This window comes from Agrobacterium sp. YIC 4121 (genome assembly GCF_002008205.1).
Taxonomy (GTDB): domain Bacteria; phylum Pseudomonadota; class Alphaproteobacteria; order Rhizobiales; family Rhizobiaceae; genus Agrobacterium; species Agrobacterium leguminum.
This window is the reverse complement of record NZ_MRDI01000002.1, coordinates 1-42,799: the sequence shown is the minus strand read 5'-3', so window position 1 is coordinate 42,799 and position 42,799 is coordinate 1. Positions and strand designations below refer to the sequence as shown.

Sequence of the window (42,799 nt, the reverse complement as noted above, 5' to 3'; positions counted from 1 at the left end):
CGAATACGAGTAGAATCAACACCGTGCGCCATGTCCACCAAATTTAAACCGGACAGCAGTGGGACAAGCCCGAGGATGACGCTGAGTGCTTGGGGTGGACGTCCGCAAGCCGACGTCGCATGCCGCATAGGCGTTACCATTGCCCAATCAAACCGGCTCGAACACCATCGAATGGCCGTTGATGCAATAACGCAGGCCGGTGGGCTTCGGGCCGTCGGGGAAGACGTGGCCGAGATGGCCGCCGCAATTGGCGCAGCGGATTTCCGTGCGCACCATGCCGTAGCTGGCGTCGCGATGTTCCGTCACGGCGCCCGGCTTTACCGGTTCGAAATAGCTCGGCCATCCGCAGCCGGCATCGAATTTCGTATCGGAGAGGAACAGCGGCTCGTCGCAGGCCGCACAGCGATAGAGGCCTTTCTGGAATGTATCCCAATAGGGCCCGGTGAAGGCGCGCTCGGTGCCGTGTTCGCGCAGGATGCGATATTGCTCCGGCGTCAGCTGTTCACGCCATTCGGCATCGCTTTTTTTGATTTTTGGGGATGTCAGATCGCTCATGGAATGATCCTTTCTGTTCCCGCCTCAAATAGTCATCGCGGAGGCGGATTGAAAGGGGCGACGCCTCATAACGCGTTCGTTATGGGCCGGGAGTGTCGATTTGGGTTGAGATGGCTTTGTCTATGCCTTAACTGGAAAAATCGATTTTAAAGAACGCCATTATTGGCGCGCAGGGGTGGGGGACATCCCGGGAGATGTGAATGACATCAGATGTCACGCCGTTGACATTCCTGTCGCTGTTTCTGCCGTTCCTGGCAGCGCTTGCCGCACCCGTCCTGGTTAAAAGGTTCGGTCACAATGCGGCGTGGGTCCTGGCGATTGCGCCTGCTCTCGCTTTTGCGCATTTTGCGCTGATGCTGCCCGAAATCGCGGCAGGCGGGGTGGTGACAGGCGGTTATGCCTGGGTGCCGAGCTTCAATCTCAGCTTCTCCTGGTTCATCGATGGCCTGTCGCTGACCTTTGCGTTGCTGATCACCGGCATCGGCCTGCTGATCGTGCTTTATGCGGGCGGTTATATGAAAGGCCATCCGCAGCAGGGCCGGTTCCTGTCCTTCCTGCTGCTTTTCATGGGGGCGATGCTGGGCGTCGTGGTTTCCGACAGCCTGCTGATGCTGTTCGTTTTCTGGGAACTCACATCCATCACCTCCTTCCTGCTGATCGGCTTCGACCATGAGCGCGCCGCCTCGCGCCGCGCCGCGCTGCAGGCGCTGGTGGTGACGGGCGGCGGCGGTCTGCTGCTGCTCGCCGGGCTGATTTTCATCTGGGATATCAGCGGCTTGACGCAGCTGTCGATGCTGGTGCGCGGCGGCGCTGTCTTGCGCGACAGCCCGTTTTATCTGGCCGCACTGCTTCTTGTTCTCGGCGGCGCCTTCACCAAGTCGGCGCAGTTTCCCTTCCATTTCTGGCTGCCCAACGCCATGGAAGCGCCAACGCCGGTCTCCGCCTATCTGCATTCGGCAACCATGGTGAAGGCCGGCGTCTATCTGCTGATGCGCCTCAACCCGGTTCTCGGCGATACCGCCGCCTGGCAGATCCTGCTGCCCTTCTTCGGCGGGCTGACCATGCTCACCGGCGCGCTGCTGGCCGTGCGCCAGACCGATCTCAAGCTGATGCTCGCCTATACGACGGTGTCGTCGCTCGGCCTGCTGGTCATGCTGACGGGTTTCGGCTCCGACCATGCCATCGAGGCGGCGGTGCTTTATCTGGTGGCCCATTCGCTGTTCAAGGGCGCGCTCTTCATGGTCGCCGGCATCATTGACCACGAGACCGGCACCCGCGACGTGACGAAGCTCGGCGGCCTGCGAAAAGCCATGCCGATCACTTTTGCGGCGGCGCTGGCGGCTGCGATTTCCATGGCCGGCCTGCCGCCTTTCTTCGGTTTTCTCGCCAAGGAAGAGATTTATTACGCGCTGGCGCATGGCAATCCGCGCGCCGTGCTGTTCACCGGCATCGCCATCCTCGGCAACGGGCTGATGTTCGCCGTCGCCTTTGCGGTGGCGCTGAAACCCTTCCTCGGCAAGCCGGTGAAGACTCCGAAACACGCGCATGAAGGTCCGCTACTGCTCTGGCTCGGCCCGGCGCTTCTGGCGCTGAAGGGGCTGACCATCGCTCTGTTCTCCGGCATCGCGCATTTCTACGTCTCGACACCCATGGCGAGCGCCATTGCCGGTGAGGTGCGCCCGGTGGAAATCTCGCTCATTCCCCATATCGGCGTGCCGCTTGGCCTGTCGCTGCTCACCATCGCGCTCGGCATCGTCCTTTATACGCAGCTTTCCGCCGTCCGTGGACTGATCGACCGCACCTTCAAGGCGCTGGGGGCAGGGCCGGACAGGGGCTTTGACGTCTTCATCGAAATGCTGGTGAAAGTCTCGTTCCACATCACCCGGCTCATTCAGCCGGGCAGGCTGGAATTTTACGTCACCGCCACCTTCGCCGTCGTCGCCGCCGTGCTGCTTGTGCCGCTGTTCCTTTATGGCGAATTGCCGTCCATGCCGTCATGGCCGCGCGATATGCCGGTCCATGAGCTGACTTTCATCGCGATTGCCGTGGCGGGGCTCATCGCAGTGTTGACGGCGTCGAGCCGACTCACCGCCATCATCGCGCTCGGCATTCAGGGCTTTGCGGTGGCGGTCATCTTCCTGCTCTTCGGCGCGCCCGATCTGTCCTTCACCCAATTCATGGTCGAGACGCTGTCGGTGGTCATTCTGACGCTGGTGATGACGCGGCTTCGCCTGTCGCCGTCAGACCATCGCGGCCTTGGCCAGAAGCTGCTGGACAGCACCATCGCCATCGCCTGCGGAACCGGCTTCGCTTTGTTCCTGATGCGCGCGACCGAGGCGAGCTTCGACAACCGCCTGACGGATTTCTACAACACCTATTCCAAGGTCATCGCCCACGGCGCCAATGTGGTCAACGTCATCATCGTCGACTTCCGTGGCACGGATACGCTCGGTGAAATCGCGGTGGTGATGATAACGGGTCTCGCCATTCTCGCGCTGATCCGCATCCGCCCGGCTGCTGCCATCAAGGGAGTCGCTGTCAAGGGATCGGCCAAGACCGCGAAGAAGAAAGGAGCGCGGGCATGAACACGCTCATTCTGCGCACCGTCGCCCCTGTCGTCACCAGCCTCATGGTGCTGTTTTCCATCTTCGTCTTGCTGCGCGGCCATAATGAGCCCGGCGGCGGCTTCATCGGCGGCCTGATCGCGGTCTCGGCGCTGGCGATCTATGGCATCGCTTATGGCGTCACCGCAGTCAGGCGCGCCATCATGTTTCATCCGCTGTCGATTGCGGGGGCGGGGCTGCTGCTGTCCATGTTTTCCGGCCTCGTTTCCATCGCCGCCGGCGTGCCCTTCATGACCGGGCTGTGGGTTTATCCGAACCTGTTCGGTGTCGAAATACCGCTCTCCACCGTCATGTCCTTCGATATCGGTGTCTATCTCGTCGTGGTCGGCGCCATCACCTCCATTGCGCTGGCGCTGGAAGAAAGGGAAAGCGACTGATGGAAGCGGTCTTCTCCATTCTCGTCGGCATCTTCTTTTCGGTGGCGATTTATCTCATGCTGTCGCGCCACAGCATCCGCATGCTGCTCGGCATCGCCATTCTCGGCAATGCGGTGAACCTCTTGCTGTTCACGGCAGGAAGGCTGACGCGCGAAGTGCCGCCGATCATTCCGCCCGGCATGGATACGCTGCCCGCGGGTGCGGCCAATCCGCTGCCGCAGGCGCTCATCCTCACGGCAATCGTCATTTCCTTTTCCTTCTTCTGTTTCCTTCTGGTTCTGACCTGGCGTGCGTTTCAGGAACTACAGACCGACGATACGGACGAAATGCGCACCGCAGAACCCGCAGGCGAGCCCTTGCCGCCGCTCGGTTATTGAGCGGCGAGGCTGAGACACATGGCATCCTCCACCACATCCGCAGTCACCGACCTTTCCGCAGCGCTCGTCACGACGCCCGTGCCGCTGTCCGACTGGCTGATCATTCTTCCCATCGCGCTCTGTATTGGCGCAGGCGCGGTGCTGATGATGATGCGCCACGCCATCCGCCACCACGCGACCGTCGCCATCGCGGCGCTGTTCCTGCTGGTGCTGCTCGATGCCGCGCTTTTGTGGAAGGTCGCCACTGATGGCCCCTTCACCATGGTCATGGGCCGCTGGCTGCCGCCCTTCGGCATTGCCTTTACCGCCGACCTGACGGGCGCGCTGCTGTCGCTTGCCGCGGCCATCGTCGCACTGGCGGGCGCCATCCATGCCGGCGCGGATATCGACGCCAGCGGCAGGCGCTACGGTTTTTATCCCTTCCTGATGCTCTTGATGGCCGGTGTCACCGGCGCTTTCCTGACCGGCGACATCTTCAACCTCTATGTCTGGTTCGAGGTGCTGCTGATCTCGTCCTTCGGCCTGATCGTGCTCGGCTCGACGCGCGAGCAGATCGACGGCGCGCTGAAATACGCCGTTCTGAACCTCATCGGCACGACGCTGTTCCTGATAACGGTCGGTTATCTCTACGCCATCTTCGGCACGCTCAACATGGCCGATATCGCGCAGAAGGCGACCGGGCTGCGGGAGACCGCGCCGCTGATGACGCTTGCGAGCCTGTTCGCGCTCGCCTTCGCCATGAAGGCCGCCGCCTTCCCGGTAAATTTCTGGCTGCCCGCTTCCTATCACACGCCGCGCATTGTCGTTTCCGCCCTGTTCGGCGGCTTGCTCACCAAGGTCGGCATCTATTCGCTGCTGCGCGTCATGGTCATGCTGTTTCCGGTCGAGCGGGAAGAACTCAGCATCGTCATCGCCATCTCGGCGGCGTTGACCATGGTGCTCGGGGCCATGGGCGCGCTCGCCCAGAACGATATCCGCCGCATGCTCGGCTATATCGTCATATCGGGTATCGGCTACATGATGGCCGGCATCGCCATCGGCACGCCTTCCGGTGTCACCGGCGCCATTTTTTACGCGCTGCATTCGATGGTGCTGATAACGGCGCTTTATCTTGCCGCCGGCCATGCGGCCCGCCTGGGCGGCGGTTTCAGCCTCACCTCGCTTAGAGGCCTTTACCAGCAGGCTCCGTGGTTTTCGGCGCTGGCGCTGGCGCTGTTTTTCGCCGGTTCCGGCCTGCCGCCCTTTTCCGGCTTCTGGCCGAAGGCGGTGCTGGTCAAGTCAGCGATCGATATCGGCGCCTGGTGGCTCGCCGGCGCCATTCTCGCCTCCGGCTTCATCGCCACCATCGCTTTCGGGCGGATATTCCTTTTGTGTTTCTGGCGTCCTGTTGCGGCATCCACCGGTCAGCCTTCCGTGCCGCAGGCGTCGCCCTCGGCAGCGCCGTCTTTCGCGCCGCTGGTGGGGCTGACGTTGCTGGTGGTATTCTTCGGCCTGTTTCCGGAAAGCCTGCTCAATCTCAGCCAGCAGGCGGCCGCAGGCCTCGCTAATCCGCAGGCCTATATCCAGTCGGTCTTTACCGAAGGGGGCAAACCATGAGCCTCTATCTCGTACAATTGCTTTTCGTTGCCGTATGGCTCGCCGTGACGGGCAGCGTCACGCTCGCGAACATCATTTTCGCCCTTGTCGTTTCGACGCTGGCGCTCGGCATCATCCGCCACCAGCTTCCGGGCGGGCGTAATCACTGGCTCAGGCTTGTCCGCGTGCTCTCGCTGGTGCTGCTGTTCTTCAAGGAGCTGGCGCTCTCGGCATGGAAGGTCGCCGTGCTGGTGACCCGGCCGAAGCTCGACGTGCAGCCCGGCATTTTTGCCTATCCGCTGACGGTGACGACGGATTTCGAGATCACGCTGCTCGCCAATCTCATCACGCTCACACCGGGTACGCTTTCGGTCGATGTTTCGGGGGACAGGAAAACGCTTTACGTGCACGCGATCGACTGCAGCGATATCGAGGCCACGAAAAACGACATCCGCAACGGCTTTGAAAGAAAGATCATGGAGGCGTTTCAGATATGACGCCGGAACAAATAGTTTCATTTGCAACTATACTTGCATCGGTTGTTCTGTCGGCCGCCTTTTTGCTGACAGTATATCGCGTCGTCGTCGGCCCCACCTTGCCGGACCGTATCGTTGCGCTCGACATGCTGGTGGGCATCGCCATCGGCTTCATCGCGGTCATCGCCATCCGCACCGGCTTCAATCTTTACGTCGATATTGCGATTGCGCTCGGGCTTGTCGGTTTTCTGGCAACGGTTGCCTTCGCTCGCTTCGTGCTGTCGCGCGGCCCGGACGGCCGGCGCAGGCCGGCGGAGGTTCTCGATGGCGAAAGGGCATCCGAAGCCATTGAAAAAAATATGGAAAAAGGTGTCGCCAACAGAAAAGGAAAGGGTAGGCGATGATGGCTTGGATCGTGGCTATTCTCGTTGCGGCGCTGTTGGTCTCAGGCGCCATTTTCTCGCTGATCGCGGCAATCGGGCTCAATCGGCTGCCGGATGTCTATACCCGCATGCATGCGGCTTCCAAGGCGGGAACGGTGGGGTCCGGCCTGCTGCTTCTGGCTGTCGGCATCCATTCCATGGAAATATCGACGCTGGCGCGTGCGCTCGCCGGTTTTTTCTTCTTCGTCCTTACCGCGCCGGTCTCGGCACATCTTCTTGCCATGGCCGCTCACAAGGCAGGTTATCCGCTTGCCGTTAAATCGGTAGTTGATGACATCAAGAAAATTTGAAGTTGAAAATCCCCCCAATAATTGGGGGTATTCATTTTCAATTGCTACTTGGCATAGTATTTTATTACCCGTAATTTTTTGTATTCCGATTAGACTGTTTTGAACTGAAAAATTCACAATAGGAATTTGACTTTTGCTGTTTTGCTGTTATCCAAATTAAGTGTAAAGTTGCTAATCGCGATTTGCATCTAGCCTCTTCATAGTCGGCATAGGCATTTTATTAATGTCTAATCTATGGCCCATCGGACCATTGCTGCCCATGTCGCGGGCCATAAGTTGAATCTCGGACCAATTCGTTTCCGGTTTTCGCTCGAAATCTAGGGGTAGGTTTCATGTTGGTTTCAACAAGGCGAAGGTGGGGCACCGGGTAACTTCACATCGCTCGATGCGGCGTTCGCCCGCGTCAGGGGATTAATAAACAGGAGATACTTAAATGACGGAAACTGCATACGGTAACGCCCAGGATCTGCTGGTCGAACTGACTGCGGATATTGTGGCTGCCTATGTTAGCAACCACGTCGTTCCGGTAACTGAGCTTCCCGGCCTTATTTCGGATGTTCACACGGCACTCAGCGGAACATCGGCACCGGCATCGGTGGCGGTCAATGTCGAAAAGCAGAAGCCTGCCGTCTCCGTCCGCAAGTCGGTTCAGGATGACCACATCGTCTGTTTGGAATGTGGCGGCTCTTTCAAGTCGCTCAAGCGGCATCTCACGACGCATCACAGCATGACGCCGGAAGAATATCGCGAAAAATGGGACCTGCCGGTCGACTATCCGATGGTTGCGCCCGCCTATGCCGAAGCCCGCTCGCGGCTCGCCAAGGAAATGGGTCTCGGTCAGCGCCGCAAGGCCAGCCGTTGATTTTAAAGACGGTCCGGCTGCTGTCCTGACAGATAGCCGGAAGTCGCAAAGCAATACGGCCGGTCTTTTGACCGGCCGATTTCGTTTCTGGGGTTCGAAGACCTCACCTCCGTCCTGCCGGCCCATATCCCGCATCCAGCTTTGGCGCGCCTGCGCCGTGAGAGGGGTCTTTCGCGATCGAGAACTGCATCGCACCAGACCCGGGAACCGGTTCTCGACCGACTTTTTATGTCGCTCAAAATTTCGATTGAGGAAAAAAATCCTTTATTGCGCATATCAATTCTGCAAAAATAAAGCCGTATCAATCGCATAATCCCCCATGCCAAATTTGCGCTTCCCCATGCTTGCTCTAGGGTGTATGAATTAATTCCTATTCGTAGAGGAGTTGCATATGCCGTCGGATACAATGTTTCTGCCTGCCGCCGCGCGGCCTTGTGCGCGGGTCGGTGATCGTCCCTTTCGTCATTGGCCGTCTGCGGCCGGGCGGGATGAGATTTCCCGTCTTTGCCGTCTGGTACGGCAGCTCACCGGCGAGATGGTGCAATTGACGGGCGACCGAACGCTGGTCCGCCGCGACAGCCGGCGCACGGAATGCCACATCCGCCAGATCGCCATGTATGTTTGCCATGTGCAGCTCGGCATTCCCATGTCGGATATCGGGCCGTGTTTCGGCCGGGACAGGACGACGGTTGGCCATGCCTGCCAGGTGGTGGAGGACCGGCGTGACGAACCGGCATTCGATGAGTTCGTCGCCGCGCTGGAGCGGCTCACCGGCAGTATCTTCAACGCGATGAAAGGCGCCCGGGATGAGTGAGGAAAAAAGCACGCCCGTTGCCTCCCCTAACCCTCATCTCCTGCGGCTGCTGCGTTGCATCGCTGCGGGCGCGGCCGAGATGTCTCAGGAGGGCGGCGATATCGTCCTGCGCCGGGCGCGAGCGGGCCAGACGGCGCTGCGGTTTCCGGCCGCGACGGTGCGGTTTGCCATTTCCTCCGGGCTGGTCGAGCAGCGGGACAACACCCTTTCCGCCGCACCCCCGCTCGCCTCCTGCCTGAAACGTGCAATGGCAAAAGACCGGGACGAGGTTTTTCAGGAACAGCACCGGCATGTGCAGACGGTTATTGTGGATGTCGGCGATGCGAAGCAGCAGGCGCGGCGCAATCTCAACACCTCTCCCCTGACCAGCCTTGCAAGGCTGAAGGAACGGGACGGTGCGGCGTTTTTCCCGGCGGATGCTCTGGAGGCGGGCGAGCGCCTCGCCGCCGATTTTCATCGTGGCCATCTCAACCCGAAGGTAACGGCGACATGGGAGCCGAGAATAGCGAACCGCACAAAAGGCGAGGCGGGAGGCGCGCTCGATCTTACCGAGGCGGCAATGGCCGCAAGAACGCGGTTTTCCCGCGCGGCCGATGCGATGGGGCCTGAACTGGCGGGCGTCGCCATCGATATCTGCTGCTTCGAAAAGGGGCTGGAGACGGTGGAGCGCGAAAGGCAATGGCCGGCGCGGTCGGCAAAACTGCTGCTGCGCGCCGCACTGCTGGCGCTTGCCCGCCATTATGCGCCGCCTGCGGCCCGCGCCGGCAGGAAGGAACACCATTGGGGCGATGCGGATTATCGCCCGCCGATGACGAGGTGAAGGTCAGGCGGCCAGCAGCCGGGCTTCCTCGCGGATGCGCTTGATCATGGAGCGCAGGCCGTTGGCGCGCTGCGAAGACAGATGCTCCACCAGCCCGATCCTGTCGAATACCTCGATGGCGTCGAGACCGGCGATTTCTGAGGCTCTCTTGCCGGAATAGACGGCGAGCACGATGGCGACGAGGCCACGCACGATATGCGCATCCGAATCGCCTTCGAAGGTCAGGAGAGGGTCTTCCGCACCGTTGCTGTGGCTGACGAGCCAGACCTGGCTTGCGCAGCCATGCACCTTGTTCTCGGCCGTGCGCTTGTCTTCCGGCAGATCGGGAAGCGCCTTGCCGAGTTCGATGACATAACGATAACGATCCTCCCAGTCGTCGAGGAAGGCGAAGTCGTCAAGGATCGTTTCGAGAGAGGCCATTTGCGCGCCGTATCATCCATTATTGCAGGTCTTTGTTAGGATATAGGCGAAGTGCGGCCGGTTTTGAACCACGGGCCATGAAAAAGCCCACGGAAAACAGGTTTCCGTGGGCAAGTCAGGCAGGCAATCGGCAGCCGGATATTTTCGACTGCAAAAGAGGTGCGGCGCGGAGGCCGGCAAGGATCAGGGCAACAGTGTCAGGGGGCCGGGCGCTTCTGCGGCAGGGGAATGACGGTGCCGGTCTTCAGCATGTCGGCATCCTTCGGAAATTCGACGCTGACGACCGGGGCTTCGGCCAGTTTTTCGGTCTCGGCCGCGAGTTCAGCGGCGGGGGCGGGCTTGTCACCGGAAGCAAGCTGCTTGTCCAGCAGTTCATAGGCCACCTTTGCGCCTTCCTTTGCCCGCTCGCCGAGCGCATGGAAGGTTTCGGCGCCCTTGACGCAGACATCGGGCTTTTCGATGCAGATGGCGCTGACATAACGATAGGCTTCACCGGCGGCCGAAACGGCGCTGGGAATATCGAAGGCCGAAGGTTCCTTGGCCGGATCATTGCTGCTGCCGAAATAGGACAGCGCCACCAGCACCAGCGAAAACCAGAATGTTCCCTTGATCAGAAACCACATTGTCAGACTACCCTGCCAGACGATCTTTGTTTTCTAAAGCCCCGCCCGGTTTCGGGTCATCGGCCTTTGTCCCGTTTTTCGGGCTTGTGAAGAAGCTACACGCGACCGGCGAACAGCCGATTGCAAAAAGCGACGCAATTTAATTCAAATTGTATCTATTCTCCTCGCATCGGGACGCCTGGCATCAATTCATTCGCATTTTAACAGTCCATGTTAAGCATAATTGCGACAGAGGCCGCGCGTTCCGGGGCAAAGCGGTGGAAAGCTTTGCCACAAAAGTTAACGCGATGGCAAAAATGAAGCGAAATCCGTCGCTTACCCGTCATTAACCATGATTGGCAAAGCTTCGAAGAAATGCCCCGTAATGGGACTGCGGGGCATTTGACGGGCCTTTGAGGCCATTCTTTTTATCCATTCCTTAAGCCGCCGCCTTCTATTGTCGGAGCCGTTAGAACCGCCTCAGGGATTCGGTGTTGGTATTGCGTAATATGAGAGAAAAAGCGGTCGCATGGGTCGACCGTGCCGCAGGCAGATGGCTTGCGCGCATGGAAGAGGACGCCGAAAGGCGCGCCGGAACCGTTGCGCGCCTGCGCCGGCTTATCGCCTTCAGCGCCGTCGGACTTCTGGTGGTACCAGCCCTCTTCAGCCTCGTTTTCAGCCCCGCCATCGCGCTGCCCATCGGCGCTGCCCTGGTGCTGGCGCTGTTTCTGGCCGCCGCAGCATTGCTGATTGCCTTTTCGCGTCCCACGCGCGGTGCGTCCTCCTTTTCCGCCGCGTTTGGCGATAACGACCTGATCGCCGCTACGCAGGTGCCGGGCCTCGTGCTCATGATTGGTGATACCGGCTTCGTCGAACACGTCTCCGGCCGCGATCTTACGACCTTCCCGGCCGCTCTGCAGGCCAGCAAGGACCATTCCCTCGTTGAATATGTCTATGTCTCGGACCGTATCGAGCTGATGCAGGCCTTCGACCTGCTGCGGCAGGGCGAGGACAGGGCAACCGCCAAACTCCGCTTCGAGACCGGTGCAAAGTCGCGGCAGGCGCAGTTCATGCATGCGCGTATCGAGATGACGGCAATCCGCAGCGCCAGCGGCCGGCTACGCCGCATCGTCGCCCAGCTTTGCGATGTCACGGAGATGGAGCTTCTGCGCCGCGATGTCGCCCGCAAGGCGGCCGAGGCGGAATCGGCAAATGATGCGAAATCCCGCTTTCTCGCTGCCGTCAGCCACGAATTGCGCACGCCGCTCAATGCCGTCCTGGGTTTTTCCGATATTCTGGCGGGCGAATATTTCGGCCGGCTGGAGAACGACCGCCAGCGGGAATATGTCGGCCTGATCCGCCAGTCCGGCGCGCATCTTCTCTCTGTCGTCAACACCATGCTCGATATGAGCAAGCTGGAGGCCGGCCGTTACGAACTGATGATGGAAAGCTTCCCGATTGCCGAAACCATCTCGTCCTGCGAGGCCATGCTGGGCCTGCAGGCGAAGGAAAAAGGCCTGACTTTGACCAGCCGCATCCAGCGCGGTATCGGCGAAATCTCGGCCGATCAGCGCGCCATCCGGCAGGTTCTGATCAATCTTGCCGGCAACGCCATAAAATTCACCGATGCCGGTGGTGTGGTGTCGATCGACGCCGCGCGTGAGGGCGCGATGCTGAAGCTGACGGTGAGCGATACCGGCATCGGCATCGCTTCCGACAAGATCGAACTCCTGGGCCAGCCTTTCATGCAGGTTCAGAATGAATATACCCGTCGCTATGAGGGCACGGGTCTGGGATTGTCCCTGGTCAAGGGGCTTGTGGCACTGCATGGCGGCGCTTTCGCCATCGCCAGCAAGCCCGGCGAGGGAACGGTCGTAACGATCACCCTGCCTGCCGACGGTTCCGGCATGGCGGGTGAGGGCCAAAGCGCCGAAGCCGAAAGCATGGTGGAATTTCCACCGCGCATCCGGCAGCTCGGCGATATGGCCGCAATGATGAAAAAGGATGGTGACGATGGCCCCGCGAAAGCGAAAATCGCCTAAGAAAACAACGGCCCAGATTGGCGCCGGGATTGTTTCCTTGGTGGTTTCGGCCATCGGGCGCGAAATCCTGCGCCATCCGAAACTGGTCGGCAGCTGCGGCGCCTTCGCGGTCGTCTTCGGTTTTATCGCCGCCAATGCGCTCTGGTATCAGCCGGGCGTGCACCCGTCACCTTTCCTGCGCACGCGCGATGCGGAAAACCCGAACGGCATCGCCGGTTATCGCCCGGCCGAACCGCTCGGCACGCAGGGCAATGTCACCACCTTCCGCATAGAGCGACCGGCGGAGACGCAAAATGCGCAGCAGCCGGCGGCCGAAACGCCGGCGCAGCCCGTTGCCGAAAACCAGAAGCCGCAGCAGATCGTTGCCGATATTCAGGCCGAACTGAAGAAACGCGGGCTTTACGAAGGCGAGGCGGATGGCCGCATGGGCCCACGCACCGCAGCCGCCATCATGTTCTTTGAAGAAACGCTCGGCATGGAACAGACCGGCGAACCGACGACCCGCGTGCTGGCGGCGCTCAGGATCGATGGTGCGACGGTTGCGGCGATCCCCAGGGACCGGCCTGCCGATACCAGCGGCGGCGTCGAGATCGACCCGGTCGCAGCCGCCATCCGCAAGGCGGAAGCGCCGCGCCCGAAGGCCGAACCGGCCTCCCTCAACAGCGCGGCCAAACCGGCAAGCCGCGATCTGATCGCCAAGATCCAGCAGGGGTTGATCAATATCGCCTATGCCGACGTGAAGGTGGACGGCGTGGCCGGCCAGCAGACCCGCAACGCCATCCGCGCCTTTGAGAAACACTATCGCCTGCCGGAAACCGGTGAGCCGAGCGAGGCCGTGCTGAAGAAGCTGAAGTCGATCGGGGCGCTTTAGATTTTGACAGCGGCTGAGGTGCGTGGGGCTTTACCCCCCTCTGCCCTGCCGGGCATCTCCCCCTCAAGGGGGGAGATCGGCAAGAGGCTCTTTCGCGGCTCCATTCTCAAACGTTGAGATGGGCGAGACCTTGCCACAGATCGATCTCCCCCCTTGAGGGGGAGATGCCCGGCAGGGCAGAGGGGGTAAGCCCCGCGCACCTTCGCCCGCTCAAAATCAACAACAGCCCCCACCGTTTCCATCGAAAGCACCCCATGCGCCTCAAATCCGAAATGTTCGTCTCAGCCCTCATCCGCCGCGTTTTCGCCGCCGGCGGATTCGCGGCTGTCGAAAAAAAGGGGGCGGAGGAGGCGGGGGCGATTTTCATTCGTCAGCGCCTGCGCGATGGCCGCGAAAATCTCTACGGACCCGCGCCGCAGAGCTTTGCCGATGACGAGGAAATCCGCGCCGAGCGCCGTTTCGAAACGCGCCTTGCCGGTGCGGATGGCGAGGAAAGCGCCGCTCTTCTTGAGAGGGAACGACGCTTCGACAGCGACCTGTGGGTGGTGGAGATCGAAACCGATGAGATCGGGACCCTGCTGACGCTGGTGGATCAGCCCAGGGCCTAGAATCGTCCGGCAATGGCCCGCTTCTTCAACCCGTGAAGACGCAAGGCCAGCCGCGCTTAGCCTTGCGTCCCGGTTCTCTGCGCAGCCGGTGCGCTGCGGCCCGGCCGTTCGCGGCCATGCGTATAGCTGTCGGCCCGCCGCCAGCTTTCCAGCCGCTCTTCGCATTCCACGATGTCGAGACGGTCGAGCAGGGCTTCGGCACGGCTCATATCGCCTTCGGCGGCGGAAAGATGCGGATAAAAGCATTGCAGCACGAAAGCCGCCTCGGAAAATTCCATGCCAAGGCCGGTCAGCGTCGTTGCCAGCTGTGCGCCTGATATATCGAGCATGATGCGCTCCGACAGCCAGTAGCTGGAGGAGAGAGAATCCGCCAGCGCCACGGCGAATTGCCGGGCATTGCGCTCGCGGGCGAAACGCACCAGCAGCGCTTCCTGCACCTCGCTCAACCGGCGAAGGCCGAGAACGTCGCTTTCCGGGCGGTTGAGGTGATGCGCTATCTGCTTGATCCGCTGGCGCATTTCTTCTTCGAGTGCGGAAGCGGCGGCGATGTTGTCAGTCTTTTCTTCCGCTTTCGGCTCTTCAGGGCTTTCCGTCGCCTGCGGTTCGGCAGCCGCCGTTTCTCCGTCCGGCCGCTTCAGATCTTCGGCGTGACGCAGCCCGACAAGCGCATCGATGACGGTGGGGGAGAGGTCTTCACGGCGCACGATGGCGCGCGCATGCGCCGCTCCTTGCGTGCGGGCAATGGTGATCAGCGTGTCGTCATCAAGGCATTTGGAGGAAATGAGGAAGGGCGCTGCAAGCGAAATCGGCTGGCAGGCGATGAAGAAAGCGACAGCCGAAGGCACGCTCGGATGCTGGGAGAGCGCGGCGATGGCCTCCCGCTTGGCTTCGTCGGTGGAGGCGTTGAAAAGCGGCATGAAAAGTTCGGCGAACTGCCGAAGGTCCGTTTTTGACGGATGGGAGACATTCTCGAAATTCGTCACGGTGGCCATCAGCACCACATCTTTCTTCCTCACGGCTCTTGGCCTCTCAAGTTCTCGAAACCGGTCGGTCAACGCACTACCCAACAAACGCAAACACAATATCGGCTCAAATTAGAGCAAATGCGTTGACGTCCTGTTAACTATGGGGGGTGGCAAGAGAGAATCCGCCTCTATCAACAAGGAAATTTTAAAACCTTGATGACGGATGAAATGTCGTGGAACTTTACCGCGTCGCCTTTGTTTTCAAGGGGTGCGGCTCCGGCCGGAATAAGTTGCGGTCCGGCAATTAAGGTTAACGGATCATTAACCTCTGTCTGTTTGTAATTTCATGGGCAGTATTAGGATTCCATGTTATTCTTATCGACGGAATAAATGCAAAAATGGCATGCGAAGCCTGAATCTGCGCACGATCCCCTTATAAGAATCGCTTTGGATTTTTGGATCGTGCGAAAACCAGTCTGTGGACTGGCCTATGCGCAATGTGATGGTGATGAAATTCCCGACGCAAGACGAGGCTTGCGCGGTTCCCACGGGCAACATTGACAATCATGTCCCGAAGAGGAGATGAGCATGGCAGAGATTATTCCAATCGGCGACGCCCGACGAAGCCTGCGCCCCGCCGGCGCGGTGGCAACGATGATCGGCCCGGCGAAAGTCGTGCTGTTTACCGGCGTGCGTTATGAAAAACGCGATACCGAGCCGACCGGCAAAGTCGCGCGCAAGGGCAAATCCGCAGCGGAAACCGCCCTCAAATCCTGACTGCAAAGAATAACCGACGTTATTTCCACGCCGTCGGCTGGCATTTCGCCTCGTTCAGGAACCGTTCCGCCTCTTCGCCGAAACTCGGCTGCGGCACCATGGTCCGCAACACCACATATCCTTCCGTCTGATCCGATTCCGCCAGAATGGCTTGCGAAAGCGCAGGTGGCTGCGCCTTGCGGATGGCGGCGATCTGCACCGCATCCGCCACCAGAATATCCATCACCCCGCCGGCGGATGTGCGGTCATTCATGCTGAACACCTCATTCGAGGCCTTGTCGTAAACCGCGACCGACCAGAAGGGCACGGCCCCGATGGCGGTGAGCCTGACCGGCTTGTCCTCGATATCGAAGGTGCAGACCGCGACCCGCATGAAAGGATCGCCGCTGCCAAGCGTCTTTTTCTCCGTCGTCTCTTCGAGCAGATGAAACTGATGCGGCTTTCCTTCCGCCACCGCGCGCGTATAGGCGTCGCGATTGCTGAAATGCGGTATTGCCAGAAGAATGATGACATGCAGCACGGCTGCGCCGACGAGACCGGTGAGGATGGCGAGCAGGACCCTAAGCATTGCCACACCCCAGCTTGCGTATTTGCGGCATGGAGATATCGATCAGGCCGGAACTGCCCGCGACGGGCGTGTCGAGCAGGGTCATGACCAGCCTGAAGGTCTGGCCCTGCGGCACCGACAGCCAATTATAGGTCTGGGCGTCAGCGGCGATGGTGATGTCGATGCCGCCATCGGCGCTGCGCAAAAGCGTGCGGGAATTCAGCGCGAAGGGCCGCCCCGCATCCTCCGCCAGCACATTGCCCTGCTGGTCGGCGGTGTAGATCGTCCAGAACCGTGCAGGCGGCACGGCGTCGGCCAGCCGGTAGCGGCATTCGCCGCTCAGGCGTTGCCCATCGCTGTCGACGGAGGCGGTAAAAGCCAGCCCTTCCGCGGTTCCGTAAAGCAGCTTGCCGGCGTCGGCGCGGTGCGATTTGGCGTAAGGATCGGCCTCGATCGTCTGCGCTTCGGGAAACGCATCCCAGGAGCCGATGCGGATCGATCCAAAGCCGGATGTCGCCTCAAGGGCTGCCAGCGTCGCGGCAATGCCGCCGCCAAAGGCGATCAGAAGGGCGATGCCGACAAGGAATGGAACTCGGAACACGCTGTTTTCCCGTTTATGAACAGGTCGAGGACTATCACTGATTCCCTGTTTGGAAAATGGCGCGGCTTGTTTAGTCTCCGTGAAAATGATCACAACCGGGGATATTCCATCATGTCGCGACAATCCGCAATCGACCGTGCCGCCGCCTGTTTCGACGATGGCAGCTTCGAGCGGGATTTGTCGCGACGCGTTTTGCGACGGACCGAAAGCCAGAATGAGGAGCAGGGCGAGGAGCTGATGCTTTATCTGGAACAGGAAATGTTGCCCGCTTTCGCCGCCATGGGTTTTTCCTGCACCATCCTGCGTGATCCGACGGCGGATTTGCCGTTTCTGATCGCCGAGCGTTTCGAAGGCGGCACGCTGCCGACTGTGCTGGGATACGGCCACGGGGATGTGGTGCGCGGGCAGGACGAGGGCTGGGCCGAGGGCCTTTCGCCCTTTATGATGTCTGAACGCAATGGCAGGTGGTATGGGCGCGGCACCGCCGATAACAAGGGGCAGCATTCGGTCAATATGGCGGCGCTGAAAGCCGTACTCGAGACACGCGGCAGGCTTGGTTTCAACGCCAAATATCTGATCGAGATGGGCGAGGAGAGGGGATCCCCCGGCCTGAGGGAGATTTGCCGGAACCATGGCGAGCGGCTGAAAGCCGATCTTCTGATCGCTTCCGACGGCCCGCGCCTGAATGCGGAGCGGCCCACGGTTTTTCTCGGCGCGCGCGGCGGCATCACCTTCGATCTGGTGATCGAGGCGCGTGAGGGCGGCCATCATTCCGGCAATTGGGGCGGGGCGCTCTCCAATCCCGGCGTGCAGCTGGCCCATGCCGTCGCAAGCCTCGTCGGCCCGACCGGCCAGATCCGCGTGCCGGAACTGGTGCCGGAGGAATTGCCGAAAGCGGTGCGTGAGGCCCTTGCCGATTGTGAAATCGATGGCGGGCCGGACGGCCCGAAGATCGATCCGGACTGGGGCGAGCCCGGCCTTTCCACCGCCGAGCGGGTTTTCGGCTGGTGTGCGCTGGAAGTGCTGGCTTTCGAGACCGGCAATCCGCGTGCGCCGGTCAACGCCATTCCGCCACGCGCATGGGCGCGGCTGCAACTGCGCTTCGTCGTTGGTATCGATCCGCAAGCGGTTCTGCCCGCCGTGCGGCGTCACCTCGACCGGCAGGGTTTCGCCATGGTGGAAATCGCGCCTGCCGGCGACGAGATTTTCCGCGCCACCCGCCTCGATCCGCAGGATGCATGGGTGGATTTCACGCTGCGCTCCATTGCGCGCACAACGGGCAGAAAACCGGCGCTTCTGCCCAATCTCGGCGGTTCGCTGCCCAATGATATCTTTGCCGATATTCTCAAACTGCGCACCATCTGGGTGCCGCATTCCTATCCCGGCTGCTCGCAGCATGCGCCGAACGAACATTTGCCGAAGGAGATCGCCCGCGAGGCGCTTACCCTTATGGCCGGGCTCTATTGGGATATCGGAGAGGGGGATACGCCGCCGCTTTAGGCGCCCATAACGAGCTTGAAGGCGATGGCCCACATGGTGACGGCGATGACGCCTTCGAGAATGCGCCAGGCGGAGGGTTTTTCGAAGATCGGCCGCAGCCAGCGCGCGCCGTAACCCAGTGAAAAAAAGAACACCAGCGAGCCGGTGGCCGCGCCCGCCGCGAAGGTTTTTTCGAAGCCGGGAAACTGCGTGGAAATGGTGCCGAGCAGCACGACGGTATCGAGATAGACATGCGGATTGAGAAAGGTCAGCGCAAGGCAGATGGCCAGCGTCTGCCACAGGCTCGCCTCCTGCCGCTCCGCCACCGAAAGCGCCTCGGAGGAGCGCAGCGCCGAATGCAGGCTTTTGGCGCCATACCAGATGAGGAAGGCGGCTCCCGCATAACGCATGATGGGATCGAGCGCCGGCATGATGGCGCTGATCCGCTGAAAACCGAAAACCCCAACGGTAATCAACAGCGCATCGGCAATGGCGCAGGTGGCGCAGACGGCAAACACATGCGAGCGCGCCAACCCCTGCTTCAGAACGAAGGCATTCTGCGCGCCGATGGCGACGATGAGGCTGAGGCCCATCGTCAGGCCGGTGAAGAAGATTTGGATGTCCATGCGCGTTGCGGCCCCTGCCTCTGTCCATTGTGGAATGGCCGAAGGCGTTGCTTCCGGACCGAGTGCTTGGATATTTCCGCCTGATAGTTTAATCCAGTTAAATAAACTCAATCCAGATAAGCTGAGCTAATGGCGCACTTCTCTCTTCAACCTCTCGGTTTTCCACAACGTTGCCATCTCTCCACCCTCATTCCTGTGACAAGCAGAGGAATGAGGGCAGGGAGGACCGCCGCCGATGGTCCGAGTCCTTGCATGTGCCGTGTCAAAACCAGCCTTCACAGCGGGTATCATAATGCTTGACTATCCCTCCATGCGGGCCGTGGCGCTCGTGGCTCAGACCGGCAGTTTCGAAAAGGCGGCGCAGGTGCTGTGCGTCACGCCGTCGGCCGTCTCCCAGCGCATCAAGCAACTGGAGGAGCGGCTGGGCGTGGTGCTGATCGTGCGCGGCAACCCGTGCGTGGCGACGGAAAAGGGCGAATGGCTGTGCCGTCACATGGATCATGTCGGCATGCTGGAAAGCGAATTGTTCCGCCAGCTTCCGGCGCTGGCGGAAGCGGGCGCAGCGCAGGAGCGCGTGACGCTCAACATCGCCACCAATGCCGACAGTCTCGGCACATGGTTTCTGGATGCGGTTTCGAAATTCACCGGCGGCAGCGATTATCTCGTCAATATCGCGGTGGACGATCAGGACCACACGGTGGAATGGTTGCGCGGCGGCAGGGTGCTTGCCGCCGTCACCGCCCATGCCAAGTCGGTGCAGGGCTGTCGGGTCCTGCCCCTCGGCGTGCTGCGCTATCATGCCACCGCCAGCCCGGATTTCATGGCCCGCCATTTCGCCGGAGGCGTCACGCCCGCCGCCCTTGCCCGCGCGCCGGGGCTCACCTTCAACCAGAAGGACAGGCTGCAGGCGAGCTGGGTCAGGAAGGTGATGGGCGAGGATATCGCCTATCCCACCCACTGGCTGCCTTCGACCGACGGTTTCGTGAAGGCGAGCCTTTCCGGCATGGGCTGGGGGCTCAATCCGGTACAGCTTGTGGGGGATCACCTCAAGACGTGCAGGCTGGTGGAGGTCGTTCCCGGCACACCGCTCGATATTCCGCTTTACTGGCAGGTCAACCGGCTCGCGGCGGAGCGGCTTGGGGTGTTGACGTCGCATGTGGTGGAGACGGCGAGGGCGGTGTTGTTGCGATAAGTTGCGGATTTGGAGACACGGCGGCGGCGGAGTGCTTGGCTCACCCCCCTCTGCCCTGCCGGGCATCTCCCCCTCAAGGGGGGAGATCGGCTGGTGGCCCTACCGCCACTTCATTCTCTAACCTTGAGATGGGCGAAACTTCGCCGCAGATCGATCTCCCCCCTTGAGGGGGAGATGCCCGGCAGGGCAGAGGGGGGTAAGCCGCGCACTCCGACAGAATCATCAGGCATGCGCCACACCTCACCGCCGCGCCGCATCCTCCGCGCCTTCCCGCAACGACGCATCCGCCACCTTCTGCGTCGTCACACTCAATGCCGAAGCGTCTTTCATCTTCTTGGCGATGGAGCGGATCACACGCGTTGCCTCGGCCGAAAGCGAGCGCGGGCGGGTGAGCGCCGGCAAGGCGGGGGTGCTGGTGGCAGCGGCCGCCACTTCCGCAGAAGGCTGCGGGCGTGCGCCTGTCGGCAGCGGGTTCTGGATGCCGGGGATCGGTCGCAGTTCCATGCCCTGATGGGCGTAGTCCATCAGCCGCTTGAAGGCCATGGCCGGAAGCGCGCCGCCTGTCATGTTGTTCATGGGCGTGAAATCGTCGTTCCCGAACCAGACGGCCGTGGTGTAATTGCCGGTGAAACCCACATACCAGGCATCGCGATAGGCCTGCGAGGTGCCGGTCTTGCCGCCGGAAACGATGCCGTTATCCAGCGCGCCGCGCCGGGCCGTGCCCATGACCGGGATGGTCACCAGCATCTGGTTCATCTTCGAATTGGCGTCTTCGGAAAGCACCCGTTTGGCGGGCGCTTCGTTGTGGCTGAAATCGTAGAGAACATTGCCCTCATAATCCAGCACCTGCTCGATGCCGTGGCGGCGCGACTGCATGCCGTCGGCCGGGAAAACGGCATAGGCGGTGGCCTGGTCGAGAACCGTCACTTCCGATGTGCCGAGCGGAATGGTCTTGTCGCTGCGCAGCGGTGTGGCGACACCCATGGCCTTGGCGGTATCGACGATGACCTGCGTGCCGAGCACGTCCTTGGCAAGACGCACGGGCACGGTGTTGTAGGATTTGGCGAGCGCCATCTGCAGCGTCACCTTGCCGGCATAGGAGCGGCCGTAATTCTGCGGCGACCAGCCGCGCCAGGTCACCGGCGCGTCGGAGATCAGCGTCTCCGGCTTCATGCCCTTTTCCATGGCGGCCGAGTAGGTATAGACCTTGAAGGAGGAACCGGGCTGGCGCAGCGCCGCCGTGGCGCGGTTGAACTGGCTTTCGCCATAGTCGCGCCCGCCGACCATGGCGCGCACGCCGCCGCCGTTCTCGATCATCACCATCGCGCCCTGCTTGACGCGGTAACCTTCGCCGAATTCGCGCAGGCCCATTTCCATCGCCTGTTCGGCCGCCTGCTGCAGGCCGGTATCGATGGTGGTGCGCACGACCACGGTGTGGTCCTTGAACTTGCCCTCGGCGGCCAGCCGCTGCACTTCGTCGAAAGCCCAGTCGAGGAAATAATCCGGCGCCTTCACATCGGCGCGGTCGATGACGGTGGCCGGGTTGCGCCGCGCGCCGATGACCTGACCCTCGGTCATCAACCCGCTCTGCACCAGGTTGGAAAGCACGGTGTTGGCGCGCGCACGCGCGGCCGGCAGGTTGACATGTGGCGCATATTTGGCCGGCGCCTTGAACAGGCCGGCCAGAATGGCGGATTCGGCCAATGTCACATCGGTCAGGTTCTTGCCGAAATAAAATTGCGCCGCCGCCGCCGCCCCGAAGGTGCCGCCGCCCATATAGGCGCGGTCGAGATAAAGGCTGAGGATTTCCTTCTTCGACATGTTGGTCTCGAGCCACAGCGCGAGGAAGGCTTCCTTGATCTTGCGCTCCAGCGAGCGCTCATTGGTGAGGAACAGGTTCTTGGCGAGCTGCTGCGTCAGCGTCGAGCCGCCCTGTACCACGCCGCCGGCGCGGGCGTTTTCGCTCATGGCGCGGGCAAGGCCGATGAAATCAATGCCGAAATGGTCGAAGAAGCGCCGGTCTTCGGTCGCCAGCACCGCCTTGATGAAATGATCCGGCATCTGGTCGATCGGAACGGAATCCTCATGAATGATGCCGCGATGGCCGATGGTGTTGCCGTAACGATCAAGGAAGGTGACGGCGAAATCGCCGCGATAACGCCAGTCCTTCTTGGTTTCCTCGAAGGCCGGCATGGCGAGCGCCAGAAGCACGACGGACCCCGCCGTTCCGAAGGTCAGCGCGTCGCAGGTGAGATTGACGAGAAGCTTCTTCCAGCCGCGCACATGCAGCTTGCGCGAGGCGATGGTGACGTCTTCCCAGAAATCCACCAGCCTTGCCGCAGCCGTCCACAGGCCGGAGTCGATGAAGCTATCGATCCGGAGCAGGATGTGCCGTTTTTTACGGCCTTTTTTATCGTCTTTTTCTTCCTGCACCTGGCGATGTTTTCCTGTTCAACGCAACGCTGCCATCGATATGTCTGCCTGATATTCTACGCTTCAACCCATTCCCGACGTAAAACCGTGGCATGGTTATGTCGGAAGTGCTTGACGCGGCGGCCTTTCGCGGGCCAATGACCCCTCTGCCGCCTGCCAATATGCTAAAATATCGTACAAACCAGCCCTTGGCGATACGATATAAAGGATTAGGGACCGGTTAAACACTCCCGTCCAAGAGATCAAAATGAAACGGAAATGTTAACGATGAATGACGCGCCGTTCTGGAAAACCAAATCACTCACGGAGATGACCGGTGAGGAATGGGAAAGCCTGTGCGACGGCTGCGGCCTGTGCTGTCTGAACAAGCTGGAGGACTGGGACACCGGCGAAGTGGTGTTCACCTCGGTTCGCTGTGTGCTGCTCGACGGCGAGAGCTGTCGATGCTCCGATTACGAAAACCGCCGCGCCACCGTGCCGGACTGTATTCAGCTGGACCTGAAGAAGGTGCATGAGATCGGCTGGCTGCCGCCCACATGCGCCTATGCGCTGGTGCGCGACGGCAAGGATCTGTACTGGTGGCACTATCTCGTTTCCGGCGATACGGAAACGGTGCATCAGGCCGGCATTTCCGCCCGCGGCCGCACCGTCAGCGAGGCCGATGTGGATGTTGACGACTTCGAGGATTATGTGGTCGACTGGCCCCTGACAGTGGGTGAGAGGGCAGGCGAAAAGGAACGGATGTGACGGAAAACGTCTATTTTCGTTTTGGTCCTATTCCTGCCCCATCGTTCCCTTAAGGCAGTGTCGCCCGAAAGCGTGTCACGGTTGCGGGGTACGACTTGTCTGAAATCAAAGACAGCTTCCGGCCATTCCGGCAAATGATCCGCAAAAGCGGACGAGGGACATCAAAACGCATGCGCTATCGGCTGCCCGCCATCGTTCTTTCATGCCTCGCCCTTCCGGGGCTCCTGCCGTTTTCCGCTGACGCCCAGCAACAGCCCCAGGCTTTCGAATGCACGCTGGTCACCTCCATCGAGACCGGCGCCATCATCAACCAGCAGGGCGCCTGCGATCAGCGCGTGGCGCCGGCCTCCACCTTCAAGGTGCCGCTGGCGCTGATCGGTTACGACGCCGGCATTCTTCAGGATGAAAAGACGCCCGCCTGGGACTGGAAACCCGGCACGGAGGCGCGCGCATCCGACCGCAAGACGGTCGATCCCTCGATATGGGAGCAGGATTCGGTGCTGTGGTATTCGCGTGAAATCACCCGCCGCCTCGGCCCGGAAAAATTCGCCGCCTATGTGAAGCGCCTCGGTTACGGCAATGCCGATGTTTCCGGTGAGCCAGGCAAGAACAACGGCCTGACCCATTCCTGGCTCGGATCGTCGCTGACGGTTTCGCCGGTGGAACAGGTCGGCTTTCTCCGCCGCCTTCTGGCCGGCAATCTGCCCGTCTCGCGCGATGCGCAGGCGAAGACGAGGGCAATCGTGCCGGTCTTCGATGCGCCGGAAAGTTGGGCGGTGCACGGTAAGACCGGCACGGGCTACATGCGCGACGAAAAGGGCAATCCCGACCGCAACCGCCCCTTCGGCTGGTTCGTCGGCTGGGCAGAGCGCGAAGGCCAGCACATCGTCTTTGCGAGACTGCGCGTTTCCGACAAACCGTCCGACGAGCCGCTCGGCCCCGCCGTGCGCGATGCCTTCCTGCGCGATATTCCCCGGCTGGCCGTGCATCGGTAGCTGCACGCATCTCATAAAAGCGTAGTTTTTGCGACGTGCTCCTTCCCTCATCCCTGTGCTTGTCACAGGGATCCAGCCAGCCCAAGTCCTTGGGCTGAAAGGACTCTTCCCGTCGCGCCGACGCGCGTCGACTGGATTCCTGTGACAAGCACAGGAATGAGGGTGATATCTTGGCGCATGGAAATGTGAACGCTATGGACCGAGATAGCGTGGTTATTAGGTGTCCGTCAGCTGGCGGCAACAAGAAGCCCGCTGCATTCACGATTGTGTGTTCAACAAAAAGTTTCCGCTTCCCTTGACCTTCCCATCATGGGAATCTCTACATAGGGTCTCGAAAGGGGATTTCCCATGAACGAGACAGTCAAACACGCCCATCGACATGAACCGGTTTCCATTCCCGTGGAAGGCATGACCTGTGCTTCCTGCGTGCGCCGGGTGGAAACGGCCGCGGCCAAAGTGCCGGGTGTCATGTCGAGTTCCGTGAACTTCGCCACGAAGAAGCTCACCGTCGAGCCGGCCGAAGGTTTTTCTGCCAGAACGCTTGGCGCCGCCATCAAGAAGGTCGGTTACGATATCGCGCCGGAACGTCACGAATTTGCGGTGGAAGGCTTGCGGGGCGAGGCTGGGGCCGAGCGGCTGAAGGCCGTTCTGGAAGCGGTCGCCACCACAGTCGCCGTCAAGGTCGATGCGGCCTCCGGCAAGGCCTCCGTGGAAACGATTGGCGGCCGGCGTGAACGGAATGCGCTTGTGGAAACGGCAAAGCTTGCCGGGTTCGTGCTGAAGACGCCGGCGCCGCACGACCATTCCGCCCACAACGGTCACGGCCAGCACCACGGACATCATCAGGGCCACGGCCAGATGGCGGCGGGCGAGGCCGGCGGCCACGACCATATGCAGCATGCCGGCGAAGAGGGCGCGCTGAAACGCGACCTGACGATCGCCGCGATCCTGACCGCGCCGCTTTTCGTGCTGGAAATGGGCGGCCATCTTTATGAGCCGATGCATCACTGGCTGATGGGCATCATCGACACGCAGAACCTCTATTACGTCTATTTCGCGCTGGCGACGGCGGTGATTTTTGGACCGGGCCTGCGTTTCCTCAAGACCGGTTTCCCGGCTCTGCTGCGCGGCGCGCCGGAAATGAACTCGCTGGTGGCGCTGGGTGTGACGGCGGCCTATCTCTATTCGGTCGTCGTCACCTTCGCGCCCGACCTGCTGCCGGAAGAGGCGCAGTTCGTCTATTATGAAGCGGCAACCGTCATCGTCACGCTGATCCTGACCGGACGGCTTCTAGAAGCCCGTGCCAGCGGCCGCACGGGAGACGCCATCCGCAAGCTGATGAGCCTGCAAGCGAAGACCGCCCGGGTGGAGCGCGACGGCGCTACCATCGATATTTCCCCCGAAGACCTCGTGGCCGGCGATATCGTCGTCATCCGCCCCGGCGAAAGGCTGGCGGTGGATGGCGAAGTCGTCGAAGGCTCCTCCTATGTCGATGAATCCATGATCTCCGGCGAACCGGTGCCGGTGGAAAAGACGGTCGGCGCAACGGTTGTCGGCGGCACCATCAACAAGACCGGCGCCTTCAAGTTCAAGGCAACCAAGGTGGGCGCGGATACCATGCTGTCGCAGATCATCCGCATGGTGGAGGAGGCGCAAGGCTCCAAGCTGCCCATTCAGTTGCTGGTGGACCGCGTCACCGCGCTCTTCGTACCCGTTGTCATCGCTATCGCGGTGCTGACCTTCATCGTCTGGGCGATCTTCGGTCCCGAACCCGCCTATACTTTCGCGCTGGTCAATGCGGTCGCGGTGCTCATCATTGCCTGCCCCTGCGCCATGGGTCTCGCCACGCCGACATCCATCATGGTCGGCACCGGCCGGGCGGCGGAGCTGGGTGTGCTGTTCCGCAAGGGACAGGCGCTACAGGAGCTGCGCTCGGCTGAGATCGTCGTGGTCGACAAGACCGGCACCGTGACCAAGGGTCGCCCGGAACTGACTGATCTGGTGGTTGCGGAAGGGTTTGCCGACAACGAGGTGCTGGCGCTCGTCGCCGCCGTCGAGGGCCGTTCGGAACATCCGATTGCCGAAGCCATCGTCCGGGCTGCGGAAGAAAAGAAGCTTGCGACCCCTGCAGGACTCGAACCTGCGACCGTCGAAAACTTCGAAAGCGTGACGGGTTACGGCATCGCCGCCACCGTCAATGGCCGCAGGGTCGAAGTCGGCGCGGATCGGTTCATGGCGAAACTCGGCCATTCCGTGGATGTCTTCGCTGAGGCCGCCGCAAGGCTGGGTGACGAGGGCAAGACGCCGCTTTATGCCGCCATCGACGGCAGGCTGGCGGCCGCGATTGCGGTTGCCGATCCGCTGAAACCCTCGAGTGTGACGGCCATCAGGGCGTTGCAGGAGATGGGCATCGAAGTGGCGATGGTGACGGGCGACAATGAACGTACGGCGAATGCAATAGCCCGGCAGGTCGGCATTTCCCGCGTGGTGGCCGAAGTGCTGCCCGAGGGCAAGGTGAAGGCGATCCACGAGATGCGCGCAGGCGGCAAGGTGCTGGCCTTCGTGGGAGACGGCATCAACGATGCGCCGGCGCTGGCCGAGGCCGATATCGGCATCGCTGTCGGCACCGGCACGGATGTCGCCATCGAAAGCGCCGATGTGGTGCTGGTCGGCGGCGATCTTCTCGGCACGGTCAACGCCATCGAAATGAGCCGGGCGACCATCCGCAACATCAAGGAAAACCTGTTCTGGGCTTTCGGTTATAATGTGGCGCTGATACCGGTTGCGGCGGGCGTGCTTTATCCGGCCTTCGGCATCACGCTATCGCCGATGATCGGCGCGGGCACCATGGCGCTCTCCAGCGTCTTCGTTCTCGCCAATGCGCTGCGGTTGAAACGGGCGAAGGTGGCCCATCGGGAGGTGACGTCATGAATATCGGCCAGGCATCGGAAGCATCGGGCGTTTCCGCCAAGATGATCCGTTATTACGAGCAGATCGGCCTCATCACGCCGGCCGCCCGCACCGGCAATAATTACCGGGTCTATGGCGAACAGGACGTGCATAATCTGCGCTTCATCAAGCGGGCGCGCACGCTCGGTTTCTCGCTGGAAGAAACCGAGACGCTGCTGAAACTCTGGCAGGACAAGACCCGCGAAAGTTCGGCGGTCAAGGAAATCGCGCTCGTCCATATCGCCGATCTCGAACAGAAGATCGCCGAGATGAAGAGCATGGTGAAGACGCTTTCCCATCTCGCCCATTGCTGCGGCGGCGACCACCGGCCCGATTGTCCCATCCTCGACGATCTCGCGGGCGCGGATAAGACCGACGCCAGACGCGCGCGAACCCACTGACCTTTAATGACGGCCGGTGCGAGAACATCGCGACCGGCGATAAGGAGAAAACCATGAGTGCAACCACCTTCCTCATTCCGGACATGACCTGCGGCCATTGCGAAAAGACGCTGCGCGGCGCTCTCACGGAGGCTCTTCCCGGCGCATCCGTCAGCATCGACCTCGATGCCCACAGACTGACGGTTATGGGCGATGCCGCAACTGCGGAAGCGGCGATCCGCGAAGCCGGTTATTCGCCGGAACGGGCGGGCTGAAGCGTCTCGTTGCTGGAATGAGTGGGAACGATGTGCTACTGAGTAGCATTATCTTTCCTGTTAAGGGAGTGCCACAATGTCCGTCAAGGCGTCAGTTTCCATCTCCGATCAGCAGGATAGCTTCGCCCGCAGGCTGGTGGAGGAAGGGCGTTATGCCAGCCTCAGTGCCGTCGTCCAGCGAGGGCTGGAACTGCTTCGGCAGGAAACGGAACTGAAGGACGCCGAACTTGCCGCGCTTCGTGATTTGCTGGTCGAGCGACGGCAGGGCGACTTCGTCTCCGTGGAAGAGGGCAAGCAAAGAACGGCAGCGATGATCGCGGCCAAGAAGGCCGGTTATGGCCTTTAAGGTCCTGCGCTCGACACAGACGGATCAGGACCTCGGCCTCATTCTCGACCATCTCATCCAGTCCTATCTCGACCTTGGCGACGCCTTGCCGGGGGCTTTTGCGCGCGCTGCGCGACGCGTGGGGTCAATTGAAGCGGATATGGAAGCGCTTCACAAAGCGCCTTTTCAGGGGACATTATTGCCTGAAATATTGCCCGGCCTTCGCCGGGTAACGAAAAATCAGGCTGTCTTTTATTTCGATGTCGATGAGGGTGAAAAGACCGTGCGTATTCTCGCGGTCTTTTTCGGCGGGCAGGATCATCTGCGCCATATGCTCACGCGCCTGTCCCGTCGCACCCCGAATCTTCCCTAAACCTCGTCGAAAGCCCCGCCTTCCCGCGAAGGGTTGCGGTCGATCACCCGTTCCTCGGCATCGTCGGGCAGGGCTTCGTCGCTTTCCTGATAGGGATCGTCCTCGCTCTCTGCCTCTTCTTCCTCGATTTCCTGTTCGATGGATTGCGGAATTTCTCCCTTGGCGGGAAGGGCGTCGATATCGAGATCGAGGAGGTCCTCATCCATGGCGTCTTCGTTGCGGGGCAGGATTTTCTCGCGGTCCATGACGGTGTCCTTTCTGTCCGTTCATTGCACAAACGGCCCGGAGGCGCGAAGGGTTCCTGCCGCCGCTGAATTCCGTAACTGAATTCCGTCGGGCTGTATTGCGTGAAAAAGCCGTCTTGACCTCAATGGCGCTTGAGGTTCTAGTTTGCCTGCCGTAACCGAAAAAATGGAAAGGATACGGCTTTGTCGAGTATGGAAATGACGGAGAAAAACGGCTGGAGCGAATTGCTGAGCGGGGCGAATCTCTCGCTTCTGACCGTCATTTCCTCCGGTATCGGCCTGCACGCTTTCAATCAGTTCGCGGTGGTGACGGCCTTGCCCGTGGCCGTCAACGAAATCGGCGGCGCTGCCTTTTATAGCTGGGCCTATAGTCTCTATTTCGTCGGCTCCGTCGCGGGCGGCGTCACCGCCGTCCTGTTTCGCGAGCGTTTTGGCGCACGCGTCGTTTTGCTTCTCTGCTGCCTGATTTTTTCTTTCGGTTCGGTCCTCTCGGCAATCGCCGGTGACTTTTTGTGGGTGGTCGTCGGACGTGCCCTGCAGGGACTGGCGGACGGGCTGATCGTTGCCGTTTGCTACAGCCTCATTCCCGCCGGTTTCCGCTCCGGCCTGCTGCCGAAGGTCTTCGCCATCGAGGCGGCGATCTGGGCGGTCGCCTCCTTCATCGGCCCGCTGACCGGCGGTTTCGCCACCGAACACATCTCCTGGCGCGCTACTTTCCTGCTGTCGGCGCCTCTGATCCTGCTGCTTCTGGCCTATACCACCATTGCCGTGTCCGCCGAGCGGCCGGTGGCGGCGACGCGCAAACCGCTGGTGCCGCTGTTTCTGTGCCTTGTCGGCGCCCTGGCGTTCTCCGCGCCTTCCGCCTTCGAGGATGCGAGCCTGCGCGCCCTTTCGCTGCTGGTGGGCGCGGCGATGCTGTGGGCTTCGCTGCGTGCGGGCATCCGGCCTTCAATCGGTCTTTTCCCGAAGGATTCCTTTCGGCTGAAGACGGTGCTCGGCAGCGGTTTCTGGGTGCTGTTCCTGATGTCCTATGCCCATGCGCTGGGCAGCGTCTATCTCGCTTATGTCGCCATCAATCTCTGGCGGCATGAACCGACCTTTGCCGGTTTCATCGTGGTGACGATGCCGCTTGCCTGGAGCTTCGTGGCGATGCTGATCGGCAGCCTGCGTTCTGCCCGCCTTCGCGAGATTTGCCTGCATTACGGCCCTTACCAGATGGTGCCGGGCTGCGCGCTGCTGGGGCTCGGGCTTGCGACCGGCAACTGGGGAGAAATGCTCATCGGGCAAATTCTGATAGGCTCTGCCTTCGGCATGTCATGGGCCGGCATCAGCCAGGCCGCCATGGAGGCCGCGCCGGAAGAGGAACGCAAGATGACGGGGGCGCTGCTGCCGACAGTCGCGACGCTGGGCGCCGCCGCCGGTGCGGGCGCCAGCGGCACCGTCGCCGCTGCGACCGATCTGGTAGGGCAGATCGAGCGGGCGGATGTGACGATGCCGATGGTTTACCTCTATGGGCTGGGTGTGCTCGTATCGCTGCTGGCGATCATGACCGCCAGCGGGTTGCGGGGCGAACGGCGGCTCATCCGCCGCCGTCAGGACTGAGTGGTGGCGATGGTGATCGCCGCCAGGTAAACGACGAAGGCCATGATCGCGATCGCGCCGATGATGACGACGATGCCCTTGCCGGCGCGTTTTTTCTCGGCCTTGTTTTCATTGGCTTCGGTGGGAAACAGGATCGGATCGCTGGTGTCGCGGATTTTGGTCATGCCGTTTCTCCTTATCCGTGGAATGGGCGGTTTCGGTCTATCAACCGCCCAATCCGTCAAAAGGTTCCTCACGGTTTCAGCGCCCAGCTGGTGGCATGCACCACCGCACCGGGGGCGGCCTTCAGCAGCGCCGAGCGTACCGGTTCGAAACCTTCGAGGCGCTTGGTGCCCACATATCGGCCGCGATTGGCGAAGACTTCGATGGAGCCGTAATCGAGAAAGATGCGGATGCGGGATGCCCTCGCTCCTTTGGCGATATAATGCGGCGAGGGGCCGTCGCGCCCGTCCTCGTGGCGGATCCACAGGCCCGTTTCATCGGAAACGACGCCCAGCCTCACCGCCGGATGATCGAGCTCCAGTTCGAAGGGCGCGCCGGGTGAGGCAAGCTCGAACAATATTTCCACCGCCCCGTTGATGAAGGTAATGCGTTCGCCGGCGGCCAGCCGCGTGCGGTCGAGAATATGGCTGCGAAGGCTTTCCGCCGCACCGATGGGCGGGGTCAAAAGCTCGCCGTTTGCATAGTGAATCCGGCGCGGCAGCGTCATGGAGGTGGGAAAATCGATCTCCGGATTGGCATCCGCCCAATTGGCCAGCCAGCCCATGCCGATGATGCTGTCGCCATCCAGAAAGGCCTGGAAGGCGTAATTGTCGGTGCCGAAATCCAGTTCCTGCCCGGATTCCTTGGTGAAGACCTTGCCGTCGAACCAGCCGACATCGGCCATGGTGAGGTTCTTGCGGCCGGTTTCCGGGTCTTCCGAATGCATCAGCCCATAGATCAGCACCCAGCGGGTGGAACGGGCATTGGCAGGACCATCGAGCGGCAGCAGGCAGGGGCATTCGATGGCTGTGGTTTTATAACGCGTTTCCACCCACAGCTTGCCCACATAGGTCCAGCCCGATGCGGCGGTGGGGTCCAGCGTCTCGTAAAGCAGGATGACGCCGCCGCCATCGCTCTGGCTGCCGAGCACCATTTTCCAAAGACCATCAGGGCCGCGAAAGACGTAAGGGTCACGGAAATCCGGCGTCAGCCCCTGTCCGTCCGGGCGAGTACCGAGAATGACTTCGGCCTGCCCGGCCATGATGAGATCGGAGGAGGTGGCTGTGAGCTGTATCTGCTGTTCGGGAATGCGATCCTGCACCTGCTCGGTGAAGAAGACGCGGATGCCCGTGCCTTCCACCAGCGGAATGGTGGAGCCGGAATAGGCGCCGCCGCGCTTGTCTGGCCGTGTCGTCAGATCCTCGGAAGGGAAAAGGAAGATCGGCAAGTGCCGCCAGCGCAGATAATCCGAGGAGACGGCATGGCCCCAATGCATGGTGTTCCAGCGCAGCCCGTGCGAATAATGCTGATAAAACAGATGCGGCCGCCCCTCGAAGCGACCGAAACCGTTCGGGTCGTTCATCCAGCCGAAAGGCGGGCGGAAGTGATAGCTGCCGGGAAGCTCCGGTGCGGCATTGTCCGGCTTGGTATGGACGACGGTGATGCCGGTTTCCAGCACATCCGACGCCGTGAACCAGTAGATGACGGAAACGGCGGTCGTGACCGTGTCGTAACTCAGCTCCACATGGCCGCCGCCGAAAACCTGATAGATTCGAAAACTGAACTCTTCCGTGTTGACGCTTGAAACCTCAGCAAATTTTCCATTCTGATTGGAAAAGGAGACGGCACCCGGCTCGGCATCTTTCTTCGCTTTCAGCCAGACATGGAAGGTGGCGTTGACGGGCAGATCGGTGTGAATGGTGCGGATGGCGCTTTCCGGCTCGGCTACGGCTTCAACGACGCTCATTGCTTTTCCTTTCCTTGGGCATTCTGCGGGTCAAGAATAGGAACGATGATGGCGCGGGAAAGTTCATTGCGCAAAATTGAATGAGGCGATCGCGCAGGTTGGGCATTTATCGCTCGCATCCGCCGCCTTCCGGCCCCATATAGGGGCAAAGCAGGGAGTTTACCCGTGATGAAATTCGACAATTCCTATGCCCGCCTGCCGGAACGGTTCAGCGCCGCCGTGCTGCCGACGCCGGTGAAGGCGCCGCGGCTCATCGCCTTCAATCGTGGGCTGGCCGATGAACTCCTTCTCGATGTGGCCGGCCTTGACGATGAAAGGCTGGTGGCGATCTTTTCCGGCAATGTCGTGCCGCAGGGGGCCGAGCCGCTGGCCATGGCCTATGCCGGCCACCAGTTCGGCGGTTTCGTGCCGCAGCTCGGCGATGGCCGCGCCATTCTGCTCGGCGAGGTGATCGACAGGAGCGGCAAGCGCCGCGATATCCAGCTCAAGGGCTCCGGCCCGACGCCGTTTTCGCGCCGGGGCGACGGGCGCGCGGCCCTTGGCCCGGTGCTGCGCGAATATATCGTGTCGGAGGCGATGTTTGCACTCGGCATTCCCGCCACGCGGGCGCTGGCGGCTGTCCTCTCCGGCGAGAGGGTGCAGCGCGAAGTCGGCCTGCCGGGCGGTGTTTTCACCCGCGTTGCGGCAAGCCATATCCGTGTCGGCACGTTCCAGTTCTTCGCGGCGCGCGAGGATGAGGAAGGGATCAAAAACCTCGCTGACTATGTGATCGACCGTCATTATCCCGAGGCGAAAGAGGCAGACAATCCTTACCTCGCCCTGCTGCAAGGCATAGCGCAACGGCAATGCGACCTCATCGCCCGCTGGATGATGGTGGGTTTCATCCATGGCGTGATGAATACTGACAATATGGCGGTCTCCGGCGAAACCATCGATTTCGGCCCCTGCGCCTTCCTTGATGAATATCACCCCAACAAGGTCTTTTCCTCCATCGATGCGCAGGGCCGTTATGCCTTCAACAACCAGCCGGGCATCGCGCAATGGAACATTGCAAGGCTGGCGGAATGCCTGTTGCCGCTGCTCGATCCGCAGGTGGAAAAAGCCGCCGAACTCGCCAATGCCGTTCTCGCCGATTTCGCCGCCGCCTTTCCGAAACGCTGGCTTGCCGGCATGCGCGAAAAGCTTGGCCTGACGACGGAGGAAGAGGGCGACATCGATCTGGTGCAGGCGCTGCTGGCGCTGATGCAGGCATCGGAGGCGGATTATACGCTGACCTTCCGGCGCCTTTCCCATGCGGCCAATGGCGATGCCGAACCGTTTCGTGGCATGTTCATCGATATTGCCGGGGCGGACGAATTTCTGGCGCGCTGGCGGGAAAGAGCCGGCCGCGAGGGGATTTTGGATTCCGAACGATCAGCGGCGATGCTCTCCGTCAATCCCGCCATCATCCCGCGCAACCATCGCATCGAGGAACTGATAGAGGCAGCGGTGGAAGAGGGGGATTTCGAGCCATTCCACGCCATGCTGAGGGCAATCGCCACGCCTTTCGAGGAGCGGCCGGACAACTTCGTCTATATGCAGCCGCCGATGAGCCATGAGCGGGTGTTCAGAACGTTTTGCGGGACGTAACGGGTTCGTCAATCCTCGCCGTCATGCCGGACTTGATCCGGCATCCAGCCGCCGCGCGTCTGCGCGGCGAGAGAAGCCTTTTCAGCCCAAGGACTTGGGCTGGCTGGATACCGGCTCGAGGCCGGTATGACGGAGGAATGGGAGGAGATGTTCTCTCGCCCGGTTGCTCTTTCTCACCCAACCCGCGCCAGCGGCTCATGCGCGCCATAATAGTGGCCGAACCGGTTTTCGAGGAATTTCGATAGCGCCACTTCCTCCTGTCGCACGAAGCCCTTCTGCGGCAGGGCGCCTTCGGCGAGCAGATCGAGAACCGTGCAGATGCCGGCGGCGGTCGTGATCTGGATGGCGCTCATCATCCGGCCGGAAACCGGGCCGGCATAGACCTTGTTGGCGTAGGTTTCCTGCAGGAAACGGCCGTTCCGGGTGCCGCAGACGGTGACGAAGACGATGACCACATCCTGCATGGTGCCGGGCAGGGCGTTTTCGAACAGGTCCTTCAGCACATCGCGGCGATTGCGCAGGTTGAGGTCGTTCAAGAGCGCCTTCATGATCGCCACATGGCCGGGATAACGGATGGTGCGGTAATTCATCGTCCGCACCTTGCCTTCCAGCGTGGCGCAGAGCGTGCCAAGCCCGCCCGAGGTGTTGAAGGCCTCGTAGGTGACGCCGTCAAGCGAAAATTCCTCACGTTCCTCCAGCGCCGGAACGGCGGTAAGGCGGCCTTCGACGATCGCTTCGCAGGGCTCGATATATTCGTTGATCAGCCCGTCCGTGCTCCAGGTGAGGTTGTAATTGAGCGCATTGGACGGATATTGCGGCAGAGCGCCGACGCGCATCCTCACGCTGTCCAGCTTGTCGAACCTGGCGGCGAGATCGGCAGCGACGATGGAGATGAAGCCGGGGGCGAGGCCGCATTGCGGAATGAGCGCCGTCCCGGCCGTTTCTGCCAAGGCCTTGACCTTGCGGGTGGATTCGACGTCTTCGGTGAGATCGAGATAATGCGTGCCGACGGCAACGGCCGCTTCGGCAATGCCTGCCGTCAGGTGAAAGGGGGCGGCGGAAAGCACGGCGAATTTGCCTTTCAGCAGTGCTTCCAGAGCGGGACGGTCGGTGATGTCGACGATTTCGGTATCGACACGTTCATGCGCCGGCACATTGGCCAGCTGATCGGCCGAACGGTCTGCGACGGTGATGCGATAATCGCCGGTGGCCGCCAGCATCCAGGTGATGGCCGAACCGATATTGCCCGCGCCGATGACGACAATGTTTTTCATGTTTTGTTCCCCGCAGTGAATGCAAATCTGTTAGCGCGAATGCGCTTCAAAAACAGAATGCCAGTTTTTATTGACGATTCGCAGCTTCACTATGTGCGGATAGCGGGTTAATATTTGGCAATAAGACGACAGGATTGGTCACTATGACGATTGCAGACAAGGACCGGGCGCTGCTCGCCCTGCTTTCCGAAAATGCCCGCATGCCGGTGGCGGAGCTGGCGCGCAAACTCGGCCTCTCGCGCACCACGGTGCAGGCCCGCATCGAGCGGCTGGAGGCGGACGGGGTGATCGCGGGTTACGGCCTCAGGCTTTCGGAAAGCTATCTTTCCGGGCTGGTGCGCGCCCATGTGCTGATCACCATCGGGCCGAAGGCGCTGCCCGGCGTCACGGCGGCGCTTGCCGCCATCAAGGAGGTGACGACGCTGCATTCGGTGAGCGGCACCTTCGACCTCATCGCCATTCTGGCCGCGCCTTCGATCCTCGACCTCGACCGGTTGATCGACAGGATCGGCGCGCTTGACGGCGTGGAGCGAACGCTGTCGTCGATCATTCTGTCGACGCGGATTTCGCGGTAGGGGGTGGGCCCGCGGCAGGCGCAGCGCTGACTGTTATTCTGGACGCTCTCTTCCTCCTCATCCCTGTGCTTGTCACAGGGATCCAGCCGACGCGCGTCTGCGCGGCGAGAAAAGTCCTTTCAGCCCAAGGACTTGGGCTGGCTGAATTCCTGTGACAAGCACAGGAATGAGGGGCGCGTGGGTATGCCGCGCCTCGATCTAAACCACCGCCCGCTCATCATAAGCCCTCTGCGCCGCCATCACGGCCTCGATATTCCCCTCCGCCCAATGGGCAAGCGCCGCCACCGTGTCGGTCAGCGTCCGCCCCAGCGGCGTCAGCGAATATTCGACCGTCACCGGCACGGTCGGGAACACCTGCCTCGAAATCAGCCCGTCGCGCTCGAGCTTCTTCAGCGTCTGCGACAGGACCTTCTGCGAAATGCCCTTGATTTCCCTGCGCAGCAGATTGAAGCGCACCGCCTCCACCCGCAACCGGTCGAGGATCAGCAGCGCCCATTTGTCGGCGATCCTGTCCAGCACCATGCGGGTGGGGCAGCGGTCTTCATAGACGTCATAGATACGTTCCATGGGTTTGTTCCGTCGTTTCAGGGCCATGCCGGTTTCCGAAAGGAAACCAGATAACTGAAAAGTGCTCTCTTTTCATGATTTCGCAAACGCAGTACCTGTGTTTTCGAAACATGGTTTCCATTAGATACTACAGAGATTTGAGATGACAGGCAAGATACTCGTAATCGGTTCCACCGGCACCATCGGCACGCCGCTGGTGAAAACGCTGCTTTCCAGGGGGGAAAGCGTGAAGGCCGCGTCGCGTAGCGGCAAGGCCACGGGCGGCGTGGAAGGGGTGCGTTTCGATTATACCGACGCAGCGACTTATGCGGATGCCTTCGACGGCGTTGACCGTCTGTTCCTTCTCCTTGCGGGCGGGCGTCTGGATGCCATCGACGCGCTGACGCCTGTGGTCGAGGAGGCGGCGCGCCGCAAGGTGAAGATCGTGTTCCTCAGCGTCCTCGGCGTCGATGCCGACGATTCCATTCCCTATCGCCAGATCGAGCTAAAGATCATCGCTTCGGGCACGCCTTACGTCATCCTGCGCCCCAACTGGTTTGCCGATAATTTCCACAGCTACTGGAAGGCCGGCATCGATCACGGCCAGATCGCCGTGCCGGCCGGCGAGGGCAAGTCGAGCTTCATCGACGTCCGCGATATTGCCGACAGCGCCGCCGCCGCCCTGACCTCTGACGCCTTTAACGGCAAGGCTTTCAACCTGACAGGTCCGAAGGCCTTCGGTTACGGCGAAGCGGCCGCGCTGATATCGCAGGCGATCGGCAAGCCGGTGTCCTACGCCGCCGTTTCGGATGAGGTCTTCATCGGCATCCTCACCGGTGCGGGCGTGCCGCAGGACTACGCCTCCTTCCTCGCTTCGATCTTTTATCCCGTGCGTGAAGGCTGGACAGCGGTGGTGACCGGCGATGTCGAAACGCTCACCGGCCATGCGCCGCGTTCACTCGAGACCTATATCGCCGACAATCTGGACCGGCTGAAGGGCTGAGGCTCAAAGCGAGCCCGCTGCGTTTACGCCGGATCGGTGGAGCCGCGGCGGGCCTTGAAGAACATCTTCAGCCGCTGGATCTCCTCGGGGTTCCAGCCGCCTGGCGCGGTTACTTCCGTCCATGCATCGATGTAATGTTCCGGCACATAGACATGGCCATAACCGATGGGCGCGGTGGTTGCGGCGGCGACATCGAGGCCGAGCTGCAGCAGGGTGACGACCGGGAACCAGCGGAAGGATGTGGAAACGTCAGGCCCGTGATGCGCCATCCATTGCGGCCGCCGGTAAAGCGAGGCGGCCTCGAAGAAGGTAATCGGGTCGCTGGCATATTGCAGATAGACGATCCGCATTGGTCCCCATTTCGCATCGGGCATATGCGCGGTCGTATATTGGTTGGCGAAGCGGATGACGGAGGAATCGCGGAAACGCGGCAGCCATTCCGGCGTGCCCTTCACCCGGCCATTGGTGGCCATGCGCCATGTCGGGCTGGAAAAGGGCGGTCCGCTCCACAGCGCGCCCTGGAACGGATCGGAGAGCACATCGTAAAGATCCGAGGATTTCTGCGAATTGAGCGAACCGAGGCTGAGGCCATGCAGGTAAAGCTTCGGCCGCGTTTCCTTCGGCAGCGTGGTCCAGTAACCGTAGACGGCCTCGAACAAAGCGCGCGCCGTCTCAACACCGTAATCCGGCTCCGTCAGCAGCGCGATCCAGCTCGAGAGATAGGAATATTGCACGGCGACGCTGGCGATATCGCCGTCATGCAGATATTCGACCGTATCGAGCGCTTCCGGGTCGATCCAGCCGGTGCCGGTGGGAATGACCACCAGAAGCACCTTGCGCTCGAAACCGCCGACCCGTTTCAGTTCCTCCAGCGCCAAGGCCGCTCTTTCTTCCGGCGTCGACGCCGAGTTGAGGCCCGCATAGACCCTGAGCGGCTCCTTTGCCGGGCGATGGGTGAAGGCGGATATCTCTGTGGCCGCCGGACCTTCGGCGACGAATTCACGCCCGCGTCGGCCGAGCGATTCCCATGTCATCAGCGAGGCGCTGCTGCCGGTCTTGAGCGCATCTGACGGGCGCGGCACATCTGGTTCGATCAGCGCATCCACCTGCTTCAGCGAGGAATCGGCAAATCTGAGGCCGATATCGAAGATCAGCCCATTGAGCAGCATCCAGGAGAGTATGATCGCCACCGCGATACCGAGCACATTGGCAAGGCGGCGCGGCAGGAAATGGCGGCTGCGCGCGGCAAAGAACCGGCGGATAAGCTGGAACAGCCGGCCGGCGCCGATGAGGATGGCGGCGACCAGCACCGCAAGGCCGCCGGTCTTGGTGGGGTGGGCGCTCGGCAGCGGATCGAGCTCCATCAAAACGCGGATGGAATTCTGCCAATCCTTCGCCTGCCATAAAAACGCGATTGCCGTGATGGCGGCGGCAAGCGCAATGAGAAAACGAATGCCGCGCACATTGTGGCGTGAAGGTTCAGGCAGCTCCAGATAGGCCCAGATGGCGTGCAAAGCGACACCGATCAGATAACCGATGGCGAAGGAAAAGCCGCACAGCACCCCCTGCATCAGCCATGTGCGCGGCAGGAGCGAGGGCGTGAGCGAAGCACAGAACAGGATAGTGCCGAAGACGATGCCGGTTGCCGAAAGACCTGCAAACAACCGCTCAACCCATTGTTTCACCAACTTGACTTGCCCCTTGTACTCACCGCGTGGTGCGGAGTGTAATATGTGACGGACGAGGGTGCAAATCCTGCGGGCAGGATAAAAATCACAAAAATAGGAAAATAATCCTTTACAGCGTGACGGTCGTTTGATAGTGTTTGGCTACGGTCGGAGATTTGCGGCTGGGTTAATTCAAAATATCAGAGCGCTGGATTTTACAAATAACAAGGCTTTGCTCTCTTCCCTCATTCCTGTGCTTGTCACAGGAATCCAGCCAGCCCAAGTCCTTGGGCTGAAAAGACTCCTTCGGCCGCGCAGACGCGCGTCGACTGGATTCCTGTGACAAGCACAGGAATGAGGGTTGTGGAGAGGCGCCGCCCGCAAATGAACCGCGTGCATCCCGTACCCATTTCCCATCTCAGGCCAATTCCATGACAATGTCTCACAATTGCGATCCGGCGCTCTACGGCGTCTGGCCGGAAACGCCCGCCTATGCGGCTGAGGACGCGCTTGAAGCCGCACCGGAGACGAAGTCGCGGGCCGACAGGCTGGCTGCCGAAGATGCGGCGCGCAATGGCAGCCTGCGGCAATTGCTGAACGAGCTGACGGAGGAGATGCGCGAGCAGTTCTGCCTGTACCGCAATCTCCGCCAGGCGAGCGAAGCGGCCTTTCTGGCGACGGCGGAGGATGCTTCGGGCAAGCTGGCGCGCGCCGATGTGAAGGCTGCGACGGACCAGCTCTCGCTGATCGTCCGCACGCTGGAGCGGATCGACGCTTTGCAACGGGTGCTGGCGGAAGAGAGGGAAGCTTTTTCTAGCGAAGACGAAACCGAGGCCGGGGATTACGAAGCGGCGGTGGCGCATTTCCTCAACCGCATCGACGAACTGGCTGAACAGAAATGCCGCGCGAAGATGGAGGTCGATCTCGCCCGCAGCGCATCCGCAGAAACCGACACATGACGGATATGCCAACCGGACCCCATCTGCCGGCGCAGGTCTTCAACCTCCTGCGTGACTGGCGTTTCATCGGCAACCTGCCGCAGCAACCGCCGGAGGGAGACTGGCGGACATGGCTGCTGATCGGCGGGCGCGGTTCCGGCAAGACCCGCGCCGGGGCGGAATGGGTGCATCGTGTCGCATCCGCCGGCAAGCAGTCGGATTTGCGCATCGCGCTCGTGGCAGAAACGCTGGGTGACGCCCGGGAGGTGATGATCGACGGCATTTCCGGCATCTGCCGCATCGCCCGCCGCCATCGCCCCGCCTTCGAGGTATCGCGCCGGCGGCTCCTCTGGCCGAATGGCGCGATGGCGCAGGTGTTTTCTTCGGAAGACCCGGAAAGTCTGCGTGGCCCGCAATTCCACATGGCCTGGGCGGATGAGCTGGGCAAATGGAAGTATCCGCAGGAAACCTGGGACATGCTGCAATTCGGCCTGCGTCTGGGTGAAACGCCCCGGCAACTGGTGACCACCACGCCACGGCCCATTCCTTTGCTGAAGGCGCTTCTCGCCGATCCCGCGACACGGGTGGCGCGGATGCCGACGGCCATGAATGCGCGCAATCTCTCGCCCGGTTTTCTCAAAGCCATGCAGGACCGTTACGGTGGCACGCGGCTGGGGCGTCAGGAAATCGGCGGTGAATTGATCGACGAGCGCGAGGGCGCGCTGTGGAAACGCGCCGATCTGGAAGCGATCATAGAAGAGGCGCATGAGCCGCTGGCGCGAATCGTGGTGGCGGTAGACCCGCCCGCCGGCGTCGGCGAACATTCCTGCTGCGGCATCGTCGTGGCGGGGCTTGGCATGTCCGGGCGTCTTAACGTGCTGGCGGATTGTTCGGTGGAGGGCGAAACGCCGGCCGGCTGGGCCCGCGCCGCGGTCGCCGCCTTTCGCCGCCACGAGGCTGACCGGGTGGTGGCGGAGGTCAATCAGGGCGGCGAGATGGTGCGCGCCATGCTGCAGAGCATCGATGCCAACCTGCCGCTGACACTGGTGCGGGCGAGCCGCGGCAAGTTCACCCGCGCCGAGCCGGTTGCGGCACTCTACGAACAGGGCAGGGTGCGCCACGCCGCGCGGTTTGAAAAGCTGGAAGACCAGATGACCGATTTCGGGCCTGACGGCCTATCCTCCGGGCGCTCGCCGGACAGGCTGGATGCGCTCGTCTGGGCGATAACAGCGCTGACGACGATGGTGGTGAGTGAACCGAAAGTGCGGGGGATGTGAGGTGGCTGATTATTGGCTCCCGCGAAGGAGAGCCAATTGCGGGCCGAGCGGATGCCCCCGGTTTCTTCTCCCCGCCGGGGAGAAGAAAAGTGAGGCATCGTCAACGCCCATTTCGGGCGTCTGACGGATATTATTTCTTCGGGGATTGCGCCGGTTTCGGCTGGGAGCCGGTTTCACGCATCTGGCGCCACTCGTTTTCGAGACGGTCATAAACGGTCTGGGGGATTGTCGCTGTCATGGTGGCATTCCTCCTTGAATGGTTAACGCTGCAGGATTGCGCGGTGAATGGAGTTAGCGCGCTAAGGTTCCGAAATTCAAGGAATTTTTTACCCCAAAACCCCGGGGCGCGGATTAAAATCGATTAAGGTTTTTTCAAATCGATTTAGTTCCGGCGGCCTGCATGTGGAAAAAACCGGGCGTCGCATTGCCCATCATTTTCAGGAGCCATCATGGCCTATGACGAGGCGCGATTCTTCGCGTCGGCGCGGATTTCCATTTTCGGCGGTCGCCTGCGCGCGGCCCAGCTTGCCGGCACGAAAACGATGCTGGCAGGATTTGAAAAGTCGATGCCGGGCGGCGATCCGCGCTGGCTCGCCTATATGCTGGCGACGGCCTTTCACGAGACGGCGGCGACCATGCAGCCGGTGCGCGAGACATTGGCGGCGAGCGATGCCGAGGCGATGGCAAGGCTCGACCGCGCCTTTGCGGCGGGCAGGCTGCCCATGGTGCGCAAGCCCTATTGGCGGCCGGACACGGAGGGTAAGAGCTGGCTGGGGCGCGGCTTCGTGCAGCTGACGCATCGGCGCAATTACGAGGCCATGTCGGCGCTGACCGGCGTCGATCTCCTCGAACGGCCCGAGCGCGCCATGGAGGCGGAGGTGGCCACCGCGATCCTGATCCACGGCATGGCGGGCGGCGGTTTTACCGGCCGCAGGCTCTCCGATTTCTTCAGCGACAGGTGCGAAGATTGGGACGGCGCCCGCGCCATCATCAATGGCAGCGACCGGGCGCGGCTGGTGGGCGGTTACGGGCGCGCATTTCATCACGCGCTTGTCGCGGCGCGGATTGAACCCAAGCGGGGCAGATGATAACCCGTTACCCGGTGCCGAAAAGGCTGCCTCCGAATTCTGCATGACAGGTGACACCGTGATCCGCCATATCGTCTTTTTCACCGTTCCCGAGGAAAACCGCGACGCCGTGCGCAGGGGGCTTTCCGGCCTGACCGCGATACCGCATTCGCTGAAGCTGGAAATCGGCGAGAACGTGAAGAAGGACCAATGGGGCAATTCGGTCGATTTCATCGTCTATGGCGAGTTCGAAAACGAGGCGGCGCTCGCCGCTTATAAGGCCGATCCGGCTTATGACCTCTCGACCCGCACGGTAAAGCCGCTGCGCGAGACCCGCGTTGCCGCCGATTTCGACAGCGATACGGCGGTGAAAGCGCCGATCCGGTAAACGTCCGGTTTCACCGAAGTCGGCATGAGATATTGCCGTTGTGCGGACAAGGTGCCTCACGCGCGACGTCATCCTTGGGCTTGTCCCGAGGATCTGATCACGTCCAATAAAATCGAGACGTTGCAGATGCTCGGGACAGGCCCACTACTGTCCGGTTTAAATTTGCGGCCATTGGAAGGCCATCTGGTTTTGGTTTGTGGGTTTGTCTGGTGGCGGGTTT

General features: G+C 61.3%; 45 protein-coding genes. 31 read left to right on the top strand and 14 right to left on the bottom strand.

Annotated features, from left to right (window positions below; all coding sequences use genetic code 11):
- Positions 1-147: 147 nt before the first annotated feature.
- Positions 148-555: a peptide-methionine (R)-S-oxide reductase MsrB gene (gene msrB, locus BTE54_RS04125; RefSeq protein WP_003522288.1), complete on the bottom strand. Its 408-nt coding sequence runs from the start codon at positions 553-555 to the stop codon at positions 148-150.
- Positions 556-755: 200 nt separating this feature from the next.
- On the opposite strand from msrB, the gene BTE54_RS04120 reads away from it, so the two are divergent.
- The 10 genes from BTE54_RS04120 (at position 756) to BTE54_RS04075 (ending at position 9,213) form a co-directional block, all read left to right on the top strand.
- Entirely contained in the window at positions 756-3,140 is a 2,385-nt protein-coding gene (locus BTE54_RS04120) for a putative monovalent cation/H+ antiporter subunit A (RefSeq protein ID WP_078051575.1), read from the top strand.
- Positions 3,137-3,556 carry a Na(+)/H(+) antiporter subunit B gene (locus BTE54_RS04115; RefSeq protein WP_078051574.1) on the top strand — a complete coding sequence of 140 codons (420 nt, stop codon included), beginning with the start codon at positions 3,137-3,139 and terminating at the stop codon, positions 3,554-3,556. Before BTE54_RS04120 ends, BTE54_RS04115 begins: the two co-directional genes overlap by 4 nt.
- Positions 3,556-3,933: a Na+/H+ antiporter subunit C gene (locus tag BTE54_RS04110; protein WP_003509263.1), complete on the top strand. Its 378-nt coding sequence runs from the start codon at positions 3,556-3,558 to the stop codon at positions 3,931-3,933. Before BTE54_RS04115 ends, BTE54_RS04110 begins: the two co-directional genes overlap by 1 nt.
- An 18-nt stretch (positions 3,934-3,951) precedes the next feature.
- Positions 3,952-5,529 carry a Na+/H+ antiporter subunit D gene (locus BTE54_RS04105; protein WP_078051573.1) on the top strand — a complete coding sequence of 526 codons (1,578 nt, stop codon included), beginning with the start codon at positions 3,952-3,954 and terminating at the stop codon, positions 5,527-5,529.
- Positions 5,526-6,005: a Na+/H+ antiporter subunit E gene (locus BTE54_RS04100; RefSeq protein WP_065654220.1), complete on the top strand. Its 480-nt coding sequence runs from the start codon at positions 5,526-5,528 to the stop codon at positions 6,003-6,005. Before BTE54_RS04105 ends, BTE54_RS04100 begins: the two co-directional genes overlap by 4 nt.
- Positions 6,002-6,388 (top strand): cation:proton antiporter, encoded by a 387-nt coding sequence (locus tag BTE54_RS04095; protein ID WP_078051572.1) that lies wholly within the window; start codon positions 6,002-6,004, stop codon positions 6,386-6,388. The genes BTE54_RS04100 and BTE54_RS04095 overlap by 4 nt, the downstream gene beginning before the upstream one ends.
- Complete coding sequence (mnhG, locus tag BTE54_RS04090) at positions 6,385-6,717, top strand: monovalent cation/H(+) antiporter subunit G (protein ID WP_003522295.1); 333 nt, start codon at positions 6,385-6,387, stop codon at positions 6,715-6,717. The genes BTE54_RS04095 and mnhG overlap by 4 nt, the downstream gene beginning before the upstream one ends.
- A 433-nt stretch (positions 6,718-7,150) precedes the next feature.
- A complete protein-coding gene (gene ros, locus BTE54_RS04085) occupies positions 7,151-7,579 on the top strand; it encodes a MucR family transcriptional regulator Ros (protein WP_003509257.1) in 429 nt (142 codons plus the stop codon).
- A gap of 391 nt (positions 7,580-7,970) precedes the next feature.
- Positions 7,971-8,393 carry a helix-turn-helix domain-containing protein gene (locus BTE54_RS04080; RefSeq protein ID WP_078051571.1) on the top strand — a complete coding sequence of 141 codons (423 nt, stop codon included), beginning with the start codon at positions 7,971-7,973 and terminating at the stop codon, positions 8,391-8,393.
- Positions 8,386-9,213: a DUF6456 domain-containing protein gene (locus BTE54_RS04075; RefSeq protein ID WP_078051570.1), complete on the top strand. Its 828-nt coding sequence runs from the start codon at positions 8,386-8,388 to the stop codon at positions 9,211-9,213. The genes BTE54_RS04080 and BTE54_RS04075 overlap by 8 nt, the downstream gene beginning before the upstream one ends.
- A gap of 3 nt (positions 9,214-9,216) precedes the next feature.
- Here the strand turns inward: BTE54_RS04075 and BTE54_RS04070 are convergent, their stop codons facing one another.
- Positions 9,217-9,633, bottom strand: a complete 417-nt coding sequence (locus tag BTE54_RS04070) for a SufE family protein (protein ID WP_003522298.1) — start codon at positions 9,631-9,633, stop codon at positions 9,217-9,219.
- Between the two features lie 197 nt (positions 9,634-9,830).
- Positions 9,831-10,256: a DUF5330 domain-containing protein gene (locus tag BTE54_RS04065; RefSeq protein ID WP_003522299.1), complete on the bottom strand. Its 426-nt coding sequence runs from the start codon at positions 10,254-10,256 to the stop codon at positions 9,831-9,833.
- Positions 10,257-10,744: 488 nt separating this feature from the next.
- Between BTE54_RS04065 and BTE54_RS04060 the strand changes: the two genes are divergently transcribed.
- From BTE54_RS04060 to BTE54_RS04045, 3 genes are all read left to right on the top strand, one after another.
- Entirely contained in the window at positions 10,745-12,277 is a 1,533-nt protein-coding gene (locus BTE54_RS04060; protein ID WP_078051569.1) for a HAMP domain-containing sensor histidine kinase, read from the top strand.
- Positions 12,249-13,148 (top strand): peptidoglycan-binding protein, encoded by a 900-nt coding sequence (locus tag BTE54_RS04055; RefSeq protein WP_198939067.1) that lies wholly within the window; start codon positions 12,249-12,251, stop codon positions 13,146-13,148. Before BTE54_RS04060 ends, BTE54_RS04055 begins: the two co-directional genes overlap by 29 nt.
- Positions 13,149-13,402: 254 nt before the next feature.
- The gene (locus BTE54_RS04045; RefSeq protein WP_078051566.1) at positions 13,403-13,756 is read left to right on the top strand and encodes a DUF1491 family protein; all 354 of its coding nucleotides are present in this window, start codon (positions 13,403-13,405) and stop codon (positions 13,754-13,756) included.
- Between the two features lie 56 nt (positions 13,757-13,812).
- Here the strand turns inward: BTE54_RS04045 and BTE54_RS04040 are convergent, their stop codons facing one another.
- A complete protein-coding gene (locus BTE54_RS04040) occupies positions 13,813-14,748 on the bottom strand; it encodes a DUF2336 domain-containing protein (protein WP_245316562.1) in 936 nt (311 codons plus the stop codon).
- A gap of 561 nt (positions 14,749-15,309) precedes the next feature.
- Between BTE54_RS04040 and BTE54_RS04035 the strand changes: the two genes are divergently transcribed.
- Positions 15,310-15,498 (top strand): hypothetical protein, encoded by a 189-nt coding sequence (locus tag BTE54_RS04035; protein WP_198939066.1) that lies wholly within the window; start codon positions 15,310-15,312, stop codon positions 15,496-15,498.
- 19 nt (positions 15,499-15,517) lie between these two features.
- On the opposite strand, the gene BTE54_RS04030 is transcribed toward BTE54_RS04035, so the two are convergent.
- Together BTE54_RS04030 and BTE54_RS04025 are read right to left on the bottom strand one after the other, a co-directional pair.
- Positions 15,518-16,066 (bottom strand): membrane protein, encoded by a 549-nt coding sequence (locus tag BTE54_RS04030; protein ID WP_035261158.1) that lies wholly within the window; start codon positions 16,064-16,066, stop codon positions 15,518-15,520.
- Positions 16,059-16,646 carry a DUF1214 domain-containing protein gene (locus tag BTE54_RS04025; protein ID WP_078051563.1) on the bottom strand — a complete coding sequence of 196 codons (588 nt, stop codon included), beginning with the start codon at positions 16,644-16,646 and terminating at the stop codon, positions 16,059-16,061. Before BTE54_RS04025 ends, BTE54_RS04030 begins: the two co-directional genes overlap by 8 nt.
- 111 nt (positions 16,647-16,757) lie before the next feature.
- On the opposite strand from BTE54_RS04025, the gene BTE54_RS04020 reads away from it, so the two are divergent.
- The gene (locus tag BTE54_RS04020; RefSeq protein WP_078051562.1) at positions 16,758-18,146 is read left to right on the top strand and encodes a M20 family metallopeptidase; all 1,389 of its coding nucleotides are present in this window, start codon (positions 16,758-16,760) and stop codon (positions 18,144-18,146) included.
- Here BTE54_RS04020 and BTE54_RS04015 read toward each other — a convergent pair.
- Entirely contained in the window at positions 18,143-18,751 is a 609-nt protein-coding gene (locus tag BTE54_RS04015) for a LysE/ArgO family amino acid transporter (protein WP_059753851.1), read from the bottom strand. The genes BTE54_RS04020 and BTE54_RS04015 overlap by 4 nt on opposite strands.
- Positions 18,752-19,043: 292 nt before the next feature.
- Between BTE54_RS04015 and BTE54_RS04010 the strand changes: the two genes are divergently transcribed.
- Positions 19,044-19,943, top strand: a complete 900-nt coding sequence (locus tag BTE54_RS04010) for a LysR family transcriptional regulator ArgP (RefSeq protein ID WP_078051561.1) — start codon at positions 19,044-19,046, stop codon at positions 19,941-19,943.
- Between the two features lie 240 nt (positions 19,944-20,183).
- On the opposite strand, the gene BTE54_RS04005 is transcribed toward BTE54_RS04010, so the two are convergent.
- The gene (locus tag BTE54_RS04005) at positions 20,184-22,376 is read right to left on the bottom strand and encodes a transglycosylase domain-containing protein (RefSeq protein ID WP_065654209.1); all 2,193 of its coding nucleotides are present in this window, start codon (positions 22,374-22,376) and stop codon (positions 20,184-20,186) included.
- 267 nt (positions 22,377-22,643) lie between these two features.
- On the opposite strand from BTE54_RS04005, the gene BTE54_RS04000 reads away from it, so the two are divergent.
- The 7 genes from BTE54_RS04000 to BTE54_RS03970 all read left to right on the top strand — a co-directional run bounded on the left by BTE54_RS04000 (position 22,644) and on the right by BTE54_RS03970 (position 28,420).
- Positions 22,644-23,123, top strand: a complete 480-nt coding sequence (locus tag BTE54_RS04000) for a YcgN family cysteine cluster protein (protein ID WP_065654208.1) — start codon at positions 22,644-22,646, stop codon at positions 23,121-23,123.
- 170 nt (positions 23,124-23,293) lie between these two features.
- The gene (gene blaOXA, locus BTE54_RS03995) at positions 23,294-24,118 is read left to right on the top strand and encodes a class D beta-lactamase (protein ID WP_065654207.1); all 825 of its coding nucleotides are present in this window, start codon (positions 23,294-23,296) and stop codon (positions 24,116-24,118) included.
- A 348-nt stretch (positions 24,119-24,466) separates the two neighbouring features.
- A complete protein-coding gene (locus BTE54_RS03990) occupies positions 24,467-27,049 on the top strand; it encodes a heavy metal translocating P-type ATPase (RefSeq protein ID WP_198939065.1) in 2,583 nt (860 codons plus the stop codon).
- Positions 27,046-27,468 (top strand): Cu(I)-responsive transcriptional regulator, encoded by a 423-nt coding sequence (gene cueR, locus BTE54_RS03985; protein ID WP_078051560.1) that lies wholly within the window; start codon positions 27,046-27,048, stop codon positions 27,466-27,468. The genes BTE54_RS03990 and cueR overlap by 4 nt, the downstream gene beginning before the upstream one ends.
- Before the next feature lie 53 nt (positions 27,469-27,521).
- Positions 27,522-27,722 (top strand): heavy-metal-associated domain-containing protein, encoded by a 201-nt coding sequence (locus BTE54_RS03980; protein WP_065654204.1) that lies wholly within the window; start codon positions 27,522-27,524, stop codon positions 27,720-27,722.
- 76 nt (positions 27,723-27,798) lie between these two features.
- The gene (locus tag BTE54_RS03975) at positions 27,799-28,068 is read left to right on the top strand and encodes a type II toxin-antitoxin system ParD family antitoxin (protein ID WP_065654203.1); all 270 of its coding nucleotides are present in this window, start codon (positions 27,799-27,801) and stop codon (positions 28,066-28,068) included.
- The gene (locus tag BTE54_RS03970) at positions 28,058-28,420 is read left to right on the top strand and encodes a KluB (RefSeq protein WP_078051559.1); all 363 of its coding nucleotides are present in this window, start codon (positions 28,058-28,060) and stop codon (positions 28,418-28,420) included. The genes BTE54_RS03975 and BTE54_RS03970 overlap by 11 nt, the downstream gene beginning before the upstream one ends.
- On the opposite strand, the gene BTE54_RS03965 is transcribed toward BTE54_RS03970, so the two are convergent.
- On the bottom strand, positions 28,417-28,665 hold the full coding sequence (locus BTE54_RS03965) for a hypothetical protein (RefSeq protein WP_078051558.1): 249 nt from the start codon (positions 28,663-28,665) through the stop codon (positions 28,417-28,419). The genes BTE54_RS03970 and BTE54_RS03965 overlap by 4 nt on opposite strands.
- A 192-nt stretch (positions 28,666-28,857) precedes the next feature.
- Between BTE54_RS03965 and BTE54_RS03960 the strand changes: the two genes are divergently transcribed.
- The gene (locus BTE54_RS03960) at positions 28,858-30,267 is read left to right on the top strand and encodes an MFS transporter (protein ID WP_198939069.1); all 1,410 of its coding nucleotides are present in this window, start codon (positions 28,858-28,860) and stop codon (positions 30,265-30,267) included.
- Here the strand turns inward: BTE54_RS03960 and BTE54_RS03955 are convergent.
- Both BTE54_RS03955 and BTE54_RS03950 read right to left on the bottom strand, forming a co-directional pair.
- A complete protein-coding gene (locus BTE54_RS03955) occupies positions 30,258-30,431 on the bottom strand; it encodes a hypothetical protein (RefSeq protein WP_078051557.1) in 174 nt (57 codons plus the stop codon). The genes BTE54_RS03960 and BTE54_RS03955 overlap by 10 nt on opposite strands.
- A 68-nt stretch (positions 30,432-30,499) precedes the next feature.
- Positions 30,500-32,215, bottom strand: a complete 1,716-nt coding sequence (locus tag BTE54_RS03950; protein ID WP_121490404.1) for a glycoside hydrolase family 32 protein — start codon at positions 32,213-32,215, stop codon at positions 30,500-30,502.
- Between the two features lie 168 nt (positions 32,216-32,383).
- Here BTE54_RS03950 and BTE54_RS03945 point away from each other — a divergent pair, with 168 nt between their 5' ends.
- The gene (locus BTE54_RS03945) at positions 32,384-33,844 is read left to right on the top strand and encodes a protein adenylyltransferase SelO (RefSeq protein ID WP_078051556.1); all 1,461 of its coding nucleotides are present in this window, start codon (positions 32,384-32,386) and stop codon (positions 33,842-33,844) included.
- Positions 33,845-34,017: 173 nt separating this feature from the next.
- Here BTE54_RS03945 and BTE54_RS03940 read toward each other — a convergent pair whose 3' ends face one another.
- Entirely contained in the window at positions 34,018-35,118 is a 1,101-nt protein-coding gene (locus tag BTE54_RS03940; protein ID WP_078051555.1) for a saccharopine dehydrogenase family protein, read from the bottom strand.
- A gap of 143 nt (positions 35,119-35,261) precedes the next feature.
- On the opposite strand from BTE54_RS03940, the gene BTE54_RS03935 reads away from it, so the two are divergent.
- The gene (locus BTE54_RS03935; RefSeq protein WP_003522324.1) at positions 35,262-35,693 is read left to right on the top strand and encodes an Lrp/AsnC family transcriptional regulator; all 432 of its coding nucleotides are present in this window, start codon (positions 35,262-35,264) and stop codon (positions 35,691-35,693) included.
- 198 nt (positions 35,694-35,891) lie between these two features.
- Here BTE54_RS03935 and BTE54_RS03930 read toward each other — a convergent pair whose 3' ends face one another.
- Positions 35,892-36,260 (bottom strand): helix-turn-helix domain-containing protein, encoded by a 369-nt coding sequence (locus tag BTE54_RS03930; protein WP_078051554.1) that lies wholly within the window; start codon positions 36,258-36,260, stop codon positions 35,892-35,894.
- A gap of 142 nt (positions 36,261-36,402) precedes the next feature.
- On the opposite strand from BTE54_RS03930, the gene BTE54_RS03925 reads away from it, so the two are divergent.
- On the top strand, positions 36,403-37,242 hold the full coding sequence (locus BTE54_RS03925) for an SDR family oxidoreductase (protein ID WP_078051553.1): 840 nt from the start codon (positions 36,403-36,405) through the stop codon (positions 37,240-37,242).
- A gap of 23 nt (positions 37,243-37,265) precedes the next feature.
- On the opposite strand, the gene BTE54_RS03920 is transcribed toward BTE54_RS03925, so the two are convergent.
- Positions 37,266-38,906, bottom strand: coding sequence for an alpha/beta-hydrolase family protein (locus BTE54_RS03920; protein WP_198939068.1), 1,641 nt, complete (start codon positions 38,904-38,906; stop codon positions 37,266-37,268).
- A 434-nt stretch (positions 38,907-39,340) separates the two neighbouring features.
- Between BTE54_RS03920 and BTE54_RS03915 the strand changes: the two genes are divergently transcribed.
- From BTE54_RS03915 to BTE54_RS03900, 4 genes are all read left to right on the top strand, one after another.
- On the top strand, positions 39,341-39,868 hold the full coding sequence (locus BTE54_RS03915; protein WP_078051551.1) for a hypothetical protein: 528 nt from the start codon (positions 39,341-39,343) through the stop codon (positions 39,866-39,868).
- Positions 39,865-41,124 carry a DNA-packaging protein gene (locus BTE54_RS03910; protein WP_198939064.1) on the top strand — a complete coding sequence of 420 codons (1,260 nt, stop codon included), beginning with the start codon at positions 39,865-39,867 and terminating at the stop codon, positions 41,122-41,124. Before BTE54_RS03915 ends, BTE54_RS03910 begins: the two co-directional genes overlap by 4 nt.
- Before the next feature lie 449 nt (positions 41,125-41,573).
- Complete coding sequence (locus BTE54_RS03905; RefSeq protein WP_078051550.1) at positions 41,574-42,212, top strand: hypothetical protein; 639 nt, start codon at positions 41,574-41,576, stop codon at positions 42,210-42,212.
- A 58-nt stretch (positions 42,213-42,270) separates the two neighbouring features.
- On the top strand, positions 42,271-42,579 hold the full coding sequence (locus BTE54_RS03900) for a Dabb family protein (RefSeq protein WP_003522330.1): 309 nt from the start codon (positions 42,271-42,273) through the stop codon (positions 42,577-42,579).
- The last annotated feature ends 220 nt before the right edge of the window (positions 42,580-42,799 follow it).

Excerpts from the sequence above, each read along its gene's own strand:
- msrB (WP_003522288.1), bottom strand. The coding sequence starts at position 555 with ATGAGCGATCTGACATCCCCAAAAATCAAAAAAAGCGATGCCGAATGG.
- BTE54_RS04120 (WP_078051575.1), top strand. The coding sequence starts at position 756 with ATGACATCAGATGTCACGCCGTTGACATTCCTGTCGCTGTTTCTGCCG.
- BTE54_RS04115 (WP_078051574.1), top strand. The coding sequence starts at position 3,137 with ATGAACACGCTCATTCTGCGCACCGTCGCCCCTGTCGTCACCAGCCTC.
- BTE54_RS04110 (WP_003509263.1), top strand. The coding sequence starts at position 3,556 with ATGGAAGCGGTCTTCTCCATTCTCGTCGGCATCTTCTTTTCGGTGGCG.
- BTE54_RS04105 (WP_078051573.1), top strand. The coding sequence starts at position 3,952 with ATGGCATCCTCCACCACATCCGCAGTCACCGACCTTTCCGCAGCGCTC.
- BTE54_RS04100 (WP_065654220.1), top strand. The coding sequence starts at position 5,526 with ATGAGCCTCTATCTCGTACAATTGCTTTTCGTTGCCGTATGGCTCGCC.
- BTE54_RS04095 (WP_078051572.1), top strand. The coding sequence starts at position 6,002 with ATGACGCCGGAACAAATAGTTTCATTTGCAACTATACTTGCATCGGTT.
- mnhG (WP_003522295.1), top strand. The coding sequence starts at position 6,385 with ATGATGGCTTGGATCGTGGCTATTCTCGTTGCGGCGCTGTTGGTCTCA.
- ros (WP_003509257.1), top strand. The coding sequence starts at position 7,151 with ATGACGGAAACTGCATACGGTAACGCCCAGGATCTGCTGGTCGAACTG.
- BTE54_RS04080 (WP_078051571.1), top strand. The coding sequence starts at position 7,971 with ATGCCGTCGGATACAATGTTTCTGCCTGCCGCCGCGCGGCCTTGTGCG.
- BTE54_RS04075 (WP_078051570.1), top strand. The coding sequence starts at position 8,386 with ATGAGTGAGGAAAAAAGCACGCCCGTTGCCTCCCCTAACCCTCATCTC.
- BTE54_RS04070 (WP_003522298.1), bottom strand. The coding sequence starts at position 9,633 with ATGGCCTCTCTCGAAACGATCCTTGACGACTTCGCCTTCCTCGACGAC.
- BTE54_RS04065 (WP_003522299.1), bottom strand. The coding sequence starts at position 10,256 with ATGTGGTTTCTGATCAAGGGAACATTCTGGTTTTCGCTGGTGCTGGTG.
- BTE54_RS04060 (WP_078051569.1), top strand. The coding sequence starts at position 10,745 with ATGAGAGAAAAAGCGGTCGCATGGGTCGACCGTGCCGCAGGCAGATGG.
- BTE54_RS04055 (WP_198939067.1), top strand. The coding sequence starts at position 12,249 with ATGGCCCCGCGAAAGCGAAAATCGCCTAAGAAAACAACGGCCCAGATT.
- BTE54_RS04045 (WP_078051566.1), top strand. The coding sequence starts at position 13,403 with ATGCGCCTCAAATCCGAAATGTTCGTCTCAGCCCTCATCCGCCGCGTT.
- BTE54_RS04040 (WP_245316562.1), bottom strand. The coding sequence starts at position 14,748 with ATGGCCACCGTGACGAATTTCGAGAATGTCTCCCATCCGTCAAAAACG.
- BTE54_RS04035 (WP_198939066.1), top strand. The coding sequence starts at position 15,310 with ATGGCAGAGATTATTCCAATCGGCGACGCCCGACGAAGCCTGCGCCCC.
- BTE54_RS04030 (WP_035261158.1), bottom strand. The coding sequence starts at position 16,066 with ATGCTTAGGGTCCTGCTCGCCATCCTCACCGGTCTCGTCGGCGCAGCC.
- BTE54_RS04020 (WP_078051562.1), top strand. The coding sequence starts at position 16,758 with ATGTCGCGACAATCCGCAATCGACCGTGCCGCCGCCTGTTTCGACGAT.
- BTE54_RS04015 (WP_059753851.1), bottom strand. The coding sequence starts at position 18,751 with ATGGACATCCAAATCTTCTTCACCGGCCTGACGATGGGCCTCAGCCTC.
- BTE54_RS04010 (WP_078051561.1), top strand. The coding sequence starts at position 19,044 with ATGCTTGACTATCCCTCCATGCGGGCCGTGGCGCTCGTGGCTCAGACC.
- BTE54_RS04000 (WP_065654208.1), top strand. The coding sequence starts at position 22,644 with ATGAATGACGCGCCGTTCTGGAAAACCAAATCACTCACGGAGATGACC.
- blaOXA (WP_065654207.1), top strand. The coding sequence starts at position 23,294 with ATGCGCTATCGGCTGCCCGCCATCGTTCTTTCATGCCTCGCCCTTCCG.
- BTE54_RS03990 (WP_198939065.1), top strand. The coding sequence starts at position 24,467 with ATGAACGAGACAGTCAAACACGCCCATCGACATGAACCGGTTTCCATT.
- cueR (WP_078051560.1), top strand. The coding sequence starts at position 27,046 with ATGAATATCGGCCAGGCATCGGAAGCATCGGGCGTTTCCGCCAAGATG.
- BTE54_RS03980 (WP_065654204.1), top strand. The coding sequence starts at position 27,522 with ATGAGTGCAACCACCTTCCTCATTCCGGACATGACCTGCGGCCATTGC.
- BTE54_RS03975 (WP_065654203.1), top strand. The coding sequence starts at position 27,799 with ATGTCCGTCAAGGCGTCAGTTTCCATCTCCGATCAGCAGGATAGCTTC.
- BTE54_RS03970 (WP_078051559.1), top strand. The coding sequence starts at position 28,058 with ATGGCCTTTAAGGTCCTGCGCTCGACACAGACGGATCAGGACCTCGGC.
- BTE54_RS03965 (WP_078051558.1), bottom strand. The coding sequence starts at position 28,665 with ATGGACCGCGAGAAAATCCTGCCCCGCAACGAAGACGCCATGGATGAG.
- BTE54_RS03960 (WP_198939069.1), top strand. The coding sequence starts at position 28,858 with ATGGAAATGACGGAGAAAAACGGCTGGAGCGAATTGCTGAGCGGGGCG.
- BTE54_RS03955 (WP_078051557.1), bottom strand. The coding sequence starts at position 30,431 with ATGACCAAAATCCGCGACACCAGCGATCCGATCCTGTTTCCCACCGAA.
- BTE54_RS03950 (WP_121490404.1), bottom strand. The coding sequence starts at position 32,215 with ATGAGCGTCGTTGAAGCCGTAGCCGAGCCGGAAAGCGCCATCCGCACC.
- BTE54_RS03945 (WP_078051556.1), top strand. The coding sequence starts at position 32,384 with ATGAAATTCGACAATTCCTATGCCCGCCTGCCGGAACGGTTCAGCGCC.
- BTE54_RS03940 (WP_078051555.1), bottom strand. The coding sequence starts at position 35,118 with ATGAAAAACATTGTCGTCATCGGCGCGGGCAATATCGGTTCGGCCATC.
- BTE54_RS03935 (WP_003522324.1), top strand. The coding sequence starts at position 35,262 with ATGACGATTGCAGACAAGGACCGGGCGCTGCTCGCCCTGCTTTCCGAA.
- BTE54_RS03930 (WP_078051554.1), bottom strand. The coding sequence starts at position 36,260 with ATGGAACGTATCTATGACGTCTATGAAGACCGCTGCCCCACCCGCATG.
- BTE54_RS03925 (WP_078051553.1), top strand. The coding sequence starts at position 36,403 with ATGACAGGCAAGATACTCGTAATCGGTTCCACCGGCACCATCGGCACG.
- BTE54_RS03915 (WP_078051551.1), top strand. The coding sequence starts at position 39,341 with ATGACAATGTCTCACAATTGCGATCCGGCGCTCTACGGCGTCTGGCCG.
- BTE54_RS03910 (WP_198939064.1), top strand. The coding sequence starts at position 39,865 with ATGACGGATATGCCAACCGGACCCCATCTGCCGGCGCAGGTCTTCAAC.
- BTE54_RS03905 (WP_078051550.1), top strand. The coding sequence starts at position 41,574 with ATGGCCTATGACGAGGCGCGATTCTTCGCGTCGGCGCGGATTTCCATT.